A 56,923-nucleotide genomic window follows, 5' to 3' on the forward strand; every position below is an offset into this window, starting at 1 on the left:
AAAAGCCTGGTCGATCCCATGCTTCTGCAGAACCTTCACAAACGCTTCTTCCGTCGTCATCTTCATGGGGCCGGGACGCGTTTGCGTCGCGGCGATGCCGGGGACCTGGGCATTCATGGGCGTTCGTCCTTATGTTGGTACCAGCGGTACATGACGCGTTGGCCGATGCGCCGGAACGGCGTCAGCAGGCCATGATGGGGCAGCGGTGAGGTAAAGATCGGCAGGTCCAACCCGGCGCCCTTGCCGGCGATCATCTGGGCCATGCGCCGTCCGGCCTGGGCCGAGTACATGACGCCGTTGCCGCCATAGCCCATCGCATAGAAGATCGGCTGCGCCGGATCGGGCTGCGCGATGCGCGGCATCATATCGTGGCTGACATCGACCCAGCCCCACCAGGAATAGTCGAGCGTGATCCCGTCCAGCACTGGGAACTTGCGCGTCATCCCGGCAATCAGCCGCTCCAGGTGGACGGGATTGGAGGCGTCCCGCCCCGTAATGGCACTGCGGCTACCGATCTGCAGGCGACCGTCCGGCAGGAAGCGGTAATAGTGCCTTAGGGTCCGGGTGTCGGTTAGGGGAAAGCGCGCCTTGAGGCCGCAGGCTTCGATCTCCGCTGCGTTGAGCGGTCGCGTGACGATGGAGTTGGACAGGACCGGCATGAGGCGGTGCCGGGTCAGGATATTGAGCCCTGGCGGCGTGTAGCCTGCCGTTGCCAGTGCTACCGTTCGGGCTCGCACCGTGCCGCCGGGTGTCCGGAGCCGATGGACGTTGCCGCTGCTTTCCCAGCCGATCACTGGACTGCCGGGATGCACCCTAGCGCCGAGCCGCCGGGCTAGCGTCTGGTAGCCGAAGGCAAGCTTTGCGGCATGGATGCCCATGCCGTCCGGTTCGTACATGGCGCCTGCGGCCTCCGCATCATTGACGAAATCCGCCTGGACCTCCGCGCGCGAAACGATACGGCTGCGATAGCCGAAGCTGTTGTTGAGAAGCCGTGATTCCGCCTCTAGCACCGGCATGACGCTCGGCTTGTGTGCGATGTAAAGATGCCCGCCATCCTGTGGATCGCAATCGATCTCCCGCACTAGGTTCCGGAACAGGTCGAAGCCTTCCGCCACCTCCGCATGCAGCCGCCGTGCGACATCGAGCCCCCAGCGCTCGATCCACTGCGACCGTTTGAGCCGCCCGGATGAAATCTGCGCCTGCCCGCCATTGCGGGTCGAACATCCCCAGGCGACACGGTTGGCCTCCAGCACGACCGAGGACAGGCCATGATCGCGCGCTAGGTGGATGGCCGTCGAAAGCCCCGTATAGCCGGAACCGACGATCACCACGTCGCAGTCAATGTCGGCCGAGATGGGCCCATCATCGTCCGGCGTTGTGCCGGCCGTGCCGATCCAGTATGTCGGCGCATAGTTCCGGTTCGTGCCCGGACCGCTGTCGCGAACTGGATCATGCGCGGGGTCGTAGGCCGCGAAGGGCTGTTCAAGATGCTTTTGCATGTTAGCCAAACGCCTCTCGCGCAGGTGTCGCAGTCACTTCGCGGCCGATGCCGGACGCTGCTTGCGAAAGGCCTGCTTGTGGACGATTTTGCCGCCGCGCAGCCGGAACAGATCCGCGCCCTGCGCTTCTACCCGGCTGCCATCCGCGGCGGTGCCGGAGAAGGTCCATTCCGAAACAGCACGATCGCCGGCCACAAGATGGTCGCGATGCGCCCAATGGGCGTCGGGTATGGAGGTCCAGACATTGACGAAGGCCGCTGCGATAGCGTCACGGCCGGAAAAGCGCGTCCCGTGGATCTCGGACCCGCCGACCGCATCGAAGTCTGCATCTGGCGCGAAATACTGCATCACGCCGTCTATATCGTGCCGGTTGAAGGCATCGAACAGGTTGCTCAGGTCGTCGGCCGTTAGCTGCGCAGACGCGGTAGCGCTGGACATTGATCATTCCCCTAGGATGTCGAAAGAGCAGGTCGCTTCAGTTCTGCGGCTCGGTGAAGCCTGTGGCCAACGCGCCTGCCATGGCCCAAAGTAGCCAACGCCCCGCACTGGCCTTATAGCCAGACGCAAATAGCGTTAGTGCCAGTTTGAGATTGGCGACAAGTGAGGACGGCTTAGGCGACACGCCTGCAGTGGTCATTGGATACATCACCGCCTCTACTGTGATTTAACGGCATAGAGATGCCGATCCGCTTGGAAATAGACGCAGGGAAGGACCGATCGCGCAGAGCCGTGCCCATGTCCGAAGCAACGGCGCCGAGTGGGCAATCGCCGGCACCATGACCAAAATCATCTTTGGTGGCTTGAATTGACAAAGATCGAACTCGAACCGCTTAAGACGACCAACGCGATGGTCATTAAGCCGCCAGACAACCATTGCATCAACGCGGACACGATGGGGTCTGCTGGGACACCCGTGACAACGGTGGTGCAACCCCTAAGCCGGAAGCGAGGGTTTCTGTGAGCGACTTCGACCTTTATTACTGGCCACTGCCGTTTCGCGGTCAGTTCGTCCGGGCCATCCTGGCCTATGCCAACAGGACGTGGACCGAGCGCGATGCCGGAGAAAACACGGCGTTGATGATGCGAAAGCCGGCCGATCAACCCATTGCCTTCATGGGGCCGCCGCTGCTGATAGACAACGCGACAGGTTCTGCAATCTCGCAGATGGTAGCGATCAGCATCTACCTGGATGGGAAGCTCGCCTTTATCGACGCATCGCCTACAGGACGTGCGATGACAGCCAAGGTCGCCGGCGATGCGAACGACGTAATAGACGAGCTAACCCTGCATGGCGGCACGTCTATGTGGACGCCGGACACATGGCAGGAGTTCATTCCTCGCCTGCGCAAATGGATGCGAATCTTTGAGGATACAGGACGTCGGCACGGGCTAACCGTGGAAAGCGGTTTCCTACTGGGTACTCCAGAGCCCGGTATCGCCGACATCATCACCGCAACACTATGGTCGACTATGGCGGATCGGTTCTCACAGATCGCGTTGCTGGCCGAGGAAACGGTTCCGACGATATGGGGGCTGACCCGCCGGATGCAGTCCCTACCGGCACTGGAGGCACTTGCAAGACGCAGTTTCACGGACTTCGGCGATGCCTACTGTGGGGGAGACATTGAAAAATCATTGCGTGCGGTCGCGAGCTGATTGCCCGCAAAGCTGCAGGCTTACGCGCTCGAGCGTTGCCGGGCTAACCTAGCATAAATCTCTGTCCATTCACCAATCCCTGTCCGTCGGCCATGCCGCCCGGTCACGAGTTTTGCCATCTAGTTTTTAGAGCTATCGCGTTGCCAGGCATCTGTAGCTTCGGGATGTTGTTTGTGTCCCACGCGATGCTTAGGAACAGATGCCCATTTGCCATCAGCGTTTCAATGTCTGGCTCCCGAAATATGAACGTCACACTCTGCGTGGGGAACAGTTTTTCCACGCCGTTATCATCCCTCTGGTAGGCAGTGGAGCCATAAACCAGCAGATCCTCCTCTCGGCCGAGCGGTTGGGCGAGTTCGAACCCCGAGAGTTCGTGAACGTAGTCAGAAGAAGGCGGTATCCGCGAAACCGCGCAGTTTGTTTTAGCCCGTTTCAGAACGACCACTTACGAGACTGTAACCCAGCTGCATCGAACGGCGGATAGGAGTCGGCAGCAGAACGGCGGCTATTTGCACAGCGGCAGCGATAAGTCGCCAATCCAATCCCGAGCTCCATCTTGGCTTTTCCTTAAATTCGTTAGCCGCACTGTCACCGGTGCATTTTGAGCGGAAGTTATGCAGGCAGGGTTGATGCCCACTCTTAGCGATGCATGGGCAGGTAAATCGGACTAAAGGCGATGAGACTATCAAAAACGGATCAATGCGCCAGCGATCAACTGTTTGAGCCCAAATCGCTAAGCAAGAACGGAATTAGTCTTAAGAACCCCCTCGGCCTTCGAGCGCTTGCGTGATTGCCGACTAACGGACCAGAACGATGTGTTAGGATACCCGCGATGCACGAGCGCTAGCAGCTCTCTCGCTTGCTCGGCCGAGCGTCAGCATGACACCGGCACCTAGGACTACGGCAACGGCCGCGTAGACGATCACTCCTCGTGGGCCTACCCCGTCGATAAGGAGGCCTCCAACTACAGCGCCACTGGCAATGGCGATCTGGAAGGACGAGGACAGAAGCGCGCCAGCGCTTTCGGCGAGATCGGGCGCCGCCCGCGCGTTCCAGATGGAGATCGCTACTGGAAAGCCGCCGAAGGCGAAGCCCCATGCAGCAACGGCGAGGACGGCGACGCACTGCGCAGCGCCAAAAAGTGAGAGGATGGCCGCAGCTATGCCGATCAGAAGCGACGCCCCACCTGCCGCCCACGCTGGGCTGCGCGCTGCTATCAAACCGGCCGCGATGTTACCCACAAAGCCACCTGCACCGAAGGCCAGAAGAGTCAGCGAGATCGTCCCCACCGCGAGCTGTGGCACCGCTTCCAGGTAGGGTCGTATGAAGGTAAAGCCGGCGAAATGCCCGGACACGACGATAAGAACGGTGGCAAAGCCGATCAAGACGGCGCGCTGACGCAAAGTGGCCCCGAACACTCCGAGGCCGGGCGCCCCGGCGGACGGCAGACGCGGCAACACCGCGAGCTGGAGGAGAAGCGAGACGCCCCCGAGGACCGCGGCGGCAAGGAACGTCGCGCGCCAACCCCATAGCTCGCCGAGCGCTGCCCCCAGCGGCGCAGCCACAACGGTTGCCACCGAAACCCCCATGACAATGATCGACATGGCGCGTGGCACGTCTGCGGGAGGCGCCAAGCGGAGCGCCAACGCCGTCATCATCGCCCAAAAGCCCCCGAGTGCAAAGCCGAGCAGTGCTCGGGCAAGGAGGAGCACGGCGATGCTCGTAGCAAAGGCCGCGAGCACGCTGGAGACGATCAGCATCGCCATCAGTACCCAGACGATGGAGCGCCGATCAAGCCGACCCGCCCCAAGCACGAGCAGCGGCCCTGCGAAGGCGGCAATTACCGCCGTCGCGGTAATGGCCTGCCCAACCGTGCCGTTCGAAACGCCGAGTTCGGCGGCCATGGGCGTCAAGAGACTGACCGGTAAAAATTCTGCCGTCACGAGACCAAAGACTCCAAAGGACAGCGAGAACACCGCTGGCCAAGCAGCTCGCGCTTCACTCTTCGGTGCGTCATCGGACCGGGAGGGTGAGGAGGTCGTATTAAGCATTGGGTCGTTCGGATTGTTGCAGCGCAAACGGCCTCGCACACTATCTTCACTTGGCTGGCCTTTCCATGCTAGGAACGCCATTATGCTTGACCAATCGTCCAAGTTTCCCAAGCAGCTACCTGCTGATCCGCTAGCTGACATGCTCCGGGGCCTGCGCCTGGATGGGGTCGAATACGGACGTTGTCGCCTCTCTGATGAATGGAGCTTTCGCTACCCCACGCAGATCCATGCGCATTTCCATTTCGTCGCTGGTAAAGGCTGTTGGCTCCAGAGTCCTGGAGGCGAGTGGAGCGAGCTCACCGCCGGCGATGCCGTTCTTGTCCCGCGCGGAGCAGCGCATACGTTGGCGAGCGCGCCGGGTATCCAGCCGCGTCCGTTCCCACGCCGTGAATGTCTGGCCATTTGTGAAACCGTCTTTGACTACGAGGATGGAGCTGCGTCATCGGACGATGTCTGCGTACTTTTCTGTGGCTCTATGCGCTTCAATCTGGACCGCCTGCATCCTCTCCTGACGATGATGCCGGACCTCATGCGAGCGAAGGAACTTATGCTAGCTGAGCCGACGATCCCGCATCTCCTCGATGCGATGATCGCTGAATGCAGTTTGAACCGGGTCGGAGCCAGCGGGATCCTCGCACGCCTGGCGGATGTTATGGCCGCTCAGATCATCCGCGCCTGGGTTGAACATGGCTGCGGCAGTTCGGTTGGGTGGATCGCAGCGGTGCGCGATCCACAGGTCGGACGCGTGCTCGCCGCCATCCATGGCGAGCCCGAGCGCGATTGGACGGTGGCAGACCTTGCTTCACTTATGGGTGTTTCACGTTCAGGCTTTGCTGCCAAATTTACCCCGATCGTTGGAGTGACGCCGGTTCGTTACGTGACCCAGATTCGAATGCATCAGGCACGGCAATGGATAACACGCGATCGAATGCGCATCGCAGATGCTGGACGACGCCTCGGCTACGAGTCCGAGGCATCCTTCAGCCGTGCGTTCAAGCGAGTTATCGGCGTGGCCCCCGCGAGAATAAGACATGCGGCAGTAATCTGACAAAAAAGCGGAGTATTTTACAGACTCTCACACGAGCTGCGGTCCAACAGTTTGCGATGATCGCTCCGTCAGACATAGTGCATTCGGCGACCGTTCGCAGGCCCTACGCTCCTCCGCTGTACTATTCCCCAGGGCAAGGGCAATTCCTAACGCCTATCTACCGGCGGCTATTCCGTTGCGATACCCGCAAAGCCGGCTGTTGGGCTTCCATACCGGAGCTGCGGTCCGAACCGTACTGCGCTTGATCAGCAAGCGTGATTGTCGAAAATAGCGGCGTGCGCTGTACCCCAACAGGAAGGTCGCCATGAAGATAACGCGAAGTGGAAAATGTAAGAATTCGCCGAAGAACGCTTTTGTGGAAGATGCTGTCATCGACCTCATCGCGACGATCAGCCTCAAGGGGCGCGTGGAGGACATTACTTCGCTTCCTCGTGTCCCCGATGACATTAGCGAAGTCGAGATTATCAATGCCATCAGCCACGGAAAGGTCGGAGCTGCCAATGGGTCGATAACTGTAAGCGGCGTCAAACAACCGTTTGCCGCCTTTATGGAGTTCACCTCTACCAATGCCACGCTCATTAGAAGCCTGACCTTGTACTCAAAGGCATCAACCTGAAGAGTCAAGAATCGGCTTTTCTCGACGGCCAGCCTTAAACTGCCCGTTCGGATTCCACCCCATCGAGGCCATTAATAGCCCAACTGGTTCGGGGCCTAAAGCTGACCGTCCGGTTCTGGCTGAGATGACCGGGCAGCTGACGTTCAGCCAACGAGGCCATCTACGTCGGTCCCAATACCTCTACAACTTATCATAAGCGGGCTTCGAACATCCGACGATTCAGACGATGGCAGCGGATCAAAACGGACGACATCTGATCGCCGCTAGCTCAAAGCTCAGTGGCAGGTCAGTCCGAATCTGGCCGACACACCTTTCGGAGCCGAATTTCGAAGAGAGTCGCGATTGCTGAGTGCGACCCGTCGTGGACCCCGCACGCTTCGAACTTGTCCATCAGTGCCCTGCTCACCCCTATGTTGCACCAGCGGTCAAGAAGAACCCGCCGATGTGTACGCCATAGCCCGAAAACACCGCACGGCGTTTCGAAGGGGCTTCCTGTATCAGCATCTATCAGTCTCAATCACCTTAACAACGCAGGAGATTGAGTATGGCAAAGATTGGAACCACACAAATCCGGAGAACAATCCGGCGGCAGCAGTTGCGCGAGATAGTGCCGATGGCTGACAGCACTATTTATGAAATGGAGCAGCGTGGCGAGTTTCCCCGTCGGTTCGCGCTCTCGCCGCGCTGTATCGTATGGGACCTAGCCGAGGTCGAGGCTTGGCTCACGGCACGGCGGGCTGCGCCGATCCGGCGAGCTCAACATCCTGATGTTTCCAAGCGTAAATCCCGTCCGGTCAAAGGGCCGGATCAAGCTCCATCAGAGGCATAGCTTGCGGCAAAAGCGTGGGGGCATATTTCTGGCCGTTGATCCAGGCATCCACGGTATCCGCCCACTGCTGCATCATGTGCCGGCGCTGCACCTCGTACTCGGCTTTGTTATAGACGCCGCGCGACGAACGCCCGTCCTCGTGCGCCAAGCACTTTTCGATCCAATCACTGTTAAAGCCCAGTTCATTTAGCAGCGTCGACCCGGTCCGCCGCAGATCATGGACCGTAAATGGCTCCAGTGGCAGCCCCTCCTTTTTTGCCTCTTCAACGACAGCGTAGGTGACCCGATTGAAGGTCGCGCGAGACATTGGAGCGTCCGCGTCGTACCGGGACGGGAGCAGATATCGGGAGTTGCCGGAGCAGGTCTTGAGCGCGATCATGATGTCGAGGGTCTGCCGGCACAGGTAGACGTTGTGCGGCTTCGACCGCTTCATGCGCTCCTTCGGGATGGTCCAAACGGCGTTGTCGAAATCGATCTCGTCCCAAACTGCATCCTGCAACTCGCTCTTCCGGACCATGGTGAGCAGGAAGAGTTTCATACCGAGGCGGATCGTCGGCAGTGTCGCAACATTCTCGAGCTGCTTGAACATGATGCGGATCTCTGCGGGCGAAAGCGCGCGGTCCTTCGGCGTAAAGGTGGCGATCGAGGCTGGGCCGACGTCATCGGCCGGATTGGCAACCTTCTCGCCGTGCAGAATGGCAAAGCCGTAGATTTGCTTGAGGATATCCCGCACATGGATAGCAGTTGCAGGCGCGCCCCGTTCGACGATCTTGCCGCAGTGAGAGCGTAGATCATCCGGTGTGATCTCGGTCAGGAGACGATTCCGCCAGACGGGCATGAGTTCGCGTTCGAAGATGGAGCGACGCATCGCGCGCGTGCTGTCGGCCATGGTCGCGTTGGTCAGCCACTTCTCGCCGAACTGGCCGAAACTCTTTGCTTCCTTGATCCGGCGCTTCTCGCGCTGCTTCTCGATGGCGGGAGACCGCCCCTCGGTGATCGCGCGCCGCGCATCGATGCATAGCTCGCGAGCCCTGGCGAGCGATATTCCGTCACGGGCATATCTGCCGAGATACACGGTCTCCCGCCTGCCGTTCAGCCGATAGTCGAGCCTGAACGAGATGGCGCCCGACGGGGCGACGCGCACATACATGCCGTCACGATCGGAAACCTTGTACATTTTGGCTTTTGGTTTCAAAGACTTGAGTGCTGCATCGGTCAACATTTCGGGCCTCCTTACGGAAAAGTACCGTCACGCGGTTTTTCCAGGCCGATGTCGTCGAAAACGCTTATGATTCAACGTGTTGCTTCGAAAAAAGTACCGTCATTGGCCCAGTTGACCTGACGGTACTTTCGTTTTTGCGGTCGATCAATGGGGGCGAGGCCCGTCAGCGAGGCCGCCGAACGCCATCTATGCCCACCGATAGATACCGATAGGCACAGGATGGATTAATTTTTTCTTTCAGTAGCTTAGCCCGTACCGCAGAGTGAAATCGGCGGCGTTTGGATGGGCCTGAATCATTCCCACTCGATCGTGCCCGGCGGCTTCGAGGTCACGTCGTAGACGACGCGGTTGATGCCGCGGACTTCGTTGATGATGCGGGTCGCCGCATTGCCAAGGAATTCCATGTCATACGGATAAAAATCCGCCGTCATGCCGTCCACCGACGTCACCGCCCGCAGGGCGCAGACGAACTCGTATGTCCGTCCGTCACCCATGACGCCCACGGTCTGCACCGGCAGCAGCACCGCGAAGGCCTGCCAGATCGCATCGTACAGGCCGGCCTTGCGGATTTCGTCCAGATAGATCGCATCGGCCTGTCGCAGGATGTCCAGCTTTTCCCGCGTGACGCCGCCCGGGCAGCGGATCGCAAGGCCAGGCCCGGGGAATGGATGCCGCCCGACGAACTGCTCCGGTAGGCCAAGCTCCCGGCCAAGGGCCCGGACCTCGTCCTTGAACAGCTCGCGCAGCGGTTCCACCAGCTTCATGTTCATGCGTTCGGGAAGACCGCCCACATTGTGGTGCGACTTGATCGTGACCGATGGGCCACCGGTGAAGGACACGCTTTCGATCACGTCCGGATAGAGCGTGCCTTGCGCCAGGAAGTCGGCGCCGCCGATCTTGGCGGCCTCGGCCTCGAAGGTCTCGATGAAGAGCCGGCCGATCGTCTTGCGCTTGACCTCCGGGTCGAGCTCACCCTCCAGCGCGTCGATGAACAGATCCTGCGCTTCGACGTGCACAAGCGGAATGTTGTAATGGTCGCGGAACATCGTGACCACTTCCTCCGCCTCGTTCAGGCGCATCAGCCCGTGATCGACGAAGATGCAGGTCAACTGGTCGCCGATCGCCTCATGGATCAGGATCGCGGCAACGGAAGAGTCGACGCCGCCGGACAGGCCGCAGATCACCCGCCCGTCGCCCACCTTTTCGCGAATCTCCGCAACTGCCTGTTCGCGGAAGGCAGCCATGGTCCAGTCGCCCTTCAGGCCGACGATCCGATGCACGAAATTGGAGATCAGCCGTGCGCCATCCGGCGTGTGCACCACCTCAGGGTGGAATTGCACGCCGTAGAAACGTCGCCGCTCATCCGCGATGGCAGCGAAAGGCGCGCCGGGCGAAACACCGACGATCTCGAAACCTTCGGGCAGCGCGGTCACCCTGTCGCCATGGCTCATCCAGACCTGATGCCGCGTGCCTTCGGCCCACACGCCCTCGAACAGCGGCGAATTCTTCTGCACCTCGACGAAGGCGCGCCCGAACTCGCGGTGCAGACCACCCTCGATCCGTCCGCCGAGCTGGGCGCACATGGTCTGCTGGCCATAGCAGATGCCCAGAACCGGTAGGCCCGCATCGAAAATTTCCTGCGGGGCGCGCGGCGAGTCCTGCTCGGTCGTCGAGGCGGGCGAGCCGGACAGGATCACGCCCTTCGGCTTCAGCCGCGCGAAGCCTTCCGCCGCAGACTGGAACGGTACGATCTCGGAGTAGACGCCCGCCTCGCGGACGCGCCGCGCGATGAGCTGCGTCACCTGCGAGCCGAAGTCGATGATGAGGATAGTGTCGGGGTGCTGGGTCATGGCGAACTTCTAGATAAAGCCGCCCAAAAGGCAAGGGGCTTTTTCACCGGCCTGGAAGGGTCAGCCGCCGGTTGCCTCGGCGGCGATCGGCGCCGGGCGCCATCCCCCCGCCAGCACGACCGCAAGCGTGTCGACCGCGATCGCCAGACGTTCGTCCAGCGCGTCCAGAAGACGCGTCCAGTCCTCGTAGCGGCGCAGGTCCGCGGCGCCGTCCGATATCCCCCGCAGCGCCACCATCGGCACGCCGAAGCGCTGGCAGGCGCGCATGACGGCAAAGCTTTCCATATCCACCATGTCGGCGTCGATGGACAGATACCGCGATCCCGTCACCACGTCGGAGCCCGTCGACAACCGTGCCGAGGGAACCCCCGGCAACGGGGTCTCCAGCGGTGTTTCGACGAGATGATCGGCAAACGGCGTCCGCCCCTTGTCGAAGCCGAGCGGCGAGGCGTCCATGTCGCGCCACGAAACGCTGGATGCCTGGTAGATTTCGCCCTGCGGCAGGGTACGCGAGCCGGCCGAGCCCAGACACACCACAAGGCCGGGCATGGTGCCGGCCTCCTGCGCCAGCCTGAGGGCCAGACCGGTTTCGAGCGCCGCCTCTACCGGACCGACGCCGACGATGGCCGGCTGGATGCGCTTGCGCAGTTGCGGCCCGTATTCCGGCATCGCCGCCATGACGAACAGGGTCGGCATTCCCGCCAGCGTCGAAATCCGCGCCTCGCTCATCATGCGTCTCCGATGCGGGCCAGCCGGGCAAAGAAGAACCCGTCCGTGCCGGTGCGATGCGGCGTCATCGTCATTGCGCGGCCGCCTGCGACATCGGCTGGAATGTACGGTGTGCCCGCGATCGGCAATTGCTGTTGCCAGAGGGTCGACGCATCCTCGACCCGGAAGTCCGGGTGCGTCTCCACGAAGCGGCCGACGCGCGCGCCGTTCTCTTCCTCGAGGACGGAGCAGGTCACATAGGCGAGGTGCCCGCCGGGCCTGACAAACTGCGCGGCCGCCGACAGCACCTTCTCCTGCTCGGCCATGCGGCGGTGAAGCTGCTGCTCCGTCAGGCGCCACCGCGCATCCGGACGACGCCGCCAGGTGCCCGACCCGGTACAGGGCGCATCCACCAGCACAAGATCCATCGTCCCGGCCAGGGGCGAAAGATCGTCGCGCGGCGCATGAACGGTAACCGCCTCGGCCCCGGCCCGCCGAAGGCGGTCCCAGATGGGGGCCAGCCGCTGCCGATCCGCGTCATAGGCGTGGACGGTGCCCTCCCCGGCCATGTCCGCCGCCAGAGCCAGCGTCTTGCCACCGGCGCCGGCGCAGTAATCGAGAACCGACAGGCCCGGCCGGGCCCCGGCCAGCAAGGCCGCGATCTGCGATCCTTCGTCCTGGATCTCGAACTGCCCGGTCTGGAAAGCTTCTTCCACCTGCACATTGGGATGGCGTCCATCCCCCTGGATCGGCGGTATCCTCAGCCCATGGGGTGCGTGCGGTGTCGGCACCGCGCCGAAAGCGCCAAGCTTTGCCATGACGTCGTCGCGGCTGGCGCGCAGCGTGTTGACGCGCATGTCCAGCGGCGGGCGATCGCCCATGGCACGCGCCTCGATCACCCAGTCGTCGCCGAGCGAGCGCGCCAGCGGCACGGCCAGCCAATCCGGCACATCGGCCGCGACGGCGTCCGGCGCATCGTCGAGGCGGGCTTGCGCCAGGCGCGCGAAGCCGTCCAGGGGCGGCATCTGCGGCGCGAACCTGTCGCCGGCGAGCGATGTCGATAGATCGTCCGCGGACAGGCCGGCATCCACCACCGCCGCGAAAGCCAGCGCGCGGGGTGTATCGTCGCCCATGCGCCAGCCCAGCGAACGGCGCCGGCGCAGCACGTCGTAGACGATATTGCCGATGGCCGCCCTGTCGCCGGAGCCGGCGAAGCGATGCGACAGACCCCAATCCTTCAGCGCGTCGGCCACGGGGCGCCGCCGCGAATCCATGTCTTCGATGATTTCGATCGCGGCTGCGATTCTTCCGCCAAGGCGCATGGACAGGATCCTGAAGGTCGTTGCTGCCGCTTGGTATCGAAGGGGCTTCGCATCGGCAAGCCCATCGAAAAAGGGGCCGCCCGTCGCCGGGCAGCCCCCTTCGATGCGTAAGCCTGCGTCCGGTTACTCGGCGGCCTGCTGCGGCGTTGCCGGTGTCACCGAAATGGCAGGCTCGCGGCCGGCGAATTCGGCGCGCGCCTTGCGCACCCCGGCTCCGTAATCGGGATGGACCTTGTCGAACAAGGCGATCTGCCGCTCGGCGATCTCTTCCGGAATGCCGCCCATCGCCGCCGCGATATTGGCGAAGAGGCGTGCCTTCTGCCCATCGTCGAACAGGTTGAACAGCGCCCGCGGCTGGCTGAAGTCGTCGTTGCCTTCGCGGTGGTCGTAACGCGCCGCATCACCCGAAATACGCAGGGGCGGCTCCTGCGCCGACTTGTCCTCAAACGGACCGTTGACCGAGTTCGGCTCGTAATAGGCGTCGGGATTGCCGGTCTTGATGCCGCCATAGACGTTCATCTGGCCATCGCGATGGTAGTGATGCACCGGGCAGCGCGGCTGATTGACCGGGATGGTCTCGTAATGCGTGCCAAGGCGGTGGCGGTGCGCGTCGGCATAGGAGAAGACACGCGCCTGCAACATCTTGTCGGGCGAAAAGCCGATGCCCGGCACGATGTTCGAAGGCGAGAAGGCCGCGTTCTCGATTTCGGCGAAGTAGTTTTCCGCGTTGCGGTTCAACTCCATGACGCCGACATCGATGGGCGGGTAATCCGCATGCGGCCACACCTTCGTCAGGTCGAAGGGGTTGTAGGGCGTCGTCTCGGCATCCGCCTCGGGCATGATCTGCACCTGCAGCGTCCAGCGCGGGAACTCACCCTTTTCGATGCCGCCGAACAGGGCTTCCTGGTAGCTTTCGCGCGTGCGCGCAATGACCTGGTCCGCCTCTTCGTTGGTGAAGTGCTTGTGGCCCTGCTGGGTCTTGAAGTGGAACTTCACCCAGTAACGCTCGCCCGCATCGTTCCACAGCGAGAAGGTGTGCGAGCCGTAGCCGTTCATGAATGCCGGCGCGACGGGCAGACCACGATCCGACATGAGGATCGTCACCTGGTGCAGGCTCTCGGGCGACAGCGACCAGAAGTCCCACATGGCGGTCGGCGACCGCATGTTGGTCTTGGGGTGGCGCTTCTGCGTGTGGATGAAATCCGGAAACTTGTACGCGTCACGCACGAAGAAGACGGGCGTGTTGTTGCCGACGAGGTCCCAGTTGCCGTCCTCGGTGTAGAACTTCAAGGCAAAGCCGCGCACGTCGCGCTCGGCATCGGCCGCGCCCATTTCGCCGGCAACGGTGGAAAAGCGCGCCAGCATCGGCGTCTGGGCGCCCGGCTGCAACGCCTTGGCCTTGGTGTAGCGCGAGATGTCACCGGTGATCGTCAGCGTCCCGAAGGCGCCCCAGCCCTTGGCGTGCACGACGCGCTCGGGAATACGCTCGCGGTTCTGATGCGCCAGCTTCTCGATGAGCTGGTAGTCCTGCAGAAGCGCCGGGCCGCGCGGACCGGCCGTCCATGTATCCTGGTTGTTGGGCACCGGCGAACCGGCGGTCGTCGTCAGGGTCTTGCGATCGGTCATGGTCAATCTCCATTCTGCCGCCCAACAGGCGAAATCTGGAGACGTTCCAACATCCTTTCTCGATAAATTCCAATCGTATTTACACTGGGTAGCGATCAGTTTATCTGATGACGATGCTCACCGTACGCCAGATGCGCTATTTCGAGGCACTTGCCGACACGCTTCACTTCGGGCGCGCTGCGCATCGCCTCAACATCACGCAGCCTGCCCTTTCCGGCCAGATCGCCCAGATGGAGGCCGATTTCGCCGTCAGGCTGTTCGAGAGGCGTCCATCCGGCGTGGTCCTGACGCCGGAGGGTGATGCAGTCCGCCTGCGCATCCGGCGGATCATGGGCGAGATTCGAGATCTTGAGGCCATGGCAGGGCGGCGCGAGGGGCTGACCGGGCAGTTGCGGCTGGGCGTCATCGCATCGGTCGCGCCCTATCTGCTGCCGGAGCTTCTGCCCAGGGCCGCAACGCGCTTTCCGGGGCTTGACCTTGGCCTCAAGGAAAATGTCACCGAACGCCTTCTGGCGGACCTGTCGGCCGGCGGCCTGGACTGCGCCCTCGTGGCGCTTCCGGTCACGGACCCCTCGTTTCGCGTCGTCGAACTTGTCGACGATCCGTTCTATCTGGCGGTGCCCATGGCCGATGCCGCGCGCATCGCACAGCCGGTGCGGCCGCAGGCGCTCGTCAACGAACGGCTGATCCTGCTTGAGGAAGGCCACTGCATGCGCGACCAGGCGCTGGCCGTGTGCAAGATCGTGGAAACCCGCGACCTGGCATCCTTGGGCGCGACGTCGCTGGCAACGCTTCTGCGCATGGTGGCCGGGGGTCTTGGCGTCACGCTGGCGCCGCTTCTTGCCCTGGCTGCGGAAGGGCGCAACGGCGGTATCGACTTCCTGCCGTTCCATGCCCCGCAACCGATGCGCCGGCTGGCCCTGGCATACCGTGCTTCGTCGGGGCGGGAGCCGGGCTTCGCCGCCTTGGGCGATTGCATCGCAGGCGTCCTCGCGGACGAGCAGGCCAAAAGCCAACGCTACGTCGAATCGACGGAACGCCTATAACTTTTGGTTGAGCATATTGCGGTTCAGATCAGCCGAACGCAGGACAATTACGAGTAGTGATTGCGGAATCGGCCGACACAGGCTTAGCTGATGATCATTTCGATCAGGCGATTGCGCTCCGATGCTTGCTCCACGCACCCATTTCGATGCCCGAGCCTGACGCCCCCGATCCGGCACAGGCCCGTATCGCCGCGCTCGAGGCAGAGCTGGCGCTGGCGCGCAAGGCCCTGAACGAAAGCCGTTCGCGCTATCGCCTCATCGTCAACAGCATCGTCGACTATGCCATCATCGCAACCGATCTCGACGGCCGCATAACACTCTGGACGGAATCGGCGTCGACGCTGTTCGGATGGCCGGAACAGGCGATGGTGGGTCGCTCGATCGAGGATATCTTCACCGAAGCCGATATCCTCGCCAAGGTACCGGCGGCGGCGATGCGGGCGGCCCTCGCCTCCAGCTCGACCCGGCAGGAGCGCTGGCATCGCCGCGCCGATGGCCTGCACTTCTTCGCGTCGGGAGAAGTCATGGTCCTGCGGGACGAAAGCGATGCCCTGGCGGGCTTTCTGCACATCCTGCGCGACCGGACGGAAGAGCGGCGTATCCAGCACGAGCTGGAGGCAAGCCGCGAGCGGCTGGACTATGCGCTCAATTCGTCGTCCCTCGTCGGCACATGGGACTGGGACGTCGTCAACGACCTCGTCTACGCGGACGAGAAGTTTCGCGCCTTTCTTGGACTGCCGGCAACTGCCGCAACGGGGCCCCTGCCCATCGAACGCTTCCTGGCGGGCGTCCACCCCGAAGACCGGGAAACGGTCCGAACCCGCATCATGGCAGCCAAGGTGTCGGGCCAGGCCTTTTCCATGGAGTATCGCACCATCGACCGTACGGGCGGCGTGCACTGGGCGTCGGCGCAGGGGCGGTGCTTCCACGATGCCCTCGGCAAACCCATCCGCTTTCCCGGGGCCATCATCGACATCACCCGGGAAAAGCGCCGTAGCAACATGCAGGCCGCGCTGCTGCGGCTGGGCGACGAAGACGTCGAGCAGCTGGGCGATTCCGTCGACTATTCCTTGCGCTCTCTGGCGATCATAGGGGAAACGCTGGAGCTCGGCCAGGTGGGTTACGCCGCCATCACGGACGACGACCAGTACTTCGCAGTCACCGCGCAATGGACCGACGGCGTTTCGCCGGCCATACCGTCATCCGGGAAAATCGGCCGCGTCGAACGGCAGTTGGTGGACAGGCTCAAGCAGGATGGGACGCTCGTCGTCGAGGATGTGCACCTGCACCCCGCCACGCGCGAGAACATGGAGTTCTGGCAGCGGTTGAACGTCGCTTCCATGGTCAACATGGCGGTGGTGGAAGACGGCCGGGTACGGATCATCCTGTTTCTGTTCAGTTCCCGCCCCAGCAACTGGGACGAAGAAGAGCTCTCTTTCGTTCGTGACATTCTCAACCGCGCCTGGACCTACAGCCGCCGCCGGCTTGCCGAGCGGCAGCTTATCGAAACGGAAACCCGGCTTCGCCTGGCGCAGGAGGCGGCCGAAATCGGCACGCTCGACTACCGCCCGCTGTTCGGCGCATTCGAGATGGACGAAAAATGCAGGGCCATCTTCGGCATCGCCGAGACGGCCGAGCCGATCTTCCCCGGCGATCTCCTGGGGGCGATAACGCCGGAAGACTGTCCTGCGGTGAAGGCCCAGGTGGACGAGGCGCTCGCCTCCGATGCGGAAAGCCTCCTGGACCTGCAGTTCCGTACCTTCAATCGCGTCGATGGCGGCATCCGGCACGTCCGCCTCGAAGCGCAGACCGTTGCCGAAGACGGACGCGTCGTCCGCTTCGTGGGGGCGGTGCATGACGTGACAGAGGAGAGGACGGGGCAGGAAAAGCAGGCCCTGTTGACGCGGGAACTGCGGCACCGGGTCAATAACACGCTTGCCATGGTGGAGGCGCTGGCGGGGCTGACAATGCGGCGGGCGACGAGCCCGCAAGAGGGGCTCGATGCGTTCCTGGCCCGGCTGGCGGCCCTGCGCGAGGCGCACGAGATCCTGACGACGACCAGTTGGACCAGCGCTCCGCTGCGCGCCGTCGTCGACCGCATCATGGCCGGCCGCGAGGTGACGAAGGCCAAGCGTATCCGCTACGGCGGACCCGACGTTCCCTTGTCCGCCCGGCAGAGCCTTGCCCTGTCGCTGACCCTGTTCGAGATGCTGTCGAACGCGATACGCCACGGATCCCTCAGCGGTGAAACGGGCACTGTCGATCTTGGCTGGTCAGTCACGATGACGCCGTCCGGACCGCACCTCCGGATGAGCTGGAAGGAAAGTGGCGGCCCGCCGGTGCAGGCGCCGCGCCGCTTCGGGCTGGGCCTGAAGCTGATCCGGCAATCCCTGCCGGTCGAAATCGGGGGAACGGTCGAGCTGACCTTTCCCCCGGAAGGCGCCAGCCTCGTCATCGAGGCGCCGGTGCATCTTGACCCGGACGAGGCGGAAGACCGGTAGACGAGACGCCGTCCGGCGCGCGCAGACGATCCCTAAGCGGCGATGTCGATGATGCCGGCTTCGCCGGACTCCGTTCCGAAGGCCAAGAGCCGGCCCTCGCGGTGCCAGGTCATGCTGTTGACCGCACCGTTGCCGCCACGACGCAACAGCGCCTCCTTCTGATCGGCAAAGCGAACCGCAAGCACCATTCCGTCCGCATAGCCGATCGCCACGATATCGTCTCCCGGATGGCAGGCCACGCTTGTCACCATCGTGTCGCCGCGCGTACCGAGCTCCATCGGCGCTTTGCCCATCGGGCCTTCCTTTCCGGAGAATGGCCAGAGGATCGCCGCCGGAGCACCCGTCGTGGCAAGATACTTGCCCCTGGCAGACCAGGACCAGCCTTTCACCTTCGACGGATAGCCCGTCATGCGCATGTGCTTTCCGTCATCCAGGCGCCAACCGTGAAGGGCATTCTCCTGCATGGCCGTGACCAGAAAGCGCCCATCGGGAGAAAAGCCGATGGCCATGTGCGCGCCCTTCCACTCCAGCCCGGTCGGCGGAGCCTGCATCGCCGGAAACCAGAGGCTGGCGCCGTCATAGCGGGCAAAGGCGACGCGCATGCCCTTGGGGGCAAACGCCACGTCTTCGGCCGAACGGTCGTGCGTGTGGGTCTTCACGGTGCCGTCGGGCAGGCGGACATGGACCGTGCGTCCGGACGTGAAGGCGACGGCGCCGGACGGGCCCCCGGCGACCGAGGATATCCATTTGCGGCCGATCGACGCCAGCTCCACCGGCTGCCCGTCGGCGGCAAGGGCCACGACGCGCCCGTCTTCGCCGCCGCAGAGGATGCGGTTCGACGTTTCGTCGAGCCGCGCGACAACCAGGCCGGCCGGGTTTGTCTCGATGGCGGTTTCCCCGCCCTGCATCCGCCGGACGGTGCCGTCGGCGAGGGCAAAGAAGGGGTCGTCGCCCAGGAAGGTGGCGCAGGCGACGAAGGTTTCGAACTCGTACGGAGCGATCTGTGGCATCAGGCGGGCGTCTTCGCTTTCGCCAGGCAGGCCGTGAAGCCGGCTTCCAGTCGCGCACGATCCAGGTCCCGGCCGATGAAGACCAGGCGGCTTTCGCGCGGCTCCCCGTCGCGCCAGGCGCGCTGGTGATCGCCCTCGATGATCATGTGCACGCCCTGCACCACATAGCGGTCCGGATCCCCGGCAAAGGCGATGATGCCCTTCAGCCGCAGGATGTTGGGGCCCTCGGTCTGGGTCAGCGCCTGTATCCAGGGGAAGAATGTCTTCTCGTCCATCTCGCCGCCCTTGAGCGAGATCGACGTTACCGTCACGTCGTGGATGGCCGCGACCTCGCCATGGTGGTGATGGTGCCCGTCGTGATGATGATGATCGTGGTCGCCATGATGATGGTGATGATGGTCGTGATCGTGGTCGCAGTCCGGCCCGCAGACATGATCGTCATGGGCATGGGCGGCCTGTTCCAGGAAGGCGGGGTCCTCGTCCAGCACCCGGGCAAGGTCGAAGGCGCCCTGGTCCAGCACCCGGGCAAGGTCCACCTCGGCGCGGGCGGCACGGTGGATGCGCGCGTGCGGGTTGATGGCACGCACGGTGGCCTCGACGGCGGCGAGCTCCTCAGGGGTCACGAGATCGGTCTTGTTGACGATGACGACGTCGGCGAAGGCGATCTGGTCTTCCGCCTCGCGTGAGTCCTTCAGGCGCAGCGGAAGATGCTTGGCGTCGACAAGCGCCACCACGGCATCAAGGCGCGTGCGTGCACGCACATCGTCGTCCATGAAGAAGGTCTGCGCCACCGGAACCGGGTCCGCCAGGCCGGTCGTCTCGACGATGATCGCGTCGAACCGGCCCTTGCGGCGCACCAGCCCTTCCACCACCCGCACGAGATCGCCCCGCACGGTGCAGCAGATGCAGCCGTTGTTCATTTCGTAGATTTCTTCGTCGGTCTCGACGATCAAATCGTTGTCGATGCCGATTTCGCCGAACTCGTTGACGATGACGGCATAGCGCTTGCCGTGATCGCCGGTGAGAATCCGGTTCAACAGCGTCGTTTTTCCCGAGCCGAGATAGCCGGTCAATACGGTTACGGGAACCTGTTCGGCGGCGGCGGTGTCTGTGCGCGACATGGGCTTGCCTGTCTCCTGCGGATAGGTTTGGACACCGATATAAGGAGCCCGCGCGGCGATTGCACGGATGATTTTGGCAAGGATGCCCGTTCCCCTTTGCCCCTGCTATGGACGGGCCGGCGACACCCCTGCAAGAGTAGCCCGCGACGAAGGCTTCTGCGGAAAGGCGCGGCATGAAGAAGGGCAAGACATCCATCCTGCGGCAGCTTACGGTGACCGCGCGGGCGGAGCGCCAGCTTCTGGCGCAACACCTGGCCGGCCTCGGCCTGCATCCGGGCCAGGACGCGCTGCTTCTTTCGCTTGCCGCGCAGGACGGGCAATCATTGGCGGAGCTGGCTGCAAATCTCCGCGTTTCCGCACCCACCATCACCAAGACCGTCGGGCGCATGTCCGCCGAGGGCTTTCTGGAAAAGCGGGCCTCGACCGAAGATCGGCGCCAGAACTTCGCCTTCCTGACCGACAGCGGCCGCCTGGCGGCAAGCGCCGCACGGCGTGCCCAGCGCGACATGGAGGAAGCCGCGTTGGCCGGATTCAGCCAGAAGCAGCGCAGGCGCCTGCGCAAGCTGCTCGCCAAGATGGCCCGCAACCTTGCGCCGGCCGCTCAGGAAAGCGGTGAAGACGAGGCGGCTTCGCACTCCTCTGTTGCATGAAAAGCGGTCCATCGCTTAAGGATCGTTCAGGCAGATTCACTGCCGGATCGAATGTCTCGGGAGATCGGTGGCTCAAAAGGTCAAATTGTCGACGATTGCGGAGGCGCTCGGCCTGTCCACCGCAACCGTGTCCCTGGCGTTGCGTGACAGCCCGCTGGTGGCCGAGTCGACCCGTGAGCGCATCAAGGAAGAAGCGCGCGTCTCCGGCTACATCTACAACCGGCGCGCCGCGAGCCTGCGCACGTCGAAAAGCGGCATCATCGGCGTCTGCGTCAGCGACATCATGAACCCCTTCTTCGGCGAGATCCTGAAAGCCATCGAGAACGAGCTCGACCGGCATCGCCAGACCTTCGTTCTGTGCAATCACTACGACCAGCTCTCCAAGCAGCGCGCCTTCGTGGATACGATGCTGCAGCTCGGCGCCGACGGCCTCATCATGTCGCCCGCCATCGGGACGCCCGCCCCCGACATCCACCTTGCCGAGCAGAACGACCTGCCGGTCACGCTGATCGCCCGGACTGTCGAGGGCTGCGGCGTCACCTCGTTCAGCGGCGACGATAGCTATGGCATGCGCCTGGCGGTCACCCATCTCATCGACAAGGGCTATCGCCGCATCGCCATGGTGGGCGGCACGGACCTGACCTCCACCGGCCGCGAACGCGAGCGCGGCTACCGCGAGGCACTGGCCGAAGCCGGCATCGAATATCGGCCGGATTGGCGCCTCCCCGGACCGCGCAGCCGCCATTCGGGCTTCGATGCCGTGGCCGGCTTCCTGCGCCTCCCCGAGCGGCCCGACGCCGTCGCCTGCTTCTCCGACCTCGTCGCACTCGGCTTCATGTACGGCCTGGCCCGCGAGGGCCTGCGCCCCGGCGTCGACATCGCCGTGACGGGTTATGACGACATCGACGAGGCGGCCATCGCCATGCCCTCGCTCACCACCGTCGCCAACGGCCAGAGCGAGGTGGGCCGCCGCGCCGCCGCCGCGCTGCTGGCCCGGCTCAACGGTGCCCCGGCGGTCGAATCGGTCGAGTTGATCACGCCGCAGATCAAGGTCAGGCAATCCACCGAAGGGCTTTGACGAAAAGCCCGCCCCACACGAAGGAAACGATTGAAATGGCAGACCTCAAGACAGTGCCCGTGCTCGTCCCGATCGGCTTCCACGCCGATTCCCGCAAAGCCCTGGAGTCGCTGTTCGCGGTCCGCGAATTTCAGAAACGCGATCTTTCCGAACTGTCGGACGACGAGAAGGCCCGGATTCGCGGCATAGCATCCTTCGGCAACGTGTCCGCCGCGATGATGGACGCGCTGCCGGCGCTTGAGATCGTCGCAAGCTTCGGCGTCGGCTATGACAGCGTCGATGCGGCCCATGCCGCCTCCAAGGGCATCATGGTCACCAATACGCCCGAGGTCCTGACCGAGGAGGTCGCCGACACGGCGCTCGGCCTGCTCCTGATGACGGTGCGCGAACTGCCGCAGGCCGAGCGTCATTTGCGCGCCGGCAAATGGGAAGCCGAGGGCCCCTACCCGCTGACCCACGGTACGCTGCGCGGCCGCACCGTGGGCATCATGGGGCTGGGGCGCATCGGCATCGCCATCGCCAAGCGCCTCGAGAGCTTCGGTGTCGAGATCGCCTATTTCAACCGCAGCAAGCGCAACGACGTGCCCTACGCCTATCATGGCTCGCTGGAAGAGCTGGCCGCCGCTGTCGATACGCTGATCATCGCCGCGCCGGGCGGCGCGTCCACGGACAAGGCCATCAATGCGGGCGTGCTGAAGGCACTCGGCCCCAAGGGCATCCTCATCAACATCGGACGGGGAACGACCGTCGATGAGGAGGCCCTGATCGCCGCGCTGCAGGACGGCACCATCATGGCGGCCGGCCTCGACGTCTTCGAAAAGGAGCCGAAGGTTCCCCAAGCGCTGATCGACCTGCCGAACGCCGTGCTTCTGCCGCATGTCGGGTCGGCCTCGCACCACACGCGCAACGAGATGGGCAACCTCGTCGTCCAGAACCTGAAAGCATGGTTTTCCGGAAACGACGTCCTGACCCCCGTTCCCGAATGCGTTTCGGCCGGCGTCCGCCGTCACGGTTAACTCTTAGGTAAGCTTAAGAAAGCTATACTTCCGACCTTCTGATCGAGAAGGAGGGATCGCCATGAATTACGCCGTGATGGTTCTTTCGATCGGCCTGGCCGGTGTGATCGCGGTGTCGAACATGCAGGGCGCCACGGTGGCCGCGCACGAGTCGCTGCTGTCGTCGCTGTCGCCATCGCCGGAGATCACCAATTCGGTGCCCAAGGCCGACGGGGCGGAGCGCAAGGCGCTCCGCTTCATCGATCTGCGTGACGGCGCAAGCTGCAAGGTTCCGGAGCCGACGGGTGTCGACGGCTCCTGGCAGCGCATCGCCATGGGGCCGGAATGCGCGTCCTCGAGCGACCTGTCCAAGGCCACCTATTGGCGTGTCGGAGAAAACGGCACCCTGCTGATGGCAGACGACGCAGGCCGCACGGTGCTCGAATTTTCGCCGGGCGACGGCGTCCTGTACGAAAGCGTCTATCCCGAAACCGCGCTGATCACCGTGGTGCCTGCTAAAAGCTAGCGCGCCGCCTCGGCCATGAAGTGGCGCAGCGGGTGGGCCTGCTGGCCCTCCGCGTCATAATTGGCATCGTCGAGATAGGCTGCATAGGCGGCGTCCAGCGCCGGCCATTCGCTGTCGATGATCGAATACCAGGCCGTGTCGCGGTTGCGTTGCTTGACGATCATGTGCTGGCGGAACAAGCCCTCGTACCGGAAGCCAAGGCGCTTCGCGGCCACATGGGACGGGGCGTTGTCGTTGTTGCACTTCCACTCGTAGCGCCGGTAGCCCAGTTCGCCGAAGACGCGGCGCAGCGCAAGGTGAAATGCCTCGCTGGCGATGCGGCTGCGCTGAAGCGCCGGCGAAAAGCAGATATTGCCGAGTTCGATGACGCCGTTCGCGCGGTCGATCCGCATGAGCGCCAGGACGCCCAGCGCCTTGCCGCTGCCGCGATCGATAACGCTGTAGAAGCACGGATCGTCGCCGAAATAGGTGGCCTCGGCAAAGCGCTCGAAGGCTTGGTAATCCGCGAAGGGCCCATAGGGGAGATAATCCCAGAGCCGGTCGCTGCCCGGCAGCGTGAAGGCCTCGTAGAGATCGCGCAGATGGGCGCGGTCAACGCGGACGACGTCCGCGAAGCGGCCCGTCAACGGCGTCATGCCGGGGTGCGGGCGCGGCGTGTAATGTGACAGGTCGGCTTGCATTGCGGTCCTCAGCGCCGCAGGGCGGCAGCTTCCGCTGCAAGGGCGGTGACGGCCGCGAAATCTCCGGCTGCGAGCCGATCCTTCGGCGCGACCCACGATCCGCCGACGCAGACGACGTTGGGCAAGGCGAGGTAGTCGTGGACATTGGACGGCGAGACACCGCCGGTCGGGCAGAAGCTGATGTTCTGGAACACGGGGGCAAGCGCCTTGAGATAGGCGACGCCGCCAAGCTGCTCGGCCGGAAAGAACTTCAGGATCTCGTAGCCTTCCTCTATCATCGCCATCAACTCGCTGGGCGTCGCCGCGCCGGGCAGAAGCGGCGCATCGCCGGCCTTGGCGGCATCCAGCACCTCGACCGTCGCGCCGGGCGATACGATGAAGGTGGCCCCTGCCTCTTCGGCAGCGTCGTACTGCTGCGGTGTCAGGATCGTGCCGGCGCCGCAGATGGCTTCGGGCACATCGGATGCGACGGCGCGGATGGCGTCCAGTGCCGCCGGAGTGCGCAACGTGATCTCGATTGCGGGAAGGCCGCCGGCCGCAAGCGCGCGGGCAAGGTCCACCGCGGCAGCGGCGCTTTCGACAGCAACCACGGGAATGACCGGCTGTCCCGTCAGCACCGTCCGCAAGGCATCCGTCTTCTGCGCCATTTCATTTCCCTCTCGTGGACATGCGGCAACCGCATCGCGACTCGTTCGCCCGTGCTTTTAGAGCATTTTACGGCGAAGCGGGAGCGATCCGTCCGATATCAGCCCTTGATGACCGGGTTGCCCTGCGCGGCGACTTCGGGCCGGTCGTCCTCCAGCGCGGACAGGAATGCCGCGCACCAGTGGCCGGCGGTATTGCCGAATACGGTTCGCCGCAACGCATCGTGCCGCTCCTTGCGCTCCGAGAGCGACATCGTCAGGGCCCGTTGCATGGCCCTTGCCACGTCTTCGGACGAATACGGATTGACGATCAGTGCCTGCCCCAGCTCTTCCCGCGCGCCGGCAAACCGCGACAGGACGAGGACGCCCGGGTCATCGCTGTTCTGGGCCGCGACATATTCCTTGGCGACGAGGTTCATGCCGTCGCGCAGCGGCGTCACCATGCAGACGCGCGCGGCGCGGTAGATGCCCGCCAGCGCCCGGCGGGTAAAGCCGCGCGTCATGATCTGGACCGGCGTCCAGTCGAGCGTGGCGAAGCGGCCATTGATGTTGCCGGCCAGTTGCTCCACCTCCACCCGCAGCTCCGCATAGGCGTCCAGCTCGGCCCGCGACAACGGCGCAACCTGCAGGAATTGCGATGCGCCGCGATTTTCCGGGTAATCCTCCAGCAGTTGTTCGAAGCCGCGCAGCCGCTCGATGATGCCCTTGGAATAATCGAGCCTGTCGACACCCACGATCTGGTGCCGGCCATGGGCGATATCGCGCACCATGTCCTCGTGCTCGACCGCCTCGGGGCTGAGCGCGAACTCGGCGAAGCCTTCGGCATCGATGCCGATGGGGAAGGCGCTTGCACGAACGGTGCGACCGGACACCCGGACCCGGTCATTGTCGAGTTCCTCGCCGCCCAGTTCCTGGATGCAGAAGGCCACGAAATTGCGCCTGTCCTGCGCAGTCTGAAAGCCGACGACATCGTAGGCCAGCATGGCGCGGACCAGGTCGTGGCTGGCCGGCAGCGCGGTCAGGATTTCGGGTGGGCAGAACGGGATGTGCAGGAAGAAGCCCAACCGGCCCTTGAAGCCGCATTGCCGGAGCTCCGAGCCCAGATAGAAGAAATGATAGTCGTGCACCCAGACGATGTCGCTTTCGTCGAGCTGGGGGTGCAGCCTTGCGGCGAAACGCTGGTTGACCGAGCGGTAGACGCGATCCGACTGCCGGTCGAACTGCGCGATATCCAGGCGGTAATGCAGCAGCGGCCACAGCGAGCGGTTGGCATAGCCGTAATAGAACCCGGCCAGCTCTTCCTTGTTGAGATCGATGGTGACGAGCGCCGTCGATCCGACGATCTCGGTCTTCAGTTCGCTGAACGTGCCTTGCGGCGAGACATCGCCGCTCCAGCCGAACCACAGGCCACCGCGCCGGCGCAGGGCATCCGCTAGGCCCACCGCCAGGCCACCTGCCTTGCCTTCGTCATTGAGAGGGCCGACGCGGTTGGAAACCACGACAAGCCGTTTTGCCTCCTCGCTCATATGCGCTCTCCAGCTTCTGCCAGCCAGCGTTCGACAGCGGCGACATCGTCCAGCCGTTCGGTTGCGGCAGTCGCCCCCGGCCCCACCTTGATTCCGGCGCCACCAAGCTGCGGAACCACGGCGAAGGCGAACTCGTCGGTGGTGTCGTCGCCGATATAGATCGGCTTGCGGCCGGCAAAGGGCGCATCGCGCATCAGGCGGCGCAGGGCTGCACCCTTGTCCATTCCAGCCGGATGGACTTCGACGATGTTGTTGCCATGCATGACCTTCAGGTTCGATACGCCGGACACGGCCTCGTCCATCAGGCGGTCGGCATCCGGCTTGCGGTGGGGCGCCGTCCGGTAATGCAGGACGAGCGCCGTTCCCTTGTCTTCCAGCGTCAGATCGGCATCACCCGCAACGCCCGTCGCAAGGGCTTCGCGGACAGGGTCCAGATCGTGGGGGCTGGCGATCCGCTCGATGGGCGCGCCCGGCGCGGGGCGCAGCTCCAGTCCATGGACACCGGCGGCCGCGAATTCCAGCGGCGACAGGAAACGGTCGAGATCGGCGATGCGCCGGCCGCTGACGATGGCGAGCGCCCCCGACAGCGCGGCCTGCAGCGCAATGAGGCTTCGGAGCGTGCCCGGACGAATGGATACGGCCGACGGATCGTCGACGAAATCGACGAGCGTTCCATCGAAGTCGAGGAACAGGGCGTGGTGACTGAAGTCGATTTGGGTTTTGGCTTGCATCTCGCCCCTGAACATAGGTGAACGGTCTGCGATAGCCACCCCCGCCGACGGGCAAAGGGACGATGGCCGGGCGTGTCGCCCGGCCTTTTGCACCTGTCAGGCAGCCTGCCGCGCCACCTGCTTGGCCGCCTCATCGCGCACTTCGTCGACCATTGGCAGCGACGGCGCAACATGGTGGCCGCCGGACATGTCGCCGGCCAGCTCCGCCGCGATGGTGTCGGCGGTGATGGCCGACAGAGTCCAGCCAAGATGGCCGTGGCCGGTGTTGTAGTAGACCCCCTTCGCATGGCCGCGTCCGACGCGGGGCAGCATGTCGGGCATCATCGGCCGCAGGCCCGCCCACGGCACGGACGAAGCCGTCGACACGCGGGGGAAGCGATGGCGGCACCATTCGACCAGCGGCCGGATGCGATCCATTTTGATATCGCGGTTGTATCCGGCAAATTCGGCCGTACCGGCGATCCGCAGGCGATTGCGGCCGAGGCGGCTGGTGACGATCTTGGCCTTGTCGTCCAGAAGGCTGACCCAGGGAGCGCCTTGCTGGCTTTCATGATCCTCGAGATTGACGGTGATCGAATAGCCCTTCACCGGATAGATGTTGACCCGGTCTCCCAGCATGGAAGCGAACCGGCGGCTTTCGACGCCCGCGCAGATGACGACGGCGTCGTAGCGCTGGTCGGTGGCCTCGGGCCCGCCGGCCACGACGCTGGAGACGGTCACGCCCTCGGGGCCATGCCGCAGCTTCGTTACATCCGCTTCGTAGACGAAGGTGACGCCCTTGCGGCGGCAGGCATCGGCCAGCCCGCGCGTATAGCGGTGGATATCGCCGGTGAAGTCGCTTTCGGTGAAGAAACCGCCATAGAACTTACCCGCAAGGGCGGGCTCGATCTCGTGGATTTCGCTGTCACCCAAGGTGCGGCGGTCGAGCCCGCCCTGCTTGTAGAGCCGGCTGACGCGGCTCGCATGCTCGAATTCGGACTTGGATTCGTAGACGTGCAGGATACCGCGCTTCTCGACGTCGAAGCCGAAGCCTTCGGCCTCGGCCATCTCCAGCAGATGACGGCGCGCGGCGATCGCCATCTTCACGGTGGCGATGGTGTTTTCTTCATAGTTGCGGGCGGCCAGGACGAACTCCGCCATCCAGGACAGCTTGTGCCAGGTCGGCGCCGGATGCACCAGCAGCGGCGCATCCTTCTTCAGCATCCATTTCACGCCCTTGATGAAGGTGGAGGGCGAGTTCCAGACCTCGGCGTTGGACGCCGAAAGCTGTCCGCCGTTGGCAAAGGACGTTTCCATGGCGGCATAGGGGTTCCGGTCGAAGACCGTAACGTCCAGGCCCTGCTTCATGAGCTTGTAAGCGGTTGTTACGCCGGTAATACCGGCGCCGATGACGGCAACTGAGGTCACGACAGATCCTTTCGGCCGCGGTTGCGCGGCGCTGACTGCGTGCCCCATCCGTCATTGGCCTGAGAGCTTCACGTGGCAGGAGTCAGTCCCACAACGCTTTCTCCTTCGGCGGGGCGCGTTGCCGCGACCACTCTCCGGATATTTTTACGCCGCGCGGTCCTTCTGCCTGAGAGATTCCGGGGCGGTTGCTCCTTCGGCGCTGGCCGTTAAAGGCCAGTCTCTCCCGCAAGCGGCGTGTAGGGACTTTATACACATTGCCGCACCGAGCGGCAAGATTAACTTTTAGGCACTATCCGAACGCGCCTACTAAATCACTGGTTGCAAATCAGCCGATGCGGCTGCCGTCGCGGTCGAAATGATGCAGGCTTTCGATATCCGCGACCGCCGTGAAGGCCGCCCCGATATCGCGCCGCTGATAGCCGGGCATGCGCACCGCGATCGGCGCCGTCAGCCCCTCGCGCATCCCATAAAGATAGGTTTCCGCTCCGACCACCTCGACCGCACTGACATTGAGATCGAGCCCGATTTCCCCCGCGCCCGCACGCTCGGCAAGGCGCATATGCTCCGGCCGCACCCCGATGGTTGCCGCTGTGGCCGGCTGGCCGGCCAGGCCGGACAGGACAGCCGTCGGCACGAGGTTCATGGCCGGAGACCCGATGAAGCTGGCAACGAAAAGGCTGGCCGGTCGCTCGTAGACATCCAGCGGCGTGCCGACCTGCTCGATCCGCCCGCCATTCAGCACCACCAGCCTGTCGGCCAGCGTCATGGCCTCGAGCTGGTCATGGGTGACATAGAGGCTTGTGGTGCCGAGGCGGGCCTGCAACGCCCGGATCTCGGCCCGCATCTGCACCCGCAGCTTGGCATCCAGGTTGGATAGCGGCTCGTCGAACAGAAAGGCTGCCGGCTCCCGCACGATGGCGCGCCCCATGGCCACGCGCTGCCGCTGGCCGCCCGACAATTGACGCGGCTTGCGATCGAGAAAATCGGAAATCTCCAGGATCGCGGCGGTCGCGGCGATTCGCTTCTCGATCTCGGCCTTCGGCGTCTTGCGGTTGCGCAGGCCGTAGGCAAGATTCTGGCGCACGCTCATATGCGGATACAGAGCATAATTCTGGAACACCATGGCGATGTCCCTGTCGGCGGGCTCCACCTCGTTGACGAGCCGATCGCCGATCCGGCACTCGCCACTGGTGATGGTTTCCAGCCCGGCCACCATGCGCAGCAATGTCGACTTGCCACAGCCGGATGGGCCGACGAGCACGACGAACTCGCCATCCGCAACGTCGAGGGAAATGCCCTTAACCGCCTCCTGCCCACCGGGATAGACCTTGCGGACCGTGTCCAGAACGATGGACGCCATTTCCTATTTCTCCGTTTCGGTAAGGCCGCGCACGAACAGCTTCTGCATGGCGATGACGACGATGACCGGCGGCAGCATGGCCATCACGGCGACGCCCATGACGAGGTTCCACACCGGTTCCGAATCGACGGCCCGCGCGATGCGCTGGATGCCCATGACGACGGTGTAGTAATCGGGCTGGGTAGTGACGAGCAGCGGCCAGAGATACTGGTTCCATCCGTAGACGAACAGGATGACGAACAGCGCCGCCGTCGAGGTGCGGGTAAGCGGTATGACGATGTCCCACAGGAACTTCAGCGGCCCGGCTCCGTCTATGCGCGCCGCCTCCAGCATTTCGTCCGGAATGGACAGGAAGACCTGGCGGTACAGGAACGTCGCCGTCGCGCTGGCGATCAGCGGCACGACGAGCCCCGCATAGGAGTTCAGCAGCCCCATCCCCGCCACGACCTGGAATGTCGGAACGATGCGCACTTCCACCGGGAGCATCAGGGTCATGAAGATCGCCCAGAAGGCCACCATGCGGAAGCGGAAGCGGAAGTAGACGATGGCGAAGGCCGACAGGATGCAGATGACGATCTTGCCGAAGGCGACCCCGAGCGCCATCACCAGCGAATTCAGCATCATCGGCAGCACCGGCGGCAGACCGTTGCGGCTGGCTCCGTCCGACAGGATCAAGCTGTAATTCGTCCACAGCTCGCCACCCGGCCAGAACGGCGCGATGCCGCTGTTGAGGCGGAACGAGGTGTGGGTGGATGCAACGAAGGCGATCCAGACGGGAAACAGCACCAAAGCGACCCCGAGAATCAGGATCGCATGGGTAAGGAACGTATAGAAGGGGCGGTTTTCGACCATGGTTCGGCGCCTCGTCAGTAATGTACGCGCCGTTCCACGAAGCGGAACTGCACCACGGTCAGAAGGATCACCACGAGCGTCAGCACGACCGACTGGGCGGCGGACGAACCGAAATTCTGCCCGAGGAACCCGTCGGTGTAGGCCTGGTAGACCAATGTCGTCGTCTGGCGGCCGGGCCCGCCCTCCGTCGTCGTATCGATGATGCCGAACGTGTCGAAGAAGGCGTAGACCATGTTGACGACCGACAGGAAGAAGATCGTCGGCGACAGCATCGGCAGGGTAATGGTGAAGAACCGCTTGGTCGGACCGGCGCCGTCGATGGCCGCCGCCTCGATCAGCGAGCGCGGAATGGACTGCAGGCCGGCCAGGAAGAAGATGAAATTGTAGGAAACCTGCGCCCAGCTTGCGGCGATGATGGTGAGCAGCAAAGCCTGGTTGCCATTGGTGAAGTGGTTCCAGCTCATGCCGAATCCGCGCAGCGTATAGGCAAGGATGCCGACCGAAGGGTTGAACAGGAACCACCAGAGAACGCCCGCCACCGCCGGCGCCACGGCATAGGGCCAGATGAGCAGCGTCGAATAGGTGGTTCGGCTGCGGATCATCCTGTCCACCGCCGAGGCGAAGGCCAGCGAGACGCACAGCGTGATGATGGCGACGGAGGCGGCGAAGATCGCCGTTACCTGCACCGATTCCCAGTAGCGCGCCGAACGGAACAGCGCCGTGAAATTATCCCACCCGACGAACCGCTCACCGAAGCCGAAGGCGTCCGAGCGATGCATGGATTGCCGCACGGCCTGGATGGCCGGCCAGAAGAAGAAGATCGCGGTGATCGCAAGCTGCGGCGCAAGCAGCAGGACGGGCAACGCGGTGCCGCCGAAGGTGACGCGCTTCTGTGCCATGCGGCCCCTGCCTCCCTCTTTCTCAGGACGAATGATGTGGATGGGCCGCCGCCATTCGGCGACGGCCCGGCTTGCGATTGGCGGTACCGCTTACTGGTTCTGGGACTCGAACTCGCGCAGCATCTCGTTGCCGCGCTCCTGTGCCGACTTGACCGCATCTTCGGCGCTCTTCTGGCCCCCGAGGGCGGCCTCGAGCTCTTCCTCGAACATGGTGCGGATCTGGACGTAATTGCCGAACCTCAACCCACGCGAGTTTTCGGTCGGCGTGTTCAGCGTCACTTCCTTGATGGCCGTGTCGGCGCCGGGGTTCTTGTCGTAGAAGCCGGACGCCTTCGTTGCGTCATAGGCCGCCTGCGTTATCGGCAGGTAGCCCGTGCTCTGGTGCCACTCGCCCTGGATATCCGGCTGCGACAGGAACGTCAGGAACTGCGCGACGCCCTTGTAGCTGTCTTCGTCCTTGCCGCGCAGAACCCACAGCGAGGCCCCGCCGATGATGGAATTCTGTGGCGCACCCTCGATGTCGTCGTAATAGGGCATCATGCCGTAGCCGACGTCGAAATCGGCATTGGCCGAAATGGAAGCGCGCCCGCCGGACGATTCCAGCAGCATCGCGCATTCGCCGGAATTGAAGGAAGGCCCGGCCGTATTGGTGCGCCCGCGATACTGATAGGCGCCACCCTTCTGCCACTCGACCAGATTGGCCCAGTGCTTGCCGACAAGGCCCGCTTCCTCGAAATTGAAGACCGCGTCGAAGCCCGCCATGCCGTTCTGCTGCGTGGCGATCGGCTTGTTGTGCCAGGCCGAAAGATTTTCGAGGTTCACCCAGGCTGGCCAGGTGCTGGTGAAGCCGCAGGTCTTGGTGCCCGAGCTGACGATCTTCTGCGCCGCTTCGGCCAGTTCGCCCCATGTCTTGGGCGGCTGCGAGGCGTCGAGGCCGGCGGCTTCGAAGGCATCCTTGTTGTAGTACAGGATGACGGACGAGGAATTGAACGGGAAGGACAGAAGTTCGCCGTCGCCTGTCTGGTAATAGCCGGTGACGGCCGGCAGATAGCTGGCCGGATCGAAGGCTTCGCCCGTGTCCGTCATCAACTCCTGCACGGGGTAGACGGCATCGCGCGCCGCCATGAAGGTGCCGGTGCCGACCTCGAACACCTGCAGGATGTGCGGTTGCTCGCCCGCGCGGAAGGCCGCGATGGCCGCCGTCATCGATTCGGGGTAGGTGCCGCGGTAAAGCGGTACGACCTTGTAGTCGGACTGGCTTTCGTTGAAGCGGCTCGCAAGCCCCTCGAGCTTCTGCCCGAGCTCGCCCGCCATGGAGTGCCACCACTGGATTTCGGTCTGCGCGGCAGCCTGGCCGGCCATCGACAAGAGCGCGGCCATCGCCGCCCCCATTACCCCGATTTTCTTCATAAGTTCCGTTCTCCCAATGCTGCGACCCTTTACGGTCCTGCCGGTGGGCTCCTCCTAGCCCATGCCGACAAACAGCTTGGTGACAAACCTAAGATAGTTTTATGACAGGGCAACGCCCTGAACCGTAAGTTGTATCTCCATCCACAACTCCAGCATCGCAATCGGCGCCGTCAGGCATCCTCGCGCGGGAATCGCTTTTCGTCCTCCAGCACGTTCAGGTCCATGTGGTTGCGCATGTAACGCTCCGAGGCGCGCTGGAGCGGCTGGTAGTCCCAGGGGTAGTAAGCCCCGTTGCGCAGCGCCGCATAGGTAATGTGTCGCCGTGCCTGGCTTTCCCGGACCGAGGCGTCGAACGCGTCGAGATTCCACAGCGCGTCGATCTGCGACGACAAGGCGTTCAACGTCGCGGCATGGGCCGGCTCGTCCGCAAGGTTGGTCAGTTCCAGCGGATCGGCGGACAGGTCGAAGAGCTGGTCCGGATCGGCCTTGCAGCGATTGAGCTTGTAGGGCCCCGACCGCAGCGACACCATCGGCGCGATCGAGCCTTCCGCGGCATATTCCATGCGCACGGGCGGGCGGCCGCCTTGAAGCGTCTGGAACAGGGATACGCCGTCCAGCCATGGCGCCAGCGCACCCAGCGGCTGGCCCGCCATCTCCGACAAGGTCGGCATGACATCCATGGTGGAAACCGGCGTGGCGCACAGGCCGGGCGCAAGGCCGGGTGCCGCCAGCATCAGCGGCACGCGTGCCGACCCTTCGAAGAAGTTCATCTTGAACCAGAGCCCGCGCTCGCCCAGCATGTCGCCATGGTCGGATACGAAGAGTATGGCGGTGTCGTCCGCCATGCCCGTGCGCTCCAGGATGCCCAGAAGGTCGCCGATCTTTTCGTCGACATAGGAGAGGTTGGCGAAATAGGCCCGGCGCGCCCTTGCCACCATATCCGGCGTGATATCGTAGGCTTCGTCCCGGCAGGCCGCCATCAGGCGCGCCGTGTGCGGATCCGCGTCCGGCAGTCGGCCCACCGCCGGCTGCAGCTCTGCACAGTCGGCATAAAGATCGTGGAAGCGCCGGCGGGCCACATAGGGGTCGTGCGGATGGGTGAAGGATACGGTCAGGCAGAAGGGCCGATCATCCTGCCGCCGCGCCAGATCATACAGCCGCGCCCCCGCATGGAAGGCGACCTCGTCGTCATATTCGAGCTGGTTGGTGATCTCCGCCACGCCGGCGCCGGTGACCGAACCCAGATTATGGTACCACCAGTCAATGCGCTCCCCGGGCTTCGCATAGTCGGGCGTCCAGCCGAAATCGGCGGGATAGACATCGGTCGTCAGCCGCTCCTCGAAGCCGTGCAACTGGTCCGGCCCCACGAAATGCATCTTGCCGGACAGGATCGTGCGATACCCCGCCAGGCGCAGTTGATGCGCGAAGGTCGGGATTTCGGACGAGAATTCGGCCGCGTTGTCGTAGACGCGGGTTGCCGACGGAAGCTGCCCGCTCATGAACGACGCGCGTGCCGGAGCGCAGAGCGGGCTGGCCGTGTAGGCGTTGGCGAAGCGCATGGAACGGGCGGCGAGCGCCCGCAGATGCGGAACATGCAGGAAGTCGGCGGGGCCGTCCGGAAACAAGGTGCCATTGAGCTGATCGACCATGACGATCAGGATATTCGGTCGGCGGGATGCCATGCTTATGCCTCAGCCTCCGATCGCCGCCTTGACGGCCGGCAACCCCGGCTCTCCGGACAGCGTCGTCACCCCATCCAGCCAGCCGTCCAGAACGTCCGGATGGGCGGCCAGCCATTCGCGTGCCGCCGTCCGCGCCTCCGTCCCCTCGGCAAGCTTTGCCATCATCTCGTTTTCCATGTCGATGTTGAAAACGAGCTTCTTGAAGAAGCCGGCCGCATTGGGGCACTCGCCCGCATAACCGGTGCGGGCAAGGGTGAACACCTCGGCGCCGCCATAGTTGGGGCCGAAGAAATCGTCCGCCCCCGACAGATAGGTTATGTCGAAGCTGTTGTTCATGGGGTGCGGCGCCCAGGCCAGGAACGCGACCCACTGCTTGCGTCTTTCGGCGCGCGACACCTGCGACAGCATGCCCTGCTCGGACGAGGCCGTCAGCTCCCAGCCGGACAGGCCGAAGGCCGGATCGGCGATCATCTTCTGGATATTCTCGTTGGCGGGCGCCCCGGCCTCGATGCCATAGATGCGCGACCCGAACTTGTCGGCATGCGCCGCAAGATCCTTCACATCCTTGACGCCTTCGTCGGCGACATAGCTGGGCACGGCCAGCGTGAACTTCGCGCCTTCGAGGTTGCGCCCCAGCTCATCCGCCGCACCCTTTTCATCGAGGTCATTGCGGAAGGCCGTCTGGGCCGGCATCCAGTTGCCCAGGAAGACGTCGATCTCCTTGTTGGCCAGGGCCTGGTAGCCGATCGGCACCGACAGGGTCTTGACGTCGGCAGTGTAGCCGAGCCCTTCCAGCACCACGGAAGCCAGTGCGTTGGTGGAGGTGATGTCGCTCCAGCCGGGATCGGACAGGCGCACCGTCGCGCAGCTTTGCGGATCGTTGGCCTGCGCCGCTCCGGCCAAGAGCAGGCTCGTCAGTGCCACGCCTATGAATCGGTTCATGACTTGCTCCATTTTGGTCGCGGCCCGGTTTCGTTGAACGAGCCTTCAATGAGGCAGAACCCACACGGTTTTCGATGCGAGAGCAACCCCAAGTTTTTGCCCTGCCCCGTTGATGCCCATTTTACCATCTAACCGCGAACATCCGGCCATTATGCTGCACGGCACAATAAACTTGTCGCACCGCCGTTGCGCCCGTATTCTGCGACCATCGACCGAAAGTTCGAGGAGCCCCTATGTCTTCGGGTGCATGCGATATCAGCCTTGTGGTTTCCTCTCGCAACCGCGCCTATGGCCTTGCCTCATGCCTGGACGCGATCGGCCGCGCCGCGCAGGCGGATGGGTCGCCGACGGTCGAACTGGTCTTCGTGGACAACGGCTCCACCGACGACACCAGCGCCGTGGTTTCGGCCTGGGCGGCGTCCGCCCCGTTGCCAGTGCGCCTGCTGCACGAGGCGCGCCCCGGCCTGGCCGTCGCCCGCAACACCGGGATCGCCGCGGCGCGTGGCCGCCTGATCGCCTTTACCGACGATGATTGCGAACCGGAACCGGATTATTTCCTGGCCCTGTCGCAAGCCTTTGCCGCCGACGAAGAGCCCGTGCTGCGCGGCGGACGGGTGGAGCTTGGCGACGAACGGGATCTTCCCGTCACCATAAAGCCCGATATCGAGCCCGCCACACTCAACCGCACGCTGCATCCCGGCGGCTTCATCCATGGCTGCAACATGGCCTTTCCGCGCACCCTGATCGAGGCCATCGGCCCGTTCGACGAGCGCTTCGGGGCCGGTGCGCCCTTCCGCTCCGGCGAGGATACCGATTTTACCCATCGCGCCTTCAAGGCCGGTTTTCCCGTCGTCTACTGCCCCGATATCGTGGTGCGCCATTTCCATGGGCGCCGCCTGCCGGAGGATATCCGCAAGCTGCAATCGGGCTACGCCTTCGGCAATGGCGCGCTCTATGCCAAATACCTCTTCGACCGCCGCTCCAACATGCGCGGCATGCTGCGCTGGGATATGCGGATGGCGGCGCGCGAATTGTGGACGGGCCAGACGATGAGCGCCGAGATGGGGCTGACCTATCGCGGCACGATGCGCGACAGCCTGTCCGGCATGATGTCGTACTGGCTCAACCGACCGGCCGGCTGAGCGATGAGCAACCCCGCCACCGCGGATCTGAAGCACAAGACGGTCCTGTCGGTCATGTGGTCCGTCGTGCGCGTGGCGTGGAGCACCGTTGCGACCTTCGTCATCTTTCTGGTGCTTGCGCGCGTGCTCGGGCCGGCCGAGTTCGGCACCTTCGCGCTGGCCAGCCTGTTCACCGAAGTCGGCCGCATCATCGCCTTCGGCGGCTTCGGCGACGCCGTCACGCGGCAGTACGATCTGGACGAGGAACTGGCCGACACCGCCTTCTGGGCGCTCGTTGCCTTCAGCCTTGCCATGGGCCTCGTCATCTTCTTCAGCGCGCCCTACTACGCATCGGCCGTGCGCGACCCGGCGGTAGAGCCGATCCTGTACTGGCTCGCCTTTCTGATCCCTCTCGGCTCACTGGCCGTGGTGCACAATGCGCGCCTGGCGCGCGACTTCAAACACAAGAACCTCGCCGCACAGAGCATCGTCGCAAGCATGCTGTCGGGTGCGGCGGCCATCGCGGCCGCCCTGGGAGGCTGGGGCGTCTACGCCCTCGTCGCACAGGCGGCGGTGCAGGCCGTGGTTACGGTTGCGCTGGGGTGGTACTATTTTCCGTGGATGCCGAAGCTGCGTTTCGACAGGCAGCGGTTTCGCGGCGTCTTCACCTTCAGTATCAGCCTGATGGTCAGCCAGCTTCTGTGGATGCTTTTGACCCGCGTGCAGGACATCTTCATCGCCCGGTGGTACGGCCCCGCCGAAGTCGGCCGCTATCGTATCGCATGGCGGCTGATAGAACTGATCGGGCAGGCTGTGCTGGCGCCCATCGGAAGCGTATCGCTGGTCACGTTGTCGCGCCTGCAGAACGACGAGGCGGCGTTCCGCAACGCCTACAACCGCATCGTCGGCGCAGCCGCGCTCGGTACTTTCCCGCTGCTGTTCGGCTTCGGCGCGCTGTCGCAGGAAACCATCGACCTGCTGTTCGGCCGGCAGTGGCACAATACCGGCCCCATCGCCACGGCCCTCGTGCTGATGGCGGTGCCCTTCGTCATGAATGTCTTTGCCGCGCCCGCCCTGGCCGCGGTCAACAAGGCAGAGACGATCATGTCGGTCGCCGCGCTGCAGCTTGCCGCCACCCTGCTGCTGACATGGCTGCTGGTGCCCTATGGCGTGGTCGCCGTCGCCGCCGGCTACACGCTGCGCGCCTGGGCGACGATGCCCTACCAGCAATACCTGCTGAAAAAGCATGCCGGCATCGACCCCGCCGGCACGATCCGCGCGGTCGCCATGCCTTTAGCCGGCTCGCTACTCATGGCTGCCATCGTCTGGCTGACGAAAGCGCCTGTCGCTGCCGCCATCGGCTGGCCGCCGGCCGCCCTGGCGGCATCGGTGGCCATCGGCGCCACGGCCTATGTGCTGTTCCTGGCCGTGTTCGGCCGGCGCACCCTGAAACCCTATATCGATACCGCCCTTTCCGCGCTGCGTCGCGGCCGCGCGGCCGCGACATCCACTGGAGAAGCCTGATGCCGGAAACGAACGCAGCCATCATCGCCCGTCTGAAGGGCCTTATCGAGGACGCGCTCGTCGACCTCGTCGATCCGACGCAAGCCTTCGCCCTTCTGGATTTCCCGAACCATTACAACATCGGCGACAGCGCGATCTGGATGGGCGAGCTCGCCTATTTCGACGGACGCGGCATGCGCGCCGGCTACGTGTCCGAGATTCCGACCTTCGACGAAGGGAAGATGAAGGCGGCCGTCGGCAATGCGCCGATATTCCTGCATGGCGGCGGCAATTTCGGCGATGTCTGGCCGGGTTTCCGCCCCTTCCGCGAGGCTCTTCTGGATCGGCACAAGGGACGACCCATCGTCCAGCTCCCGCAGACCATCAAGTTCAACTCCGAGGCCAACCGCGATTCGACGGCCCGCGCCATCGAAAAGCATGGCAAATTCACCCTGCTGGTGCGCGACCAGCGCAGCCTCGACTACGCCCGCGCGCATTTTCAGTGCGAAAGCCGGCTGGTGCCCGACATGGCCTTCTGCATCGGCCAGGTGACGCCGCCCGCACCGACACACGAATTGCTGTTGAACCTGCGCGACGACCATGAAGCCACCGGAACGCACGATGTGTCGCAAGCCGTGAAGCGGCCCGGCACGATCCAGTCCGACTGGCCGGAAGAGCCGGAGGATTTCCAGCGCCGCACCAAACGGACCGCCATCCTGCGCGGCTTGCTGTCGGGCCAGGTCGGCGGACGGGCGCGCATGACGGAACTGGCCTACCGCGAGCGTGCGCGCCAGCGTTTCCAGCGCGGAATAGAGCTGCTCGGCTCGGCACGGCAGGTGATCACCGACCGCATGCACGGCCATATCATGTGCGTGCTGATCGACAGGCCCCATTGCGTGCTCGACAACAGCTACGGCAAGACTAGCGGGCTCATCTCCGCCTGGAACACAACCAACAGCGACCGTTCTTTCCTGGTGGCCGATATGGCCGAGGCCTTGGCCGTGCTGGATGGCATAGACCAGAAGAAGGCGGCAGACGCGTCGGTTTTGGCCTGACCAAAAAAGACGCGTTCTGGGCGTTGTAGGTCACTTACACGTTTCGCGTGCTAATTGGATTGACCAGTTTCCTCTTGGACGATAAGTCTTGCGCACCGGCCCTCGGGAGGGGCCGGACGACGCGGGCTAGCAGGGAGGCAGGCCGTCCGCATGACGCATGCACCAGCATCCGTGCGCGGAGACGCGCCACCACTTCTGGCCCTCGACGGGATCGTGAAGACGTTTCCGGGCGTACGCGCCCTGGGCGGGGTCTCCTTCGATCTGCGGCCGGGCGAAGTACACGCCGTCTGCGGCGAGAACGGCGCCGGCAAATCCACGCTGATGAAGGTCATCGGCGGCCTGTATCAGGCCGACGAAGGCCGCATCCTGCTGGACGGCGAAGAAACCCGGTTCACCGGCACGCGCCAGTCCGAGGCGGCCGGCATCGCCATCATTCACCAGGAGCTCAATCTCGTTCCGCATCTCAGCGTCGCAGAAAACATCTTTCTGGCGCGTGAGCCGAAGCGCGGCCCCTTTATCGACCGCGCGCGCCTGAACCGCGAAGCCAAGGCCCTTCTCGAGCGGCTCAAGGTGGCCATTGCACCCACCGCCGAAGTCCGCAGCCTGTCCATTGCCCAATCGCAGATGGTGGAAATCGCGAAGGCTCTGTCGCTGAATGCGCGCGTGCTCATCATGGACGAGCCGACATCGTCGCTGACCGAATCGGAAACCAGCGTCCTCTTCCGGATCATCAAGAACCTGAAGAGCGCCGGAGTGGGCATCATCTATATTTCGCATCGGCTGGATGAGATGGCCGAGATCGTCGACCGCGTCACCGTGCTGCGCGACGGCACCCATGTCTCCACCCGCGACTTCGCCGACACCAGCGTGGACGAGATCGTCTCCGACATGGTCGGCCGCTCTCTGGAAGAGAAGTTTCCGCCGCGCACCTCGACGCCCACCGCCGAAGTCCTGTTCAGCGCCGAAGGGCTGACGCGCAAGGGCGTCTTCGCAGATGTCTCCTTCGATCTGCGTCGCGGCGAGATTCTGGGCTTCGCCGGCCTGATGGGCGCCGGCCGCACCGAAGTCGCCCGTGCGATCTTTGGCGCCGACCCCCTCGACGCCGGCACCATCCGGCTCGGCGACCGGACCCTGTCCATCGCCAGTCCGCGCGACGCCATCCGCGAGGGTATCGCCTACCTTTCGGAAGACCGGAAAGGCGATGGCCTGGCATTGAAGATGACGGTCGCCGACAACATCACCCTGCCCAGCATGGACAAGGTGTCCGGGGCCGCCGGCTTCATCCGGTTCGGGCAGGAGCAGGAGGTCGCGCGGGACTATATCGCCCGCCTGTCGATCCGCACCCCTTCGGCACGCCAGGTGACGCGGCTCCTGTCCGGCGGCAACCAGCAGAAGATCGTGATCGCCAAATGGCTGTATCGCGGTTCGCGCATCCTGTTCTTCGACGAGCCGACCCGCGGCATCGACGTGGGCGCCAAATACGCGATCTACGAGCTGATGGACGCCCTTGCCGCGGACGGGTTCGGCATCGTGCTCATTTCTTCCGAACTGCCGGAAATCCTCGGCGTGACGGACCGTATCGCCGTCTTCCACGAGGGGCGCGTCATGGCGACCCTCGATACGGCGCAAACCAACCAGGAAGACATCATGCACTATGCCTCGGGCTACAGCCGGCCTGTGGCGCAACAGCGTGCCGGGAAAGCCGAATGACGAGCGATCGCAGAAAAGACCTTCTCCAGAAATTCGCGGCCCTCGGCAGCCTGCTCCTGCTGACGATCGCCTTCTCCATCACCAGCAGTGCCTTCATGACCGTCAGCAACGGCATGACGATCGCGCTGCAGGTCACGTCCATCGCCATTCTCGGCTTCGGGGCAACCTGCGTCATCATCACCGGGGGCATCGACCTTTCGGTCGGCTCGGTGCTGGCGCTGGCCGGCGTCGTCGCCGCGCTGCTGGTCAAGGCCGGCATTCCCGTGCCCGTCGGCATGCTGGGCGGCGTTGCGGTGGGGGCCCTGTGCGGCCTCGTCAACGGCATCGCCGTCACGCAGCTCCGCCTGCCGCCCTTCATCGCCACGCTCGGCATGATGCTCATCGCACGTGGCCTTGCACTCCAGATCACCGGCGCGCGGCCGGTTTCGGGCCTCGGCCAGTCCTTCGGCGAACTCGGCAATGGCGCGTTGTTCCGCATCGTCAACATCGGCGACGACGGATTTCCGACGGTGGTGTTCCCGGGAATTCCCTATCCGGTCATCCTGATGATCGTCCTGGCCATCGCGATCTCCATCATGCTGACGCGCACGACGCTGGGACGGCACATCTATGCCGTGGGCTCCAATGTCGAGGCGGCGCGGCTTTCCGGCGTCAACGTCAAGGCGGTCACGCTGTTCACCTATGTCCTGTCCGGCACCATGGCCGGGCTGACGGGTTGCGTCCTGATGTCCCGCCTGGTCACGGCGCAGCCAAACGAAGGCGTCATGTACGAGCTGGACGCCATCGCCAGCGCCGTCATCGGCGGCACCTCGCTGATGGGCGGCGTCGGCACCATCTCGGGCACCATCATCGGCGCCTTCGTCATCGGCATCCTGCGCAACGGCCTCAACATGAATGGAGTGTCGGCTTTCACGCAGCAGATCATCATCGGCCTTGTCATCCTGTTGACGGTCTGGCTCGACCAGATCCGCAACCGGCGCTGACCGGACATCGACTATCAGAGGAGGAGAACAAGCATGAAAAGACTGGCACTCGCGGCACTCGCATCGGTCTTCACCCTGGCCGCCGGCTCTGCCATGGCGCAGGAAAAGGAGATCGCCGTCATCGTCAAGACGGCCAATGCCACCTTCTGGCAGAACGTCCAGAAGGGCGCGGACGCCGCCATGAAGGACGTGCAGGGTTACAGCATGACCTTCCAGGGCCCGGCCTCGGAATCGGCCATCGCCGATCAGGTCAACATGGTGGACAACGCCGTGAACCGCGGTGTCGCGGGTATCGTGCTGGCCCCTTCAGATCCGGAAGCGCTGGTGCCCTCGATCCGCAAGGCCTGGGAAGCGCGCATCCCCGTGGTGCTGATCGACTCCGCGATCGCGGACGAAGCGTCGGATTATTACCAGTCGTTCCTGGCCACCGACAACAAGGCCGCCGGCGAACTGGCCGCGCAGGAGATGATCGAGCGCATCGGCAAGGAGGGCAAGGTGGCCGTCATGTCCTATGTGGCGGGCGCTGGCTCCGAGATCGGGCGCGTGGGCGGCTTCGTCGATTACCTGAAGGCCAATTCCGAGATCGAGATCGTCGGTCCCTTCTATTCCAACTCCCAGATGGCGACGGCGCTGAACCAGACCACCGACGTCCTCGCATCCAACCCGGACCTGAAGGGCATCTTCGGCGCCAACGAGCCCACCGCCATCGGCATGGGCCGCGCTCTGTCCCAGTCGGGCCGCGCCGGACAGGTGGTCGGCATCGGCTTCGACGGTAACGAGGACCTGCAGAACTTCGTCAGGGATGGCACGCTGGCGGCCATCGCCGTGCAGGGCAGCTTCCAGATGGGAGAAAAGGGCGTCGAAACGGTGGTCAAGGTCATCGACCGCGCCAAGGTAGACAAGAACCAGGATACCGGCGTCGTTCTCGTCACCAAGGAGAACATCGACACGCCCGAGGCACAGAACGTCCTCTACTAAAGTCAGCAACGGCTTCGCCCGGCCAGGCGCCGGGCGAAGCCATCTGCCCGCAGCACCGTCAAGGAATACGACGCATGAAGGTTTCGGACCGCCGCGCCCTGCCCCGCACCGGGCTGGAACTGACCGTGCTGGGCCTTGGCGGCGCGCAGATCGGCGGGCTCTACCGCCCGATGGAAAACGGCGTCGCCGCCTCCATCATCGATGCCGCCTGGAGCGCCGGCATCCGCTATTTCGATACGGCGCCCTTCTACGGCTATACGAGATCGGAGCGCCGCGTCGGCGCGGCCCTCGCCCAGCGCGACCGGGACACCTTCGTTCTGTCGACCAAGGTCGGCAGGCTGATGCGACCCGACGCGACGGTGACGGGTTTCGAGGATGGCTATGCCGAGCCCATGCCCTTCCGCCCGGATTATTCCTACGGCTACGACGCCATCATGCGCTCGTTCGAGGATAGCCTGCAGCGCCTGGGGCTGACGCGGATCGATCTGCTTTTCGTGCACGATATCGGAACAGTGACGCATGGCGAGCGCGCCGATCATCACTGGCGGCAGTTGACCGAGGGCGGCGGCTTCCGCGCGCTGGACGAGCTGCGCAGCGCCGGCCTTGTCCGCGGGGTCGGGCTGGGTGTCAACGAAGTGGCGGTGGTGGAGGCTGCGATGAACGAAATCGACCTCGACTGCACCATGCTTGCAGGGCGCTACACGCTGCTGGAGCAGGACAGCCTTTCGATGCTGGATCGCGCCGCCCGGGCGGGCCACGCCATCGTGGCGGCGGCGCCTTTCAATTCCGGCCTTCTCGTCGGCAATGGCAAGTTCAATTACGAGGATGCTCCGGAGGGCGTCGTGCGCCGGGCCGAGGCGCTGGCCGAAGTCGCGCGGGAGTTCGATATCCCCCTTCCCGCGGCCGCCATTCAGTTTCCCCTGGCGCACCCGGCCGTCGTGACCGTCAATACCGGCGCACACCGGCCCGACCAGATCGAAACCAGCGCCCGCTGGCTCGAAACCGAAATTCCCGCCGAATTCTGGTCGACCCTCCGGCAACGGGGCCTGATCGCGGCCGACGCGCCCGTCCCGGGGCAGTAATATGCGCATCGACGCGCACCAGCATTTCTGGGCCATCGCCGACCGTGGCGGCCAATGGCCGCCGCCCGATCTGGCCGCCATCCATCGCGATTTCACGCCGGCGGACCTGAAACCGCTTCTGGCATCGACGGGCGTCGACGGGACCGTGCTCGTCCAATCGCTGCCGAGCCTTGCGGATACGCGCTTCCTGCTGGACATCGCGGACCGCGAGCCTTTTGTGCTCGGCGTCGTCGGCTGGGTCGACATGAAGGCGCCGGACGCAGCAATCACCATCGCAGACATTGCCCGGCATCCGAAGCTGAAGGGCCTGCGCCCCATGCTGCAGGACCTGCCTGACGTCGACTGGATCGACGATCCCGCCCTCGACGCTTCGGTCGCCGCGATGCTGGCGGCGAACCTCGTCTTCGATGCGCTGGTCAAGCCCGAGCATCTTGCACCTCTGGCACGCTTCGCGCGGCGGCACCCAGACCTGCCCATCGTGATCGATCATTGCGCCAAGCCCGATATCGCCAGCGGCGACCTCGCGGATTGGCGGCGCGACATGGACAGCCTCGCAGCGATGCCGCAGGTCAGTTGCAAGCTTTCGGGCATCGTCACCGAAGCAGGCTCACCGCCGGATATGGACGGCGTCGGCCGCGTGGCCGACATGGTCCTGCAGGCATTCGGGCCGGACCGGGTCATCTTCGGCAGCGATTGGCCGGTGATCGAGCTTGCCGGGCAGTATGCCGACTGGACAGAACGCGTCGAGGCCGCAGTGCTTGCGAATTTCGGGCGTTCGGCCATCGATAAGGTTCTCGGCGAAAACGCGCGGCGCTTCTACAGCCTCTGACGCGGCATCGCCCTGGCGCCCCACCGCGTTAAAGGCTGGCCTTGGCGCCCGCCGCAACGGCGCCCGGGCGGTCCATGCCAAGCCGCGCCTCAACCTCCTGCGCCGACAGCGCATGCCCGAAGAGCCAGCCTTGCAGGCTTGCACAGCCGATGCGCCGCATCAGTTCGGCCTGGTTTTCGCTTTCCACCCCTTCGGCCGTGACCGGCAGGTCCAGCGCGCGGCCCAGTTCCACGATTGCCGCAGCAAGGCGGTAGGGCTTTCCGCCAAGCTCCGCCGCGGCCACGAAGGAGCGGTCCATCTTGATCCTATCCAGCGACAGGCGCTGGAGATAACCGATGCTGCTGAAGCCGGTGCCGAAATCGTCCAGCGAAATTCGGATACCGCGCGCACGGAACTCGCCCAGGATCCGCTCCGCTTCGTCGGGCCGCCGCAGAAGGTGCTTCTCGGTGATCTCGAAATCCAGCCGCCGTGTAGGAAAGCGCGATTCCTCGAGCACCTCCATGATCGAGCCGACCAGGTTGCGATCCCAGAACTGTACCGGCGACAGGTTCACCGACAGGCCGATATCCCAGTCGCGCGCCCGGTGGCACGCCTTGGCGATCACGCGCAGGCCGAGTTCGTTGATGAGGCCACTTTGCTCCGCGACACGGATGAAATGGTCGGGGGAGACCGCGCCGGTCTCAGGGTGCTCCCAACGCGCGAGCGCCTCCACCATCTCGATGCGCCCGGTGGAAGCGTTGACGATCGGCTGGAAAGCCACCTCGATCTCGTCGCGCGCCATGGCCTCGCGCAAAGCGCCTTCCATGGCATGGCGCACCAGGTTCGCCTCGTCCTGCTGCGGCTCGTAGGCGAGCCAGCCGCGCTTGCCACGCGACTTTGCCGCATACATGGCGACATCCGCGCGCCGCATGACTTCCTCCGCCTCCAGCCGTGCATCCCGCCGCGCCACGCCGATGGTGACGCCGATATTGACGCTGTAGCTGCTGACGTGGAACGGCGGCTCGAAGGCGGAAAGGACGCTGTTGGCCGTACGCTGCGGCTCGTCCGCAGCGCCGCCCGGCAGAAGCACGGCGAATTCGTCGCCGCCGGTGCGCGCCACGGTCGAGCCGGGCGGCGTCGACCGCTGGATACGGCGGCCCGCCTCCACAAGGAGGTCGTCGCCGGTGGCATGGCCGTAGACGTCGTTGGCCTCCTTGAAGCCGTCGAGGTCCATGTAGAGAAGATACTGGTCGGGCCGCCGGTCGCCATGGCGAAGCTGGGCCAGAAAGCGGCTCCGATTGGCAAGACCTGTCAGGGCATCGTGATAGGCAAGAAAACGGATATTGGCCCGGCTGGAATGCAACGCCTCGTTCGACAGGCGCGCGCGGTTCAGGATCACGCCCGCGGCAAAGAACGAGATGAGCGCGATCAGCATCAGCCCCGGCAAGATCTGGTGCATCAGCGCGGTGCCCGGAGTGTCGGGGGTCCAGACGACGGCACCGATGGGCTCGTCGGTCACGCTTCTCAGGGTCACCATTTCCTCGCCGGCCACCGTGCCGCTATCGGTCAGCAAGCGCAGGGCGCCGGTGCGGTACCGGCTGGACAGGCTATCGACGAGGGCGCCATCGATGGGACGCGTGATCACCATCGTACGCCGAAGTCCTTCCGGGCCGGCCAGGCCCGGAGACAGCGGCGTTAAATCCGCCGCCGCATAGACGAACATGTTTCCGCCCTGCGACGTGAAGGCCCCAACTGCGGTGATGCCGGAATATTCGGCCGTGCCGGCAGCCTCCACCCCGGCGCGCAGGGCTTCGCCCACGGTCGCGAAGGCATCCAGGGGCTGCGCCGTCGGGCTGCCGTCATCGTAGGAGTAGATCGTCGAGGTTCCGTTCTCGATGATGAACAGATGGGTGTAGCCCTGCCGCTGGCCGAGATAGACGCCGATATTGTCATCCGCCCAGACCGGATCGAACGACAGGACCAGCGCGCGGAACGCGTCGTCCCACACGGCGTAGTCCTGCAGATCGTGCACGGCAAACTCGACAAGGCTTTGCATCGCGCTGCCGATCGTCTGCCTGTCGCGCTCGGTATCCAGCCTGTCCTGCACATTCGTCAGGTAATAAAGCAGCGAAAACAACGCTCCAAACGACGTGACAACCAACAGGGCCGTCGGCACCAGGTACTGGCGCGGAAAGAAGCGGCGAATGGATTGCATGCGCTTTCGCTGACCTGGTGACGGCGTTCGGATAAATACAACTGTAGATTATTCAAAATCCGTTGCAAGATGCCATGGCTGGGAGGCCGTGCTTGTATGGGTGCAATCCTGTCGCTTATCGTCCGAGCCGATTGATCAGCATTGGGGTGGCACCACAGCCCTCCCTGCGGTTGGCATCACCGGACTAAGGGCATCCTTACCGCGTGACGGCGTCAAGAGTCATCAAGACCCCGACATAGTTACAGACCTGCGCCGGCCTATATGCCCTGACTGCGCCACTCTTGGAGCTCTTGTTCTGCCAGCGCTCAAGCCGGCGGGAGCGCGAGGCAAGGAGCAGGCTGCTTGTCTTTCCCTCCCGCTACGGCACGCCGATGTGTGCACCTTGCGGAGCAATACCTACCATTATTTCCACCTCAGGTTTATTTACTCATCCAAACATTACTGACATCAAAGCACCCGACAGTTGACATCGTATAGCGTACGCAGCCAACTCGCACAGGAAGGTGAAGGTGGACTTTGATAGCCCCGAAACTTGGACAGAAGAGCAGCACGAGCGCTTTCGCGTTGTCCAGAGCTATGAAGCTGCTCTTCGTGAAAAGCAACCCGATCTATATTCATATTACCTTAAGTGCGAGGTTGAGAATGAGGTTTTGCCGCATTATCTAGGCATCCAACTCACAAATATTTTAGAAAAGGATTTTGGAATAAACGGCGTATCATTAATTTCATACTTCCTAACATTTCGCCGATATACCGAGTATCAGTACAAAATAAGGCCTTGGTCAGATGACTGATCAAGATATCAGATTTATATTGATCGAACCTGCATGATTGTCACATGCCGCAAAGGCCGACGCCCTGAACTCGTATTTGGAGATCGTTAGATCGCTATCCCCCGGACAGGGTGATGGCAAGGATTTCAGGTATACGGGCGAGCAGCTTTGGGCTTGCAGACGGCCGTATCGGAATTGCGGCTGACGCCGCCCTTGCATATCGGATGAACTAAGGTCGATATCGCTCAAGCATCGGCCGCAACCACTGTCGGATGCGGCCGATTGCGCGCTCAGGCCGCGCGTCGGGCGGCGATGCGCCGGCGGATGCTGTCGACATCGGCGCGGGGCGTCGCGGCAAAGAGCTTCTGCGTATAATCGTGCTGGGGGGCGGCGAAGACGGCATCCCGCGTGCCGTGTTCCACCACCTCTCCCAGATACATCACCATCACCTCGTCCGCGATGTACCGCACCACCGACAGGTCGTGGGAGACGAAAACATAGGTCAGGTCGAACTCGTCCTGCAGATCGGACAGGAGGTTCAGGATCTGTGCCTGCACCGACAGGTCGAGCGCCGAGACCGGCTCGTCCAGCACCAGGATCTTCGGCGACAGCATCAGGGCCCGCGCGATGGCGATGCGCTGGCGCTGGCCGCCCGAGAACATGTGCGGGTAGCGGTTGTAATGCTCGGGCTGGAGGCCGACCTTGACCAGCATCTGCATGGCAAGTTCGCGGCGCTCCGATGCCCGCTTGTCGGTATTGAGCAGCAGCGGTTCGCACAGGACATCGCCGACCTTCTGGCGCGGGTTGAGCGAACCATACGGGTTCTGGAACACCATCTGCACCTGACGACGCATGTCGCGCGTCACGCCGCTGCGCGCGATGTCCATCTTCTGTCCGCCGATGAACAATTCTCCGCTGGTGGGCGCGTCGATCAGCGTCAGGATGCGCGCCAGCGTGGACTTGCCCGATCCGGATTCGCCCACCACGGCCAGCGTCTTGCCGCGCTCGAGCCGAAGGCTGATGCCGCGCACCGCATGCACGGTGCGCGTGCGGCCGAACAGGCCGCGCGACACCTGATAGTCGCGGACGATGTCGCGGGCTTCAAGCATGATGTCGCTCATCGACCGGCCTCCGCCGCCATGAAATCGGCCACGGTGGGCAGGCGGTCGCCCGTCGCGTTTTCCGGCAGGGCCGACAGCAGCGCCCGCGTATAGGCGTTGGAGGGAGATTCGAAGAGCGTCAGCACGTCGGCTTCCTCCATCTTGCGGCCCTTGTACTGCACGATCACCCGGTCGGCCGTTTCGGCCACGACGCCCATGTCGTGCGTGATCATGATCAGCCCCATGCCGTGCCGGGCCTGGAGGTCCATCAACAGATCCAGGATCTGCTTCTGGATCGTCACGTCCAGCGCCGTCGTCGGCTCGTCTGCGATCAGCAGCTTGGGGTTGCAGGCGATGGCCATGGCGATCATGACGCGTTGCGCCTGCCCGCCCGACATCTGGTGCGGGTAGCTGCCGAGGCGCTCTTCCGCGTCGCGGATGCCGACTGCCTCCAGCAACTCGATCGCACGGCGGCGCCGCTCGGACCGGCCCATATTCATGTGGACACGCAGCACTTCCGTGATCTGCGTCCCCACCGTGAAGCAGGGGTTCAGGCTGGAGCCCGGCTCCTGGAAGATCATGGCGATGTCGCGCCCCACGATCTGCCGGCGCTGCGCACCGCCGAGCCGGCGCAAGTCCTGTCCGTCGAAGGCCATGACATCAGCCGTCACCTTCGCCGACTTGGGCAGGATGCCCATCACGGCCAGCATGCCGACCGACTTGCCGGAGCCGGATTCGCCGACGATGGCCAGCACCTCGCCGCGGTCCACGGCCAGGTCCACCCCGTCCACGGCGCGGAACGGCCCGTGCACCGTCTCGAACTCGACGGTCAGGTTGCGAACTTCAAGAAGGCTCATGGTTCAGCCCTTCCGCATCTTCGGGTCGATGGCATCGCGCAGGCCGTCGCCGATCAGATTGATCGCGAGGACGGTGACGAGAATGGCGAGACCGGGGAAGGTCACCACCCACCACGCCCGCAGCACGAATTCCTGCGCCTCGGCCAGCATGGTGCCCCATTCGGGCGTCGGCGGTTGCGCGCCCATGCCGAGGAAGCCCAGAGCCGCCGCGTCCAGGATGGCGTTGGAGAAGGACAGCGTCGCCTGCACGATCAGGGGCCCGAGGCAGTTGGGCAGGATGGTGCGGAACATCAGCCGCAGCGGACCCGCCCCGGCCACGCGCGCCGCCGTCACATATTCCCGCTCCTTCTCGGCCATCACCGAGGCGCGCGTCAGCCGCACGAAATGCGGTTGCAGCACGAGCGCGATGGCGATCATCGCATTGGTGAGGCCGGGCCCCAGAACCGCCACCAGCACCAGGGCCAGCAGCAGCGACGGGAAGGCCAGGATGATGTCCATCAACCGCATGATGACGGTATCGACGAAGCCGCGCATGTATCCGGCGATCATGCCGATCACGATGCCGGTGGACACCGAGATCGTCACCACGAAGACGCCGATGAACAGCGAGTAGCGTGCGCCGTAGATCAGGCGCGACAGGATGTCGCGGCCCACGGCATCGGTGCCGAGCGCGTAGGCCCACCGGCCGCCTTCCATGAAGACGGGCGGCAGCAACAGCGCGTCGCGGTTTTGCGCGGCCGGGTTGTGCGGGGCCAGGATCGGCGCGAACAGCGCCACGAACACCACGATGGAAAACACGACGAGGCCGAGGACCGCGCCCTTGTTCTCGGAGAAATAATACCAGAATTCGCGCAGCATCTGGCCGCGTACGCCGCCCTCGGGGGTTGGCGTCGGGACCATGCTGCCGACCTGCGATGCGGATTCCTGTGCCTGGATATGGCTCATCGTTCCATCCTCCTCAGCGCGCCCGAACCCGTGGGTTGATCAGACCGTAGGTCAGATCGACGACGAGGTTCACGACCATGATGACGATGGCGATCAGAAGCAGTCCGCCCTGGACGACCGGATAATCGCGGCGGAAGACGGAATCGACCATCCATTTGCCGATGCCCGGCCACGAGAAGATCGTTTCCGTTAGAATGGCACCCGCCAGGAGGACGCCCACCTGAAGGCCGATCGTCGTGACTACGGGGATCAGCGCGTTGCGCAGCGCGTGCACGCCGACGACGCGGAAGGAAGACAGGCCCTTGGCGCGCGCCGTGCGGACGTAATCCTCGCTCAGCACCTCCAGCATGGCCGAGCGCGTCTGCCGCGCGATGACGGCCAGCGGGATGGTGGCAAGCACGATGCCCGGCAGGATCAAATGACTGACGGCCGACTTGAAGGCCCCGGCCTGGCCGGACAGAAGGCTGTCGATCAGCATGAAGCCGGTGACCGGCGGGAAGAAGTAGAGCAGCGATATGCGGCCGGACACCGGTGTCCAGCCCAGCGTGCCGGAAAACAGGATGATGAGCAGCAGGCCCCACCAGAAGATCGGCATGGAATAGCCGACGAGCGCCGTTCCCATGATGGTCTGGTCGAACCACGAGCCGCGCTTGATCGCCGCCAGCACGCCGGCCGGAACGCCGATCAGCACCGCCAGCAGGATGGCGACCGTGGCCAGCTCGATGGTGGCGGGGAAGAGGCTGAGAAACTCGTCCAGCACCGGGCGGCGGGTCACGATGGACTGCCCGAAATCGCCCTGGAAGAGCCCGACCAGATAATGCCAGAACTGGATCGGCAAAGGCTGGTCGAAGCCCAGTTGCGCGGAAAGCTGCGCGTGGCGCTCCGGAGACATGCCCCTTTCGCCCGCCATCAGCAGAACCGGATCACCCGGCAACAGCCGGATGAAGGAGAAGGCGACAATGGCGACGCCGACAAAGGTCGGGATCAGGACGCCGATGCGCGAGAGAAAAAATCGAAACATGTCGCTCTATCTTGCGAAGGTTGCTCTTCGTGGAGATGGCCGGACGGCGCCATGGCGCCCCATCGGGCGGCGGCATGGACAATAAGCTGGAATGGCAAAGGGGGGCGATGACGGATCGCCCCCCTTCAAGACCGTTCGTGGCGGCCCTTTACTCCGTAATGTCGACCCCGTCAAAGGTCATGTCACCGAGCGGGCTCTGGATGAAGTTCGTCACGTTGCTGCGCGTCGGCACATAGACGACCGAATGGGCGATAGTTGCCCAGGGCGCTTCACGCTTGAAGATCTCCTGCGCCTTCACGTAAAGCTCGGCCCGCTCTTCCTGCGACGATTTGGTCTTTGCTTCCTGCACAATGGCGTTGAACTCTTCGTTACACCATTGCGCACGGTTGGCGCCGCCCACGGCATCGCAACCCAGAAGGACGGCCAGGAAGTTGTCGGGATCGCCATTGTCGCCCGTCCAGCCCATCAGGATGGCGCCGTCGCGGTCCACCTCGGCGGTGCGCTGCAGATACTCGCCCCACTCATAGGAGACGATCTCCGAATTGACGCCCACCGCCGACAGGTCGGACTGGATCAGCTCGGCCATGCGGCGCGCATTCGGGTTGTAGGGCCGGGACACGGGCATGGCCCAGATCTTCATCGACAGGTTGGAAACGCCGGCCGCTTCCAGCTCGGCCTTGGCCGCTTCCGGATCGTACGGATCGTCCACGGTGGCTTCGTCGTAAGACCACATCGTCGGCGGGATCGGGTTCTTGGCCACTTCACCGGCGCCCTGATAGACGGCGTCGATGATCGCCTGCTTGTTGATCGCCTTGTTCAGCGCGCGGCGCACTTCCGGCTTGTCGAACGGCGCCTGCTGGGTGTTGTAGGCGAAGTAGCCGACGTTCAGCCCCTCCTGCTCCAGCACCTTCAGGTCGGAATTGCCCTTCAGGCTGTCGATGTCGGACGGATTGGGGAAGGCCATGACGTGGCATTCGCCCGCCAGAAGGCGCTGCTGCCGGACCGAGGCGTCCGTGGTGATGGCGAAGACCAGATCGTCGATGGGCTGCTTGCCGTTCCAGTAATCGGCGAAAGCCTGGTAGCGGATGACCGCGTCGGGCTGGTAGGCGACAAACTGGAAGGGGCCGGTGCCGATGGGCGCCTGGTTGAGCTGCGCCTCGTTGCCCGCCTCGGCGAGCTGGTCGGCATACTCCTTCGACATGATGGAGGCGAAGGGCATCGCCACATTGGCGATGAAGGGGGCGTAGGGCTGTGTCAGCGTGAACTTGACCGTCAAATCGTCGACCTTTTCGATCGACTTGACGAATTCCGGCATCGACATGGAGTTGTAATACTCCCACGACGCGCCGCCCACATACTGGTGGTAGGGGTTCTCGGTGTTGCCCTGCCGGTCGAACGAGAAGATCACGTCGTCGGCATTGAAGTCGCGCGTCGGCGTGAAGTTGGCGTTGGAGTGGAACTTGACGCCCGGGCGCAACTTGAACGTATATTCAAGCCCGTCTTCCGAGACATCCCAGCTTTCCGCCAGGCCCGGCTCGGTCTCGGTGGTGCCCTTCTTGAACTCGGCCAGGCGGTTGTAGATCGGATGGCCGGAAGCGTCGAAGGTGGTACCGGAGGTATAGAGCGCGGGATCGAAGCCTTCCGGCGACCCTTCGGAGCAGTAGACGAGGGTCTTGGCCTGCGCGGCGGAACCCAGAGCGAGCGCCATTGCCGTCGCGGCGAGAAGCGTCTTCATCCGTGTCATGTAGGGAGTCTCTCCATTCGTTGCAGCGCAGCAGCGCCGTCGAACGGCTATTCCACCTTAAGTTGAATTGTTCCGCAAGAGCCCACCGAACGATCGTTCAGTGAGCCAGCAGAACCGGCACGCCGGACACGGTGAGGATGTTGCGCGTGGTGCCGCCAAGCACCCATTCCCAAAACCTGGAATGGCCGTACGCGCCGATGATCAGCAGGTCCGCCCCCTCGGCGGCGCACTCGGCCAGGAGCGTTTCCGACACCTTGTCGCCGGGTGGCAGCGACTTGAAGACGCAGTCGACGCCGTGCCGCGAAAGGTGGCCGGCGATCTCGTCCGCGCCAGCGTCGGCACCGCTTCGGCCCACCGCTGCCAAAATCACCCTATCGGCCGCACGCAGGAAAGGCATGGCTTCGGCCAGCGCCCGCGTGGTCTCGCGGCTGTCGCGCCAGCCGATGACGATGGTTTTGGCCGGTCGGGCCGGGGCATCCGGCGGCACCATGTAAACGGCCCGCCCACCCGCGAAGAGCGCCGACTGGAACAGGCTGGGCCATCCGGCATCCTCGACGCCAAGCGGCCGTCCCGCCACGAAAAGATCGCTCATGCGCGCAAAGCGGGCCGCATGTTCGCGCAGCTCGCCATCCGTTCCGTCGCAGCGCTGGAAGGTGACGGGGCTGGACATCGCCTCCAACCGCTTGCGCAGGCGCGCTTCCGTCGCGTCGCCCGCGGAGCGGGCTTCCTCTATCGCATCGGCGACGATCTCCACCGATGCGCCCACTGGATCGGCAGCGATGTAACCGATCTCGATCAGGTTGGTGAACAGGACAGTCACCCGCGCATCGAAGAACGCGCCGAGCGCATCGGCATGCTGGAGCCGCCGCTCGTCCTTGTCGCTACCATCCAGGTGAACAACGATGTCCCTGATCATCCCACGCACCCTTACCTGCCGTTCCGACGATCGATGAAGCCACATTCCGGTTGCGAAATCACCCCATAATAATATGAGTGCTTTGTCCTGTTTATAGCACGCAGTTTTTTGGGAGCGCGCAATGCTCAGACGAGATGTCCTGTCCATCGCCATCGCCGGGGCGCTTGGCCTTGCCGGCCCAAGGACAGCCAACGGAGCGGCCACCGTGATCCATGAAGCCGAGGATTTCCCCTCACCTGTCGATGGCACGTCGCACCGCCTGATCCATGCGGCCGTTGGGCAGCGTCCGGCCGGCGGCTACCCCTTGCTGCTGCTGCTTGACGGCGACTCCACCTTCGAACCGGCCATCGCGCATGCCGAGCGCCTGAACCAACCCATCGTCGTGGCGGGGCTTGGCTATGGGGAGGCCGAAAGGGATGTGATCGTGGCGCGTCGCTATTACGATCTGACAAGCCAGGCGCCGGACGATGCGATTCCACGGGCCGCAGGATCACCCGCCCCGCGCACCGGTGGCCGCAAGGCCTATGCGGCATTGCTGCGGGAGACTGTCGCGCCGCGCCTGGCGCATCTATACCCTATCGACCGGGCGCGCATGACGCTGTTCGGCCATTCGCTGGGGGGCGCCTTCTGCCTGAACGCGCTTTACGACGGCGTAGGGCCCTTCACGTCCTTCGCCGCTGCCGACCCGTCGATCTGGTGGAATGGCGGCGAGTTGTGGCAGCGGACGCTGGCCTGGAAAGGCCCGGCAAGGCAGGGACCGACGCTGGTTTCCATCACGACGTCGGGGCGGCGCGGGCAGAGGCCGGGCCAGTCCGCCGTCGACGCGCGCCGCACGGCCGAGTTGCGTGCCGGACCTGGCGGGCAGGCGATTGCCGAGCGGCTCTCGGCCCTACCGCATCTTGCGGTATCGTACAGGGACTTTCCGGAAGAGACGCACGGAAGCCTCAAGCCGGTCGCGGCGCGCCTTGCCGTCGAATCAACCCTCGTCCGGTAGCGCCAGAAGCGCCTCGAGCGCCAGATGATACGACCGGTCGCCGAAACCGGCGACCACGCCCACGGCGACGGGTGACAGATAGGAATGGTGGCGGAAGCTTTCCCGCGCGTGGACATTGGAAAGATGCACCTCCACCATTCTGGCGCGCGAAGCCTTCACGGCATCCGCAAGCGCCACCGACGTATGCGTGTAGGCGCCGGCGTTCAGGATGATCCCCGCGCCATCGAGGCCGGCCTCCTGCACGAAACCCACAAGGTCGCCCTCGCTGTTGGACTGGCGGAACTGCAGTGCGACCCGCCCGCCGGCCCTGGCGCGGAGGTCGGCCTCGATATCGGCAAGCGTCTTTGCACCATATATGCCGGGCTCGCGGAGCCCGAGCAGGTTCAGATTGGGCCCGTTGATGACGACGATCCTGGCAAACGGCATTGATGGCTCCCCCAAAAGTCTTCACATGACGCCAAGCACATAGACCATTCGGAGCGTACGCAACATGTTGGACAGGGCCGATCTTCGCGCCTTCTTTGCGGCCGATGCGGCCAGTGTCGCGGAGCGGCTGATCGGATGGAGCCTGTTCATCGATGGGGTGGGCGGCCGGATCGTGGAAACCGAAGCCTATGACAGCGACGACCCCGCATCGCACAGCCATCGTGGCAGGACGCCGCGCAACGGCGCAATGTTCGGCGAAACGGCGCATGCCTATGTCTACCGGTCCTACGGCATCCACTGGTGCCTCAACTTCGTCTGCGATGCGCATCGCCCGGGAAGCGCGGTCCTGATCCGGGCGCTGGAACCGCTTGCAGGCCAGGACCGGATGGCCGAGCGGCGCGGGACAGCGGCGCCGGCACTGCTCTGCTCCGGCCCCGGCCGGCTGGCGCAGGCACTGGGAATAGACGCCAGCCATAATGGCCGCGACCTGTGCGCCCCGCCCTTCGAATTGCAGCCGCCTGCCGGCCCTTCCCAGGTCTGGCGCGGGCCGCGCATCGGCATCAGCAAGGCGGTCCACATTCCATGGCGCTTTGCTGTCATGGGCTCCCCATTCCTCAGCCGCCCGGCGCGGCTATGACAATGGCAGGGGCGTAGGCCCATACACCCCTTCCGGGGGACTGGACGTTCAAAACGACGCGGACTCCGTCGAATTCGTCTCACCTGGCCCATATCGAGGTAGCTTTACCCCCTGAAGGAGTCACCCTGCCGCCAAAAGCAGTGGTGCCAACCGCTCCAAACCGGCCGGACGACTGAACAACCATTCAACGGAAGGGGTAGAAAATGCGGCTGTTGGCCATGAAACCGTTGGCCCGGCAATAGGTGAGCGCGCATCTGTGTGAGTCTTTCTCGCAACGCACAGTATCGATTTCCGCATCGCATTTAACATTTGTTAATTACGCAACCGCTGGTAGGCGATAGCCATACATCCATCGGAGGGGACGCCTCGTCGGAAGATGATGAGCCCGCTCAGAAAGATTACCAAAGCTTTTGTTTTTTCGTACCGAGAAACATTGGCGTCCGACCGAGTTTTGGCGACGCCGTACAACTGATTGAAGAACACCGGGCCCAGCCGTCTCGTTTTTGTAGATGGGCCAACCGTTTTAGATGGAGGTTTCACATGCTCGATAAGGTGCACAGCACGGGCC

General features: G+C 64.0%; 51 protein-coding genes and 1 riboswitch (1 of these 52 cut by a window edge). Of the genes, 22 read left to right on the forward strand and 29 right to left on the reverse strand.

Annotated elements, in window-relative coordinates; all coding sequences use genetic code 11:
• Window positions 1-113 precede the first annotated feature (113 nt).
• Entirely contained in the window at window positions 114-1,499 is a 1,386-nt protein-coding gene (locus tag AUL31_RS17810; RefSeq protein WP_143190293.1) for an NAD(P)/FAD-dependent oxidoreductase, read from the reverse strand.
• A 33-nt stretch (window positions 1,500-1,532) separates the two neighbouring features.
• Window positions 1,533-1,937 carry a nuclear transport factor 2 family protein gene (locus tag AUL31_RS17815; RefSeq protein ID WP_060609713.1) on the reverse strand — a complete coding sequence of 135 codons (405 nt, stop codon included), beginning with the start codon at window positions 1,935-1,937 and terminating at the stop codon, window positions 1,533-1,535.
• A gap of 519 nt (window positions 1,938-2,456) precedes the next feature.
• On the opposite strand from AUL31_RS17815, the gene AUL31_RS17820 reads away from it, so the two are divergent.
• On the forward strand, window positions 2,457-3,155 hold the full coding sequence (locus AUL31_RS17820) for a glutathione S-transferase (RefSeq protein ID WP_060609716.1): 699 nt from the start codon (window positions 2,457-2,459) through the stop codon (window positions 3,153-3,155).
• Between the two features lie 818 nt (window positions 3,156-3,973).
• Here AUL31_RS17820 and AUL31_RS17830 read toward each other — a convergent pair.
• Window positions 3,974-5,206, reverse strand: a complete 1,233-nt coding sequence (locus tag AUL31_RS17830; protein ID WP_082647007.1) for an MFS transporter — start codon at window positions 5,204-5,206, stop codon at window positions 3,974-3,976.
• An 82-nt stretch (window positions 5,207-5,288) separates the two neighbouring features.
• Between AUL31_RS17830 and AUL31_RS17835 the strand changes: the two genes are divergently transcribed.
• From AUL31_RS17835 to AUL31_RS20100, 3 genes are all read left to right on the forward strand, one after another.
• Complete coding sequence (locus AUL31_RS17835) at window positions 5,289-6,254, forward strand: AraC family transcriptional regulator (RefSeq protein WP_060609727.1); 966 nt, start codon at window positions 5,289-5,291, stop codon at window positions 6,252-6,254.
• Window positions 6,255-6,558: 304 nt separating this feature from the next.
• Complete coding sequence (locus AUL31_RS17840) at window positions 6,559-6,870, forward strand: hypothetical protein (protein ID WP_060609730.1); 312 nt, start codon at window positions 6,559-6,561, stop codon at window positions 6,868-6,870.
• Window positions 6,871-7,414: 544 nt separating this feature from the next.
• Window positions 7,415-7,699 (forward strand): helix-turn-helix transcriptional regulator, encoded by a 285-nt coding sequence (locus AUL31_RS20100; RefSeq protein ID WP_073469470.1) that lies wholly within the window; start codon window positions 7,415-7,417, stop codon window positions 7,697-7,699.
• Here AUL31_RS20100 and AUL31_RS17845 read toward each other — a convergent pair.
• The 5 genes from AUL31_RS17845 to katA all read right to left on the reverse strand — a co-directional run bounded on the left by AUL31_RS17845 (window position 7,665) and on the right by katA (window position 14,427).
• Window positions 7,665-8,921: a tyrosine-type recombinase/integrase gene (locus AUL31_RS17845; RefSeq protein ID WP_060609733.1), complete on the reverse strand. Its 1,257-nt coding sequence runs from the start codon at window positions 8,919-8,921 to the stop codon at window positions 7,665-7,667. The genes AUL31_RS20100 and AUL31_RS17845 overlap by 35 nt on opposite strands.
• A 293-nt stretch (window positions 8,922-9,214) precedes the next feature.
• A complete protein-coding gene (gene guaA, locus AUL31_RS17850) occupies window positions 9,215-10,771 on the reverse strand; it encodes a glutamine-hydrolyzing GMP synthase (RefSeq protein ID WP_060609736.1) in 1,557 nt (518 codons plus the stop codon).
• A 60-nt stretch (window positions 10,772-10,831) separates the two neighbouring features.
• On the reverse strand, window positions 10,832-11,500 hold the full coding sequence (locus AUL31_RS17855; RefSeq protein WP_060609738.1) for a 5'-methylthioadenosine/S-adenosylhomocysteine nucleosidase: 669 nt from the start codon (window positions 11,498-11,500) through the stop codon (window positions 10,832-10,834).
• Window positions 11,500-12,801, reverse strand: coding sequence for an RsmB/NOP family class I SAM-dependent RNA methyltransferase (locus tag AUL31_RS17860; protein ID WP_060609741.1), 1,302 nt, complete (start codon window positions 12,799-12,801; stop codon window positions 11,500-11,502). Before AUL31_RS17860 ends, AUL31_RS17855 begins: the two co-directional genes overlap by 1 nt.
• A gap of 123 nt (window positions 12,802-12,924) precedes the next feature.
• A complete protein-coding gene (gene katA / locus AUL31_RS17865; protein WP_060609744.1) occupies window positions 12,925-14,427 on the reverse strand; it encodes a catalase KatA in 1,503 nt (500 codons plus the stop codon).
• A 107-nt stretch (window positions 14,428-14,534) separates the two neighbouring features.
• On the opposite strand from katA, the gene AUL31_RS17870 reads away from it, so the two are divergent.
• Together AUL31_RS17870 and AUL31_RS17875 are read left to right on the forward strand one after the other, a co-directional pair.
• A complete protein-coding gene (locus AUL31_RS17870) occupies window positions 14,535-15,473 on the forward strand; it encodes a hydrogen peroxide-inducible genes activator (RefSeq protein WP_244489454.1) in 939 nt (312 codons plus the stop codon).
• A gap of 146 nt (window positions 15,474-15,619) precedes the next feature.
• Window positions 15,620-17,974, forward strand: coding sequence for a PAS domain-containing sensor histidine kinase (locus tag AUL31_RS17875; RefSeq protein ID WP_060609746.1), 2,355 nt, complete (start codon window positions 15,620-15,622; stop codon window positions 17,972-17,974).
• A gap of 32 nt (window positions 17,975-18,006) precedes the next feature.
• Here the strand turns inward: AUL31_RS17875 and AUL31_RS17880 are convergent, their stop codons facing one another.
• The gene (locus AUL31_RS17880; RefSeq protein ID WP_060609750.1) at window positions 18,007-18,984 is read right to left on the reverse strand and encodes a WD40 repeat domain-containing protein; all 978 of its coding nucleotides are present in this window, start codon (window positions 18,982-18,984) and stop codon (window positions 18,007-18,009) included.
• Entirely contained in the window at window positions 18,984-20,105 is a 1,122-nt protein-coding gene (locus tag AUL31_RS17885; RefSeq protein WP_060609753.1) for a CobW family GTP-binding protein, read from the reverse strand. Before AUL31_RS17885 ends, AUL31_RS17880 begins: the two co-directional genes overlap by 1 nt.
• A gap of 173 nt (window positions 20,106-20,278) precedes the next feature.
• Between AUL31_RS17885 and AUL31_RS17890 the strand changes: the two genes are divergently transcribed.
• From AUL31_RS17890 to AUL31_RS17905, 4 genes are all read left to right on the forward strand, one after another.
• Window positions 20,279-20,755 carry a MarR family winged helix-turn-helix transcriptional regulator gene (locus tag AUL31_RS17890; RefSeq protein ID WP_060609757.1) on the forward strand — a complete coding sequence of 159 codons (477 nt, stop codon included), beginning with the start codon at window positions 20,279-20,281 and terminating at the stop codon, window positions 20,753-20,755.
• A 67-nt stretch (window positions 20,756-20,822) separates the two neighbouring features.
• On the forward strand, window positions 20,823-21,833 hold the full coding sequence (locus AUL31_RS17895; protein ID WP_060609760.1) for a LacI family DNA-binding transcriptional regulator: 1,011 nt from the start codon (window positions 20,823-20,825) through the stop codon (window positions 21,831-21,833).
• Between the two features lie 35 nt (window positions 21,834-21,868).
• Window positions 21,869-22,849, forward strand: coding sequence for a 2-hydroxyacid dehydrogenase (locus AUL31_RS17900; RefSeq protein ID WP_060609764.1), 981 nt, complete (start codon window positions 21,869-21,871; stop codon window positions 22,847-22,849).
• Between the two features lie 61 nt (window positions 22,850-22,910).
• Entirely contained in the window at window positions 22,911-23,354 is a 444-nt protein-coding gene (locus AUL31_RS17905) for a hypothetical protein (protein ID WP_060609768.1), read from the forward strand.
• Here the strand turns inward: AUL31_RS17905 and AUL31_RS17910 are convergent.
• The 11 genes from AUL31_RS17910 to choX form a co-directional block, all read right to left on the reverse strand.
• Window positions 23,351-24,034 (reverse strand): GNAT family N-acetyltransferase, encoded by a 684-nt coding sequence (locus tag AUL31_RS17910; RefSeq protein WP_060609771.1) that lies wholly within the window; start codon window positions 24,032-24,034, stop codon window positions 23,351-23,353. The genes AUL31_RS17905 and AUL31_RS17910 overlap by 4 nt on opposite strands.
• 8 nt (window positions 24,035-24,042) lie before the next feature.
• A complete protein-coding gene (locus AUL31_RS17915) occupies window positions 24,043-24,681 on the reverse strand; it encodes a 2-dehydro-3-deoxy-phosphogluconate aldolase (RefSeq protein ID WP_060609774.1) in 639 nt (212 codons plus the stop codon).
• Window positions 24,682-24,779: 98 nt separating this feature from the next.
• A complete protein-coding gene (locus AUL31_RS17920; RefSeq protein WP_060609779.1) occupies window positions 24,780-26,204 on the reverse strand; it encodes an alpha,alpha-trehalose-phosphate synthase (UDP-forming) in 1,425 nt (474 codons plus the stop codon).
• Window positions 26,201-26,935 carry a trehalose-phosphatase gene (gene otsB / locus AUL31_RS17925; RefSeq protein WP_060610168.1) on the reverse strand — a complete coding sequence of 245 codons (735 nt, stop codon included), beginning with the start codon at window positions 26,933-26,935 and terminating at the stop codon, window positions 26,201-26,203. The genes AUL31_RS17920 and otsB overlap by 4 nt, the downstream gene beginning before the upstream one ends.
• Before the next feature lie 96 nt (window positions 26,936-27,031).
• Window positions 27,032-28,342 carry a D-amino acid dehydrogenase gene (locus AUL31_RS17930; RefSeq protein WP_082647008.1) on the reverse strand — a complete coding sequence of 437 codons (1,311 nt, stop codon included), beginning with the start codon at window positions 28,340-28,342 and terminating at the stop codon, window positions 27,032-27,034.
• Window positions 28,343-28,486: 144 nt separating this feature from the next.
• Window positions 28,487-28,578: riboswitch (glycine riboswitch) on the reverse strand.
• A gap of 89 nt (window positions 28,579-28,667) precedes the next feature.
• Window positions 28,668-29,702: a sn-glycerol-3-phosphate import ATP-binding protein UgpC gene (locus AUL31_RS17935; RefSeq protein WP_060609786.1), complete on the reverse strand. Its 1,035-nt coding sequence runs from the start codon at window positions 29,700-29,702 to the stop codon at window positions 28,668-28,670.
• 3 nt (window positions 29,703-29,705) lie between these two features.
• Entirely contained in the window at window positions 29,706-30,554 is an 849-nt protein-coding gene (ugpE, locus tag AUL31_RS17940; protein WP_060609790.1) for a sn-glycerol-3-phosphate ABC transporter permease UgpE, read from the reverse strand.
• 14 nt (window positions 30,555-30,568) lie between these two features.
• On the reverse strand, window positions 30,569-31,453 hold the full coding sequence (gene ugpA / locus AUL31_RS17945) for a sn-glycerol-3-phosphate ABC transporter permease UgpA (RefSeq protein WP_060609794.1): 885 nt from the start codon (window positions 31,451-31,453) through the stop codon (window positions 30,569-30,571).
• A gap of 90 nt (window positions 31,454-31,543) precedes the next feature.
• Window positions 31,544-32,863: a sn-glycerol-3-phosphate ABC transporter substrate-binding protein UgpB gene (ugpB, locus tag AUL31_RS17950; RefSeq protein WP_060609798.1), complete on the reverse strand. Its 1,320-nt coding sequence runs from the start codon at window positions 32,861-32,863 to the stop codon at window positions 31,544-31,546.
• A gap of 170 nt (window positions 32,864-33,033) precedes the next feature.
• A complete protein-coding gene (gene betC, locus AUL31_RS17955; RefSeq protein ID WP_060609802.1) occupies window positions 33,034-34,545 on the reverse strand; it encodes a choline-sulfatase in 1,512 nt (503 codons plus the stop codon).
• A 9-nt stretch (window positions 34,546-34,554) separates the two neighbouring features.
• The gene (gene choX / locus AUL31_RS17960; protein WP_244489455.1) at window positions 34,555-35,487 is read right to left on the reverse strand and encodes a choline ABC transporter substrate-binding protein; all 933 of its coding nucleotides are present in this window, start codon (window positions 35,485-35,487) and stop codon (window positions 34,555-34,557) included.
• Window positions 35,488-35,720: 233 nt separating this feature from the next.
• On the opposite strand from choX, the gene AUL31_RS17965 reads away from it, so the two are divergent.
• The 8 genes from AUL31_RS17965 to AUL31_RS18000 all read left to right on the forward strand — a co-directional run bounded on the left by AUL31_RS17965 (window position 35,721) and on the right by AUL31_RS18000 (window position 44,748).
• Window positions 35,721-36,629 carry a glycosyltransferase family 2 protein gene (locus AUL31_RS17965; protein ID WP_060609808.1) on the forward strand — a complete coding sequence of 303 codons (909 nt, stop codon included), beginning with the start codon at window positions 35,721-35,723 and terminating at the stop codon, window positions 36,627-36,629.
• A 3-nt stretch (window positions 36,630-36,632) separates the two neighbouring features.
• Window positions 36,633-38,132: an oligosaccharide flippase family protein gene (locus AUL31_RS17970; RefSeq protein WP_060609811.1), complete on the forward strand. Its 1,500-nt coding sequence runs from the start codon at window positions 36,633-36,635 to the stop codon at window positions 38,130-38,132.
• The gene (locus tag AUL31_RS17975) at window positions 38,132-39,166 is read left to right on the forward strand and encodes a polysaccharide pyruvyl transferase family protein (RefSeq protein ID WP_060609813.1); all 1,035 of its coding nucleotides are present in this window, start codon (window positions 38,132-38,134) and stop codon (window positions 39,164-39,166) included. The genes AUL31_RS17970 and AUL31_RS17975 overlap by 1 nt, the downstream gene beginning before the upstream one ends.
• Before the next feature lie 150 nt (window positions 39,167-39,316).
• The gene (locus AUL31_RS17980) at window positions 39,317-40,876 is read left to right on the forward strand and encodes a sugar ABC transporter ATP-binding protein (RefSeq protein ID WP_060609815.1); all 1,560 of its coding nucleotides are present in this window, start codon (window positions 39,317-39,319) and stop codon (window positions 40,874-40,876) included.
• The gene (locus AUL31_RS17985) at window positions 40,873-41,859 is read left to right on the forward strand and encodes an ABC transporter permease (RefSeq protein ID WP_060609817.1); all 987 of its coding nucleotides are present in this window, start codon (window positions 40,873-40,875) and stop codon (window positions 41,857-41,859) included. The genes AUL31_RS17980 and AUL31_RS17985 overlap by 4 nt, the downstream gene beginning before the upstream one ends.
• A 33-nt stretch (window positions 41,860-41,892) precedes the next feature.
• Complete coding sequence (locus AUL31_RS17990) at window positions 41,893-42,837, forward strand: ABC transporter substrate-binding protein (RefSeq protein ID WP_060609819.1); 945 nt, start codon at window positions 41,893-41,895, stop codon at window positions 42,835-42,837.
• Between the two features lie 74 nt (window positions 42,838-42,911).
• Window positions 42,912-43,919 (forward strand): aldo/keto reductase, encoded by a 1,008-nt coding sequence (locus tag AUL31_RS17995; protein WP_060609821.1) that lies wholly within the window; start codon window positions 42,912-42,914, stop codon window positions 43,917-43,919.
• Window position 43,920: 1 nt separating this feature from the next.
• Window positions 43,921-44,748, forward strand: a complete 828-nt coding sequence (locus AUL31_RS18000; protein ID WP_060609824.1) for an amidohydrolase family protein — start codon at window positions 43,921-43,923, stop codon at window positions 44,746-44,748.
• A 28-nt stretch (window positions 44,749-44,776) separates the two neighbouring features.
• Here AUL31_RS18000 and AUL31_RS18005 read toward each other — a convergent pair whose 3' ends face one another.
• Window positions 44,777-46,942 (reverse strand): bifunctional diguanylate cyclase/phosphodiesterase, encoded by a 2,166-nt coding sequence (locus AUL31_RS18005; RefSeq protein WP_060609827.1) that lies wholly within the window; start codon window positions 46,940-46,942, stop codon window positions 44,777-44,779.
• A 509-nt stretch (window positions 46,943-47,451) separates the two neighbouring features.
• Between AUL31_RS18005 and AUL31_RS20420 the strand changes: the two genes are divergently transcribed.
• Window positions 47,452-47,736, forward strand: a complete 285-nt coding sequence (locus AUL31_RS20420) for a hypothetical protein (RefSeq protein WP_143190294.1) — start codon at window positions 47,452-47,454, stop codon at window positions 47,734-47,736.
• A 269-nt stretch (window positions 47,737-48,005) separates the two neighbouring features.
• Here AUL31_RS20420 and AUL31_RS18010 read toward each other — a convergent pair whose 3' ends face one another.
• The 6 genes from AUL31_RS18010 to AUL31_RS18035 form a co-directional block, all read right to left on the reverse strand.
• A complete protein-coding gene (locus AUL31_RS18010) occupies window positions 48,006-48,836 on the reverse strand; it encodes a dipeptide ABC transporter ATP-binding protein (protein ID WP_060609831.1) in 831 nt (276 codons plus the stop codon).
• Complete coding sequence (locus AUL31_RS18015) at window positions 48,833-49,672, reverse strand: ABC transporter ATP-binding protein (protein WP_060609834.1); 840 nt, start codon at window positions 49,670-49,672, stop codon at window positions 48,833-48,835. The genes AUL31_RS18010 and AUL31_RS18015 overlap by 4 nt, the downstream gene beginning before the upstream one ends.
• A 3-nt stretch (window positions 49,673-49,675) precedes the next feature.
• Window positions 49,676-50,617 carry an ABC transporter permease subunit gene (locus tag AUL31_RS18020; protein ID WP_082647009.1) on the reverse strand — a complete coding sequence of 314 codons (942 nt, stop codon included), beginning with the start codon at window positions 50,615-50,617 and terminating at the stop codon, window positions 49,676-49,678.
• Between the two features lie 13 nt (window positions 50,618-50,630).
• Window positions 50,631-51,638: an ABC transporter permease subunit gene (locus AUL31_RS18025; protein WP_039195185.1), complete on the reverse strand. Its 1,008-nt coding sequence runs from the start codon at window positions 51,636-51,638 to the stop codon at window positions 50,631-50,633.
• Window positions 51,639-51,786: 148 nt separating this feature from the next.
• Window positions 51,787-53,382: an ABC transporter substrate-binding protein gene (locus AUL31_RS18030; protein WP_060609837.1), complete on the reverse strand. Its 1,596-nt coding sequence runs from the start codon at window positions 53,380-53,382 to the stop codon at window positions 51,787-51,789.
• A gap of 97 nt (window positions 53,383-53,479) precedes the next feature.
• On the reverse strand, window positions 53,480-54,298 hold the full coding sequence (locus tag AUL31_RS18035; protein WP_060609839.1) for a universal stress protein: 819 nt from the start codon (window positions 54,296-54,298) through the stop codon (window positions 53,480-53,482).
• Window positions 54,299-54,419: 121 nt separating this feature from the next.
• Here AUL31_RS18035 and AUL31_RS18040 point away from each other — a divergent pair, with 121 nt between their 5' ends.
• Window positions 54,420-55,292, forward strand: a complete 873-nt coding sequence (locus tag AUL31_RS18040) for an alpha/beta hydrolase (RefSeq protein WP_060609841.1) — start codon at window positions 54,420-54,422, stop codon at window positions 55,290-55,292.
• Here AUL31_RS18040 and aroQ read toward each other — a convergent pair.
• The gene (gene aroQ / locus AUL31_RS18045; RefSeq protein WP_060609844.1) at window positions 55,275-55,718 is read right to left on the reverse strand and encodes a type II 3-dehydroquinate dehydratase; all 444 of its coding nucleotides are present in this window, start codon (window positions 55,716-55,718) and stop codon (window positions 55,275-55,277) included. The two genes, AUL31_RS18040 and aroQ, sit on opposite strands and share 18 nt — an antisense overlap.
• A 64-nt stretch (window positions 55,719-55,782) precedes the next feature.
• Here aroQ and AUL31_RS18050 point away from each other — a divergent pair, with 64 nt between their 5' ends.
• On the forward strand, window positions 55,783-56,355 hold the full coding sequence (locus tag AUL31_RS18050; RefSeq protein ID WP_060609847.1) for a DNA-3-methyladenine glycosylase: 573 nt from the start codon (window positions 55,783-55,785) through the stop codon (window positions 56,353-56,355).
• 540 nt (window positions 56,356-56,895) lie between these two features.
• Window positions 56,896-56,923: the 5' portion of a response regulator transcription factor gene (locus tag AUL31_RS18055; RefSeq protein ID WP_244489456.1), read on the forward strand. Its footprint extends 773 nt past the window's final position; only the first 28 of its 801 coding nucleotides appear in the window; its start codon is at window positions 56,896-56,898; its stop codon lies beyond the right edge, outside the window.

Origin of the sequence: Aureimonas altamirensis (genome assembly GCF_001463885.1) — a bacterium.
Taxonomy (GTDB): domain Bacteria; phylum Pseudomonadota; class Alphaproteobacteria; order Rhizobiales; family Rhizobiaceae; genus Aureimonas; species Aureimonas altamirensis.

Bases quoted from the DNA above. Each gene is read 5' to 3' on its own strand.
- AUL31_RS17810 (WP_143190293.1), bottom strand. From the start codon at position 1,499: ATGCAAAAGCATCTTGAACAGCCCTTCGCGGCCTACGACCCCGCGCAT.
- AUL31_RS17815 (WP_060609713.1), bottom strand. From the start codon at position 1,937: ATGTCCAGCGCTACCGCGTCTGCGCAGCTAACGGCCGACGACCTGAGC.
- AUL31_RS17830 (WP_082647007.1), bottom strand. From the start codon at position 5,206: ATGCTTAATACGACCTCCTCACCCTCCCGGTCCGATGACGCACCGAAG.
- AUL31_RS17835 (WP_060609727.1), top strand. From the start codon at position 5,289: ATGCTTGACCAATCGTCCAAGTTTCCCAAGCAGCTACCTGCTGATCCG.
- AUL31_RS17840 (WP_060609730.1), top strand. From the start codon at position 6,559: ATGAAGATAACGCGAAGTGGAAAATGTAAGAATTCGCCGAAGAACGCT.
- AUL31_RS20100 (WP_073469470.1), top strand. From the start codon at position 7,415: ATGGCAAAGATTGGAACCACACAAATCCGGAGAACAATCCGGCGGCAG.
- AUL31_RS17845 (WP_060609733.1), bottom strand. From the start codon at position 8,921: ATGTTGACCGATGCAGCACTCAAGTCTTTGAAACCAAAAGCCAAAATG.
- guaA (WP_060609736.1), bottom strand. From the start codon at position 10,771: ATGACCCAGCACCCCGACACTATCCTCATCATCGACTTCGGCTCGCAG.
- AUL31_RS17855 (WP_060609738.1), bottom strand. From the start codon at position 11,500: ATGAGCGAGGCGCGGATTTCGACGCTGGCGGGAATGCCGACCCTGTTC.
- AUL31_RS17860 (WP_060609741.1), bottom strand. From the start codon at position 12,801: ATGCGCCTTGGCGGAAGAATCGCAGCCGCGATCGAAATCATCGAAGAC.
- katA (WP_060609744.1), bottom strand. From the start codon at position 14,427: ATGACCGATCGCAAGACCCTGACGACGACCGCCGGTTCGCCGGTGCCC.
- AUL31_RS17870 (WP_244489454.1), top strand. From the start codon at position 14,535: ATGACGATGCTCACCGTACGCCAGATGCGCTATTTCGAGGCACTTGCC.
- AUL31_RS17875 (WP_060609746.1), top strand. From the start codon at position 15,620: ATGCCCGAGCCTGACGCCCCCGATCCGGCACAGGCCCGTATCGCCGCG.
- AUL31_RS17880 (WP_060609750.1), bottom strand. From the start codon at position 18,984: ATGCCACAGATCGCTCCGTACGAGTTCGAAACCTTCGTCGCCTGCGCC.
- AUL31_RS17885 (WP_060609753.1), bottom strand. From the start codon at position 20,105: ATGTCGCGCACAGACACCGCCGCCGCCGAACAGGTTCCCGTAACCGTA.
- AUL31_RS17890 (WP_060609757.1), top strand. From the start codon at position 20,279: ATGAAGAAGGGCAAGACATCCATCCTGCGGCAGCTTACGGTGACCGCG.
- AUL31_RS17900 (WP_060609764.1), top strand. From the start codon at position 21,869: ATGGCAGACCTCAAGACAGTGCCCGTGCTCGTCCCGATCGGCTTCCAC.
- AUL31_RS17905 (WP_060609768.1), top strand. From the start codon at position 22,911: ATGAATTACGCCGTGATGGTTCTTTCGATCGGCCTGGCCGGTGTGATC.
- AUL31_RS17910 (WP_060609771.1), bottom strand. From the start codon at position 24,034: ATGCAAGCCGACCTGTCACATTACACGCCGCGCCCGCACCCCGGCATG.
- AUL31_RS17915 (WP_060609774.1), bottom strand. From the start codon at position 24,681: ATGGCGCAGAAGACGGATGCCTTGCGGACGGTGCTGACGGGACAGCCG.
- AUL31_RS17920 (WP_060609779.1), bottom strand. From the start codon at position 26,204: ATGAGCGAGGAGGCAAAACGGCTTGTCGTGGTTTCCAACCGCGTCGGC.
- otsB (WP_060610168.1), bottom strand. From the start codon at position 26,935: ATGCAAGCCAAAACCCAAATCGACTTCAGTCACCACGCCCTGTTCCTC.
- AUL31_RS17935 (WP_060609786.1), bottom strand. From the start codon at position 29,702: ATGGCGTCCATCGTTCTGGACACGGTCCGCAAGGTCTATCCCGGTGGG.
- ugpE (WP_060609790.1), bottom strand. From the start codon at position 30,554: ATGGTCGAAAACCGCCCCTTCTATACGTTCCTTACCCATGCGATCCTG.
- ugpA (WP_060609794.1), bottom strand. From the start codon at position 31,453: ATGGCACAGAAGCGCGTCACCTTCGGCGGCACCGCGTTGCCCGTCCTG.
- ugpB (WP_060609798.1), bottom strand. From the start codon at position 32,863: ATGAAGAAAATCGGGGTAATGGGGGCGGCGATGGCCGCGCTCTTGTCG.
- betC (WP_060609802.1), bottom strand. From the start codon at position 34,545: ATGGCATCCCGCCGACCGAATATCCTGATCGTCATGGTCGATCAGCTC.
- choX (WP_244489455.1), bottom strand. From the start codon at position 35,487: ATGAACCGATTCATAGGCGTGGCACTGACGAGCCTGCTCTTGGCCGGA.
- AUL31_RS17965 (WP_060609808.1), top strand. From the start codon at position 35,721: ATGTCTTCGGGTGCATGCGATATCAGCCTTGTGGTTTCCTCTCGCAAC.
- AUL31_RS17970 (WP_060609811.1), top strand. From the start codon at position 36,633: ATGAGCAACCCCGCCACCGCGGATCTGAAGCACAAGACGGTCCTGTCG.
- AUL31_RS17975 (WP_060609813.1), top strand. From the start codon at position 38,132: ATGCCGGAAACGAACGCAGCCATCATCGCCCGTCTGAAGGGCCTTATC.
- AUL31_RS17980 (WP_060609815.1), top strand. From the start codon at position 39,317: ATGACGCATGCACCAGCATCCGTGCGCGGAGACGCGCCACCACTTCTG.
- AUL31_RS17985 (WP_060609817.1), top strand. From the start codon at position 40,873: ATGACGAGCGATCGCAGAAAAGACCTTCTCCAGAAATTCGCGGCCCTC.
- AUL31_RS17990 (WP_060609819.1), top strand. From the start codon at position 41,893: ATGAAAAGACTGGCACTCGCGGCACTCGCATCGGTCTTCACCCTGGCC.
- AUL31_RS17995 (WP_060609821.1), top strand. From the start codon at position 42,912: ATGAAGGTTTCGGACCGCCGCGCCCTGCCCCGCACCGGGCTGGAACTG.
- AUL31_RS18000 (WP_060609824.1), top strand. From the start codon at position 43,921: ATGCGCATCGACGCGCACCAGCATTTCTGGGCCATCGCCGACCGTGGC.
- AUL31_RS18005 (WP_060609827.1), bottom strand. From the start codon at position 46,942: ATGCAATCCATTCGCCGCTTCTTTCCGCGCCAGTACCTGGTGCCGACG.
- AUL31_RS18010 (WP_060609831.1), bottom strand. From the start codon at position 48,836: ATGAGCGACATCATGCTTGAAGCCCGCGACATCGTCCGCGACTATCAG.
- AUL31_RS18015 (WP_060609834.1), bottom strand. From the start codon at position 49,672: ATGAGCCTTCTTGAAGTTCGCAACCTGACCGTCGAGTTCGAGACGGTG.
- AUL31_RS18020 (WP_082647009.1), bottom strand. From the start codon at position 50,617: ATGAGCCATATCCAGGCACAGGAATCCGCATCGCAGGTCGGCAGCATG.
- AUL31_RS18025 (WP_039195185.1), bottom strand. From the start codon at position 51,638: ATGTTTCGATTTTTTCTCTCGCGCATCGGCGTCCTGATCCCGACCTTT.
- AUL31_RS18030 (WP_060609837.1), bottom strand. From the start codon at position 53,382: ATGACACGGATGAAGACGCTTCTCGCCGCGACGGCAATGGCGCTCGCT.
- AUL31_RS18035 (WP_060609839.1), bottom strand. From the start codon at position 54,298: ATGATCAGGGACATCGTTGTTCACCTGGATGGTAGCGACAAGGACGAG.
- AUL31_RS18040 (WP_060609841.1), top strand. From the start codon at position 54,420: ATGCTCAGACGAGATGTCCTGTCCATCGCCATCGCCGGGGCGCTTGGC.
- aroQ (WP_060609844.1), bottom strand. From the start codon at position 55,718: ATGCCGTTTGCCAGGATCGTCGTCATCAACGGGCCCAATCTGAACCTG.
- AUL31_RS18050 (WP_060609847.1), top strand. From the start codon at position 55,783: ATGTTGGACAGGGCCGATCTTCGCGCCTTCTTTGCGGCCGATGCGGCC.